The following is a 57,671-nucleotide window of genomic DNA, read 5'->3' as shown; positions in this document are numbered from 1 at the left end:
TACGGAAAAATCAAGCACTTGATTTCGATGATTTAATCATGATGACGATTCAGTTGTTTCAACGGGTACCGGAAGTACTTGAATATTATCAGCGCAAGTTTCAATATATTCACGTCGATGAGTATCAGGATACGAACAGAGCGCAGTATATGCTGGTAAAATTGCTCGCTAATCGTTTCCAAAATCTTTGTGTTGTCGGGGACTCTGATCAGTCAATTTACAGGTGGCGCGGTGCGGACATCGCCAATATTCTTTCGTTCGAAAAAGACTACCCGAACGTAACTGTTATTCTCCTTGAGCAGAACTATCGGTCAACCAAAAGAATCCTGCTTGCAGCCAATAAAGTCATCGAAAACAACTTGAACCGTAAGGCAAAGAATCTTTGGACGGAAAATCCTGAAGGGAATAAACTAGTATACTACCGTGCTGACAGTGAGCAGGGGGAAGCACAATTCGTTGCTGGGAAAATTAAAGAATTAACTCGAGATGGTAAAAAACTTTCAGACATTGCGATTCTTTATCGTACAAATGCACAATCACGTGTTATGGAGGAAGTTTTACTTAAATCGAATATTGAATACTCGATCGTCGGCGGTATTAAGTTCTATGACAGAAAAGAAATCAAGGATATACTAGCCTATTTGCGGTTAATTTCCAATCCGGACGATGATATCAGCTTGCAGCGAGTGATTAATGTTCCAAAACGCGGGATTGGCTCAAGCTCAGTTGATAAAATGGCTAATTTTGCCGCCATGCATGATATCTCCTTATTTAAGGCATTAGACTCGGTGGAATTAATCGGCCTAAGTCCGAAAATTACCAAAGCAACACGTGAATTCCACAATTTAATTCGCAACTATACGAATATGCAAGAGTTCCTTTCCGTAACAGAATTAGTTGAGGAAATTCTGGAAAAGACAGGTTATCGGGAGATGCTCAAAGCGGAAAAATCACTTGAAGCGCAAAGCCGTTTAGAAAACCTTGAAGAATTTTTATCAGTAACGAAGAACTTTGAAGATACCAATGAAGATAAAAGCCTTGTTGCCTTTTTAACAGATTTAGCGCTAGTGGCGGATATTGATTCGCTCGATGAAGAAGGTGAAAAGGCCGATTCGATTACCTTGATGACCTTGCACTCGGCAAAAGGATTAGAATTTCCGGTTGTTTTCTTGATTGGTCTGGAAGAAGGCGTCTTCCCGCACAGCCGCTCCCTCATGGAAGAAGCTGAGATGGAGGAAGAACGCCGCCTAGCCTATGTAGGGATTACAAGAGCGGAACAAAGCTTATTTATCACAAATGCGCAAATGAGAACCTTGTTTGGGAGAACCAATATGAACCCGGCATCAAGGTTTATCGCTGAAATACCGGAAGACTTAATCGAAGGTGTAGAACCGGAGAAACGGATGAAAACACCGTTTGGTTCTGGCGGGAGAGCTTTTGGTTCAACAGGTACCTCTTTTGGTTCGTCAAGAAGCTCTTTCGGAACTCCAGCTTCACCAAGAAAACCAGTCATGCGACCAGTTTCAGCTGCTTCCAGCGGCGAGGAAATCGGCTGGAAGGTTGGTGATAAAGCGCAACACGGTAAATGGGGAATCGGAACAGTCGTAAGTGTAAAAGGCCAAGGAGAAGGAACTGAGCTGGATATTGCCTTTCCGAGCCCTGTTGGCATCAAGCGCCTATTGGCGAAATTTGCCCCAATTAAAAAGGCGTAACGTAAAACTGCCCGTTAATACGGGAAAAATAGCGCTTATTTTAAGCGCGGGAATTACCTAATGAAAGGGCTGGATATATGGACTTTCAACTGGCTGAACAAAAAATTATTGAAATTAGGAGCCTATTAAATCAATATGGCTATGAATATTATGTGTTAGATCAACCAACTGTTCCGGATGCGGAATATGACAGGCTCATGCAGGAGCTTTTGGAGCTTGAGGAAAAGTTTCCGGAGCTAAAAACCCCTGATTCTCCTTCTGTCCGTGTTGGCGGGGCGGTCCTTGATTTGTTTGAAAAGGTCGTGCATCGAACACCGATGTTAAGTTTGGGCAATGCTTTTAACGAACAAGATTTAAGGGAGTTTGCCCGCCGGGTTCGTCAAGCAGTAGGCGATGACTTTTCCTATGTTTGTGAGTTGAAAATTGACGGCCTTGCTGTTTCATTAAGATATGAAGATGGTTTATTTGTTCAAGGGGCGACCCGAGGGGACGGAACCATCGGTGAAGATATTACCGCAAATTTAAAAACCATTAAATCCATCCCGCTTCGCTTACGGGAAAATGTTTCTTTAGAGGTACGCGGTGAGGCCTATATGCCAAAACGTTCGTTTGAAGTATTAAATCAGGCAAGAGAAGAGCGCGGCGAGGAGCTGTTTGCCAACCCAAGAAATGCAGCTGCCGGATCATTAAGACAGCTTGATCCGAAAATTGCTGCATCAAGAAGGCTGGATGTCTTTTTATACGGGATTGGCAATACAGGAGCAAGCGGAGTCATCTCCCATAGTGACGGCCTTGATTACTTGGATCATCTCGGCTTTAAAACAAATAAAGAGCGGAGAAAATGCGCTTCGATTGACGATGTTATCTCGTACGTGAGTGGCTGGGTGGAAAAACGTCCGCATCTTCCATATGAGATTGATGGAATAGTTATCAAAGTCGATTCATTAGAGCAGCAGGCGGAACTCGGCACAACGGCAAAAAGCCCGCGCTGGGCAATTGCGTACAAATTTCCGGCTGAAGAAGTAGTCACGACTCTGTTGGATATCGAATTAAGCGTCGGAAGAACAGGAGTTGTTACGCCAACAGCGCTGCTTGAACCTGTAAAGGTTGCAGGAACAACCGTCCAGCGGGCATCCTTGCACAATGAAGATTTGATCCGTGAAAAGGATATTAAAATTGGTGATAAAGTTGTCGTTAAAAAGGCAGGCGATATCATTCCGGAAGTGGTCAATGTTTTGGCGGATCAGCGGACAGGAGATGAAGTGGATTTCCACATGCCAACACATTGTCCTGAATGTGAAAGCGAGCTTGTCCGTCTTGAAGGTGAAGTAGCATTAAGATGCATTAATCCGAAATGTCCTGCCCAAATTCGCGAAGGTTTGATTCACTTTGTCTCGCGCGATGCCATGAACATTGATGGTCTTGGAGAAAAGGTAATCAGTCAGCTTTTTGCTGAAAAATTAATCAGTGATGTAGCTGATATTTATAAGCTTACCCGTGAACAGCTTTTAGCCCTTGAAAGAATGGGCGAAAAATCCGTTTCCAATCTTTTAAAGGCGATTGAAGCTTCAAAAGGTAATTCCCTTGAAAAGCTGTTATTTGGCCTTGGAATTCGCCATGTCGGGGCAAAAGCGGCAAAAACGCTGGCTCAACAATTTTCTTCTATGGAAAAACTTGCTGAAGCTTCGAAAGAGGATTTAATCGCGGTTAATGAAATCGGTGATAAAATGGCAGATTCCATCGTCGCCTTTTTTGAACAAGAGGAAGCGAAGGAGCTCATTAAAGAACTAGTCACTGCCGGAGTAAATATGGAATATAAAGGAGCAAAGCCCGTTTCCGCTGCAGAATCCGACTCTATTTTTGCGGGAAAAACGGTTGTTCTTACTGGAAAGCTCGAGCAACTTTCGCGAAATGAAGCGAAGGAAAAAATCGAAGCGCTTGGCGGCAATGTTGCCGGTAGCGTTAGCAAAAAAACACATCTTGTCATTGCAGGAGAAGATGCGGGTTCCAAGTTAACGAAGGCACAAGAACTGGGTATTGAAGTGTGGGACGAGGAGAAGCTTTTAGTAGAATTAAATAAATAAGAGGTGTATTAACGTGAGAAAATTCTCATTGCTCGCTCTCTCCCTTGTTTTTTTGTTGAGTGCCTGTGCACCAAACTTCCAAAAGCAAAATGAAGCTGTCCAAACAAAGGAGAAAGCAAAAGGGAAGACGATTATTCCTAATTATAATATATCGGACAAGTATTACCGGACCATTCTGCCATTTAAACCAGCGGAGTCACGCGGTTTGGTCGTCAATAATATCAATTCAAGATATGACTTAAATGAGTTTGAAATGGGTCTAATGAGAATTGCCCAGAAAAGCTTTGATACAGAAAAATATTTTTTTCAAGAAGGTCAGAAAATTGAAGGAAAGACCATTAAACAGTGGCTAAACCGCCAGTATACGGATGAGCAGCTTAAGGAAAAAAATATCAAGCCAGAGGATAATATTGGTTTAAACCCTGTTGATACTAGTGCGCCAGGCAGTGAACCAACAAGCCCAATCTATTTAGCTCATATTTTAGAACATGACTATCTAACTAAAGATGATAAGGGGAATGTAGCACTCTCTGGCGTTACGATTGGTCTTGCCTTGAACTCAGTCTATTACTATAAATTAACACCGGATGGGGATACTTTCGAGAAAAAGATTGATTTTGCTGAAATGGAAAAGGAAGGAAAGAAACTGGCTGAAGAAGTGGTGAAACGAGCCAGAAATATAAAAAGTTTGAAAGACGTACCGATTACAATTGCTTTATTTGAACAAGAAAGCAAATCTTCTGTGACACCAGGTAGATTTTTTGCCTATTCCACGGTTGATCAGGGGAGCTCAAAATTAAATGATTGGGAAAAAGTAAATGAAAAATACTATTTATTCCCGTCAACCGATGCTCAAAATGATCACCGCGATGATACAATTGCGTTCTTAAACTTTAAGCAGGACATAGAACAATATTTTCCAAACTTTAATGGTGTCATTGGTAAAGCTTTTTACGTTGAGGATCAGCTTCAGGAATTAAACATCACCATCCCAATCCAATTCTATGGAAAAACAGAGGGAATTGGTTTTGCCCAATATGTAGCAGGCTTAGTGATGCAACATTTTCCTAAGTATCTTTCTGTTTCGGTAAGTGTTACTTCTGTTGACGGCCCTGAAGCACTGATTGTTCGAAAGGCAAATGCAGACGAACCATTCGTTCATATTTATCAATAAGATCCGGCTGTTGCCGGGTCTTTATTTTAATTTTAGAATTTTCCCATTTAACGTTGAGAATTATCCAGCTCCATAAGAATAAGCTTCGGAAGCGATACCTTGAACGAAAGAAAGCGTTAGATTATTTCAATGATTGCTAAGCAGCTTGTGGCCTTCGCTAAACAAGCGCTTCCGCTTTTCTATTGTTATTAATTGCACTTCGGGAAATGCTAAGTCCCTAAAACAGCGCTTCCGGTTTTCTTAATTGATAGTATGAAATGATTCATGTAGAATTAGGAATGTAAACGTTTTTAATACATAGGAGGGGTTAGAAATGATACAACCTTATAAGCACGAACCATTTACCGATTTTACGATTGAAGAAAACCGTCAGGCTTATCTTAAGGGGTTAGAAGCAGTAGAAGGTTATTTAGGTCAGGATTATGACCTTGTAATCGACGGCGAAAGAATTGCAACTGAGGATAAAATCGTTTCCTATAATCCATCTAATAAAGAAGAAGTAATTGGCCGAGTTTCTAAAGCGAACCAGGAGCTTGCAGAAAAAGCAATGCAAGCAGCGGTCGAGGCATTCAAAACTTGGAAAAAAACGAAGCCAGAAGTACGTGCTGATGTGCTTTTTAAAGCAGCGTCTATTATTCGCCGCCGCAAGCACGAGTTTTCAGCCCTTTTAACAAAAGAAGCGGGTAAACCATGGAGAGAAGCAGATGCAGATACAGCTGAAGCAATTGATTTCCTTGAATATTATGGCCGTCAAATGCTGGCTATAAAAAATGGAGTACCAGTGAATAGCCGACCAAACGAATTTAACCGTTACGACTATATTCCATTAGGAGTAGGTATCATTATTTCACCATGGAACTTCCCATTAGCAATTATGGCGGGTACAACGGTTGCGGCAATTGTTGCCGGTAATACTGTATTATTAAAACCAGCTTCAACAACACCAATTGTTGCTGCAAAATTTGTAGAAGTAATGGAAGAAGCAGGTCTGCCTAAAGGCGTATTAAACTTCGTTCCAGGAAGTGGCGCTGAAGTGGGCGACTACTTAGTTGACCATAAAGATACACGTTTCATCAGCTTTACAGGTTCTCGTGATGTCGGTCTTCGTATTTTCGAACGCTCTTCTAAATTGAATCCAGGGCAAATTTGGATGAAACGTCTAATCGCCGAAATGGGCGGGAAAGATACGATTGTCGTTGACAGTGAAGCGGATCTTGAACTAGCTGCACAATCTATCGTTGCCGGTGCATTTGGCTTCACAGGTCAAAAATGTTCTGCCTGCTCTCGTGCAGTCATTGTTGAAGACGTGTATGATCAAGTGTTAAACCGAGTGGTGGAATTAACCAATCAATTAACAGTCGGTGACCCAGAAGAGCAAGGTACGTTCATGGGGCCGGTTAATGACCATAACGCTTTCAGGAAAATTATGGAATATATTGAAATTGGCAAAGGCGAAGGCAAGCTGATGGCTGGCGGTGAAGGCGATGATTCTAAAGGCTACTTCATCAAACCAACGGTTATTGCTGATCTTTCTCCAACAGCCCGCATTATGCAAGAAGAAATCTTTGGGCCAGTGGTTGGTTTCACAAAAGCAAAAGATTTCACCGAAGCAATCGAAATTGCCAACAATACAGAGTATGGCTTAACAGGTGCTGTTATTACGAAAAATCGTGCACACCAAGAACAAGCGCGTGAAGATTTCCACGTTGGGAACCTATACTTCAACCGTTCTTGTACTGGAGCAATCGTTGGCTATCAGCCATTCGGCGGATTCAATATGTCAGGAACTGACTCTAAAGCAGGCGGCCCTGACTATTTATTGCTTCATATGCAGGCAAAAACAACTTCAGAAATGTACTAATTCGACTATTCAAAACCCCTTCTCAGCTCGAGAAGGGGTTTTTTAAAAGATAATAAAGTATAACTTTCGACTTTTAGAATTGTCCAGCTCCAGCGCCCAGCGGCTAGTAGACTTCGCTCTCCTCCCTACGATAAGTCAACATCGGATTGCTAACGCTCTCCGTGTTTCCTTTATCTCAGTCGTAGCGCTCCAGTCTATACGCCGCTAAACGGGCGCTTGCGCTTTTCTTACCTATTTTTGCGGCACATTTATGACAAATGGAACAGTAAATACTTTACCTTCGTGTTTAAATTGTCCCCAAACTTTATAGATGCCAGGTTCAGGAAAAATAGTCATAAAGATTACCTTTGGGCCATTCCCTGCTGTCGACATCGGATGAATGTGCAAGTATTTTTCAGCATCTGAACTCATGGCAACCGTGTGACCCATAGCGCCTAAATAAGGCTGAAGATTTTTGATTGGTTTATCGGTTGTTGCGTCAGTGATCGTAAAAGTCAAATGTAGAGTCTTGTCTGCCAAAAGGTGGTCAAAAGTAAGTGACACTTTTTTTCCATCAACAACTTTGGTAAGCTCTTGGTCAGGAACCAAGGGTTCTTCCTTTGCTGCCTCTCCTTCTACATGCTGCCAGTGACTTTCAATACTGCTATCGCCGCCTCCTTTTGGAGTAAATTCTGCAATAATCTTATAGTCTCCACCGGCTGGGAAAGCGGTTGTAATTGCGAATTCTCCGTCTCCTTTATAATTTGGGTGGATATGAGAAAAATAAGCTAAATCCTTACTAACGATGAATAAATGCATCTTTTTCTCATGAACGGTTTCGAAGGATTTGATAGGCTGATTGGCTTTATCCTTAATGAAAATGGAGATTGGAATATCCTCGTTTGCTTTTGGATGATCCGCAATTTTCCAATCAGATTTTGTCGGTACGACATCTGTTGGTGTGGCACTCATACTATGACCCATTGTCGACTTCGGGACTTTTACCGAATTGCAGGCAGATAGTAATAAAGTGGTTAATAAGAGTAAAGCAATAACAAATTGTTTCACGGGATAGTCTCCTCTCACACATAGTCCATTCCTTTAATTTACATTACCTTTTTGAACCAATGCAAGAATTTTTTGTAAAAATACTAGTCAACAACGTTAAAAATAATGATAATATAGAAAAGGCTAATTATTTGGAAACATTTATGGAAGAAATACGTCTTAAATAAAGAAGTACCGTTCCAGGGTATATGGCCATAGTCTATTTAACAAACAGTAAATCTATGGAGGAATTGAGCATTTGATACCATTATATTTGTTGCATGTAACAGCAGTTGAACACAGTGAAAGCCTGCTTTGGACTTTTGTAACCTGTAATATCTTTGTCGTCACTTCTGGAATTATTTTTATGTATAAGTTATTTACTCAAAAAGAAGTTCGCGTTGTTGGAATCGCATTTGGGATTGCTTTAGCTATAAATTATATCCTGATAGCCATTTTTGGGGACCCATTTGACTTGCTGGGTTAAGGTCAGGAGAGGGGATGAAATTGTTGAAATATTACCGATTATGGGTGATAGCCTTTTTATTAAAATTTATCGGCTCTGCTTGGGATGCTTCGTATCACTTTAAGTATTTATTTGAAGAATACTCAATTCCTCATATTGTCAATACGTTAGGATTTGCTTTAGGAGGGATCTTGTTATTCCAAGAGTGGCGGCGCTCCCAATACATGGACAGATTTTCAAGAAATCTGATTACGATTGGATATGCATTATTTTTAATTGGGATCCCATTAGACTTTACCTACCATATTGCTTATGGGATAGATTTAACTACATGGAGTCCGACCCATTTTATTTATTACATTGCAACGGCTATCATGATATATGGAGTGTGGCGGGGATATTACTTGTATACCCGGGATATTAAGCCGACCTGGAAGTCGATGCATACGTGGTTTGCAATGTTTCTACTTGAATGCTTAATGTTCCCGAATATGCAGCAGGAAAATGGAGCTATTTCCTATGATCAGTTCATCCATGGAAAATCCATAGCATCACAGGAGATTCTTGATTTGATTTCGGATCCTGCTTCCCAAATTTTCGGGGGAATTCCAGAATTCGTTTATCCCATCTATTCCGTGCTGATGGTCACATTACTCACAGTCCTAATCATTCGAATCTGTCGTGATTTTACGATTCCGGTAATGGCAACGGTTCTTTATATCCTGTTACGATTTGTCGGTAAAGCCATTTTTGCAGCGGTAGGTTATCCAACATCCTATGTACCGATTACACTAATCTTGATTCCGCTTTGCTTTTTCTTGTTTAGGAAGACCAGCTGGTTAGCAGGTCTAATGGGCAGTCTAGCATACTTCCTTGTTTTGTTCGCAATCCATAAAACGGGCATACTTATCACTCCGCCAATTGAAATGTGGGAGATTATGCCTGTTGCCATCATTGGAGTACTAGTTCCCGTGGTCAATTCATTAGTCAGACCACAACCAGAGATCAAAAAGGATAAACAACTTGCTTAATGTAATAAGTGGTTACATCTTTTTATTGTAAGGTAAGAAAATAATTTTTTGCTAGAACCCAAAATCCATGTAAGAGTCATTTTAATAAATGTGTGCAGAAGCTTTTGTGTATTACTAAGAGCCTCTGCACTTTTTTTGTTTATCTTCTTGTTATTTAAAAAACATTGTCGGAATTTGTAATTAAATGTATGTAGAAATATGTTTAATTATGCATCTTAATGCTGTTAAAATATATCTGAAATTGGAAAAAATGTAATAATATTGAGTGTTGATGCATGAGAAATATGCAAGGGATGTGAACAAATGGACGATACGGAATAGAGTAAAGTTTGCTAGATAAATAATTTTCAATTATTAAAACTGATTTTAAAGGGGATCTATATGATTAGGAAAATATTTACTTGTATTCTTGCTACCCTATTAATCACAAGTTCAATTAATATCGCAGGCTTTACCCAATTTTCTACTAAAAAGGTAGAAGCGAAAAAAGAGATTAATATTCCCAAAACGGTTGAAAAGGTAAGGGAGTTAGAGGAGTTAAGGGAGACCAATACGAAAACGTTCATCAATTCAGATGGAACCTACACGAAAGAGATTTATACAGAGGACATCCATTTTGAGGAAAATGGCAAATTAAAAAATATCTCCAATACACCGGAACTTAATAATGAAGAGGACAAAGGTGATTTCAAATATAAAAATAAAGACAATCGCTTTAGTGTCAAATTTGCGAAAGATACCAAAAAGAAAAATTTATATAAATTGAACATGGATGGGGAAACGATCCAGGTTCAATTTCTTAATCCAAAATCCACAGAAGCAAAGAGCTCGAAGGGAATCATTACCTACGAAAATATTCTGGAGAATGTTGATTTCAAGTACAGTATTGGGAATTCCAATGTCAAAGAAGACATCTATTTAACTAAGAAAGATTCCGCAAGAAAGTTTCAATTTCATATAAAAACAAGTCTTGAACCGAAAAAGGAAAATGGTGCGATCAATTTCTATAATAAAGAAAATCAAGTCGCATGGGTAATGACGCCGCCGTTTATGGAGGATGCAAACGGTAAATATTCTGAAGACATTAGAATGGATCTGGAGACATATAAAAATGGCTATTTGGTTACCATTATCCCTGATTCTACCTTTTTAGATGACAAGGATACCGTCTTTCCAGTCCGTATTGATCCGAGCGTAACCATAGGTGGTACAAGCAGCAATACGCTTGACACATATGTAATGTCCAATTATTCAAACAGTAATTACTATACAACTCCTGAATTAAGAACGGGTTATACCTCCTCAACAGGAATCAACAGAAGTTATATGAATTTTTCCCAATCATTGCCAAATTTGAGCGGCAAGCTATTGGTGAAAGCCGAATTAAAATTATATAAATGGAATGACATTGGAACGGTTAGTCCAACTAATATTTATGCGAATCGCATCTCAACCAACTGGGATAGTACAAGGGTCACCTGGAACACCCAGCCGGGAATTGATGGATCTGTTTCCTATGGGAGCACCTCCGCAACGGGTTCTGCCCGGTGGTTAAGCTTGGATTTAACTAGTTTGGTGAATGGCTGGATGAAGGGCAATTATCCAAATTACGGTGTCGTCTTAAGAAGCACTTCCGAAGGTTCAGCAGGTACCTATCAAAAATACTATGCATCCGAAAGTGCATCCGGTAAACCATATCTGGCAATTACCTATTCCGATCCGCCGGGTGGCCTAAATTCGGTTCCCTATTCCTACAAAGATGGGACAGGGTATGTTGATCTATCCTGGTCTCCAATCGAAGGAGCAACAGGCTACAAGGTACAAATATTTAATGGCCGGGGTTATGAAGCGTTTAATGTCGGCAATACTACCTGGTGGAGCACAAGAGGAAAAAAACTCTGGCCGACAAGAGCCCAAATTGACAGCGGACAATACGGATTAAGAACTGGAGGTGACGGTAGGGAGCTTCCAGAAAATCCGAATTATTTATATGTCAAGAGTGGCGGAGGTTATAACAACAATACCAATTATTTTTTTAGGGTCACGGCATACAATGGGTATGGAGAAACGGATATTTGGGCAAATGCAGTGGTACCTGTCATACCAGATCAGACGAAACCAACGGCCCCAACAGCTGTGCAAATAACGAATGACCGGTTCAATTCCTTTACCATCGGCTGGCAGCCTGGCACCGATCTTGATGGTTCCGGAGTAGCGAAATACCGAGTATTTATAGGAGACCAGCCTGGTGTTGCTAATATCGTCAATGGACAGGAAACAACCAATCATTACTTTACTTATTCGGGAGCCTTAACACCGAGAAAAACCTACTATGCCTGGGTACAAGCCATTGATAACAGTTCAAATGTTAGTGACAATTCCGTTCCAGTGGAGAAAATGGCGCGAAAAGAATTTGATGCACAAATTGAAAGTTATTCAATCCCAGTTGAAACCGACATTGATAATGCAGTTGCAGGAGAAAACCTTTGGTTTGATGTTAGAAATACAGGTACTTCGACGTGGACGAATGATTTAAATATTTCCTTGTCGGTGACCAGTACCGCACCGGACGGAAGTGCTCCAACGGGATTTGTTGGCTATTTAAATACCGGTGAAGTTATAAAGCCGAATGAAGTCAAACGCTTCTATGTGAATTGGAAGCCAAAAACAGCGATAATTGGTTCTTATCGATTAAAAGCAGTAGTAGGAAAAGGCACGGATCCAACTTATATTAATCCGGCAGAAAATATCGTCGATCGCACCATTACAGTTAAAGATATAAAGCCGCCTACTGGAAAAGTAACGATAAATGAAAATGCATCGTTTACGACAGATAAAAATGTCGCGGTTAAAGTGTTTGATGTCTATGATAACGCTAGTGGTGATAAATACGTGCAATTTGCTAATGGCCCAGTAAATGCGGCTGCGAGTGACCTGCAGTTTTCTGAATCGATGCCTGTACCGCAATCGGCGCAAATATTTGATTGGGCATTAAAGGACCAGGATGGGGCTCAATACGTTTATGCTAAATTCATAGATAAGAGCGGCAATGTCTCAGGGTTGTACTCTGATTCTATTATTCTAGACCGTACCCTTCCGGAAATTAAGCTAACAAATGTAGCAAATGGTGACTATCTTTCTGGAACAAAAAAAATAGTAGGTTCGATTACCGACCAGGATTTAGCCGCTTACAAGTTCGAATATCGTAATAAGAACGACCAAAAGGCAGTCTGGAATCTTGTAGCGGAAAAGAATTCATCAGTTACCGATGCAATGCTGGCAGAATGGGATACATCCACTCTCCCCAAAGGAGAATATGAGCTTCGGATATCCGCAACCGATAAGGCAGGTCAGACGAACCTTGTTTCGAAAACGATTTGGATCGACAAGCTAGAAAAAAAATGGACAGGATCTGAAAGTTATTATCCTACCTATCCACTCTCCCTCCTAGATGGGACAGGCTTTGTCAATCTATATAATGGCAGCTTAAATATGCAGGAGGTTGACTTCTCTCTCCCATCAAGAGGCTTTTCTTTAGCAATCGGGCGTTCTTACGATTCCAATCGTGAACAAAAAGGTCTTTTAGGTAAGGGTTGGCATTCTAATCTGGAGGAACATCTCGTAAGCCACACCGATTATGTGGAGTATGTGGACCCGGATGGAACGATTCATCGCTTTGACCGACTGCCAGATGGAAAATTCACCATCCCTTCCGGAACAAGTTATGTTCTAACCTTTTCGGACACAAAAGGATATGAATTAACAGAGCGGACAGGCAGTCTGGTGACAAAAGGATTTAATCTCAATGGAAAACTAGTAAAAATAATTGATACGAATGGAAACACGATTCAGTATCAATATGATAACAATGTATTAACCAAGGTGGAGTCCTTAAACAAATCGATTACATTAAAATATCATGCAGACAACACCGTCGAAAGCGCTACGTTTAGTACCGGAGAGAAAGTCAGCTACACATACAGCGATGGGTATTTAACCGATGCCAAACTTATGACAAAAAGCGGCAAAGTAAGCAGCACGACTCATTATGAGTACGAAGCTGGAAAAATGAAGGCGGTTGTTTCAGAAAATGGTTTAAAAGTAGAGTTTGCGTTTAATGGAAATCGTTTGGTCCAAACGAAAACGAAGCGTTCTACTAGAGTCGTAGACGGGTCAAAGACCTACCCGGTAAAAACCTATGAATCAATCATTGATACAATTTCTTATAATCTTACGGCAAACAAAATTTATGCAACCACCAACTCCATCAACTCGAACCAGACAAGCAAAAATCTGGCGAATACAGAGTATGAATTGAATGGGGAAGGGAATCTGTGGAAGCAGAACATCATCCGCACCTATGTGGAAAATGAGGATCCGGATAGTGCCAACCAGGATCAAAACAATATCCTGATTACGACAGACTATGAGCAAAACCGAGTGAAAAGCACAACGGACGGTCTTGACAACAAAACTACCTTTGAATATGACAGCTTTGGAAATGTTTTAAAGAAATACTTGCCTGCTGTTACATCAAACGAGGTGAAATCCACTCATTCAATGGAAAACAAATACAATGAAAGAGGACAAATCACCCATGCCTACAATACTCTTGGACAAGTAAAGGAATGGAAGTATGACAGTAAAGGAAATGTCATTCAAATTATCGATGAAGAACGAAACAATCAGTACTTTGAATATGACGCCTATGGCAATGTAACGAAAACAAAGAGTGACCGGGGGCCATTATACAGCTACCTGCCTGACTACAGCATGGAAAATAAAACTCTTGCAGATTGGAAGGTTCAAGGGACCGCCGCGAAAGTAACGATACAAGCGAAGTCAGGAAAGCAAAGTATCGAATTAGCGCCAAATGCCGTCCTGCAATCAGGTAATATCGCGATTAAAAAGGGACGGTTACCTGTTCAGGCGATGATTGAGGGGATCGCTCCTTCCGGAGCTGTTACAGCAGAAATCAAGCTGCAGTTTTTAAAAGACGACGCGGTTATCAAGGACTATACGGTAACGAATTCAGTATCTGCCGGCTGGAGTAGAAATCGTGTAAATGGCACGGTACCAACGGAGGCAACCCATGTTCGTGTTCAGGTAACCAATAAAGGAAGCGTAAATCTTTATCTCGATGATCTGATCTTGGAAGAATCAAGTCTTGAAACGAATTATGTGTATGATAGTGTGGGTGAGAATGTCAAAGAGACGATCGATCCATACGGAAATAAGACCAGCTACACATACAATGAGTATGGACAGGCGTTAACAGAAACCAATGCGCTTCAACAAATCCAGTCGATTGTCTATGATGAAGAACAACGGGTAAAGGAGAAAAAAGACCGGGTTGGCCGTCTGACCAGCTTTGTTTACGATGACATGAGTAATGTCATCAAAGAGATTAATAGCCTCGGTCAAGAAACAACGTATGAATACAATGAGTGGGGACAAATGGTTTATAAAAAGCTCCCTGCCGTAAAAATGACTACTTACCAGAATGAAACGGTTGATAAGGTAGAAGAAAAGCAGGCTAAATTGTATGTCGAGTACGATGAATTAGGCCGCAAAATCAAAGAAACAGATGAAAATGGCCATACGATTGCCCAGGAATACGATGGCTATGGAAGAGTCGCAAGATCGATTGATCCGATGCAAAATCAGAAATATTTCGCTTACGATAAAAGCGGAAATGTTCTTCATACGATTGATTTCGCAGCAAAGGAAAGCCTGGAGAGTCCAGAGAAAATCCTCATTGCCAAAGGCGAAATGTTTGCCACGTATGATGAATGGAATCGACAACTGACAGAAACAGATAACACAGGAAACCGCAACGTCCTTACGATGACCAACACCTATGATTCTGAAAGTCATTTAATTCATACAAAGGATGCGGAAGGAACAGAGTTTCATTATACCTTTAATGCCTTGGATGAAACGATTTATGCGAAGGATAACTCTAATCCTGTGGTCGAAACATGGTCCTATTACGATGGTTTAGGGACCCCAGCGATTACCATTAGCGGCAGCACGATTGAGTTTGCTGTTACTGATGCCAATGGGAATATGCTTGAAGCTGTTGATCATAAAGGAACAAAAACGAAATACCAGTATAATGAAGTCGGGGACAAGGTGAAACAGACCAACCCTGACGGTACGACGATCGAATGGACATACAATGAGGAAGGACAAATCCTGACGGAAACACAAAAGGTCGAGGATAAGGAAGACACCGAAACGTATCTTGTCACGAATTATGTGTACAATGATGCTGCAGAGGTCACGAAGCAAACGTTGAAATCCAAGGTGTACGATAAGGAAACCAAGGAAACAGATACAGTGGTGTTAAAGGAAATAGACTTAACTTATGATGAGCTTGGTCGTTTAGTTCGGGAATTCTCCAAGGTTTACGAAGGAGAAGACCTGACCGTATTTAAAAAATCGGATGTCCGTTTCCTTTATGACATAAACGGAAACTTGATTCGCAAATGGATTTATGACGAATCTTCTAAAACCGTTCTCAATCATGGTGAAACGACCTATCCATTTGTTCGTTCTGAAAGCATCTATCAATATGATGCCAACAACCGCTTCACGTACGAAGAAAAGGTTGAGAATGGAATCATTACGAGAAAGACGTATAAAGACGATGAAAACGCAGAAATGATCCAATCGGCATTGGGCTCGACTACAGTCCATTATAATGCCAATGATTTAGCTGAGAAGGTCATCACCCCAAGGTCGGAGCAGTACCAGTTTACCTATACCGCTTCCGAGTCGATCAACATGGTGAAGGGCCCGCGTATTTCAGTTAACATGGATTATGGTCTCAATGAAAAAATGACGGCTATCCATGCGAAGAAGAAGGATACACCAAATGACCTTTTCTTCGAGAATTACACGTACAATGCCGATGAGCATATCGAAACGACCACCAATCCATGGGATGGTAAAAAGGAGTATACGTATACACCGGAAGGCTTCCTGAAAACGGTCAAAAAGGGATCCGAGACGATTACCTATTCGTATGATACGAGTGGAAATCTCTTAAAAGCGGTGAACGAATCAGGTAAAATACTACTAGATAATCAATATAGTCAAGGCAATCGCATTTCGTCTTCTATTCAATACGATGCCGGAACGCAAAAGTATAAGAAGGTCACCTATGCTTTCAGACCAGATGGATCCTTGCTTTCTGAGTCCATTAGTAAAGCGGTGGATTCGGCCGAAGCTGCCGCGACAGCACCAGTGGAAATCGAAAAAGAATATAATTATGCAGCGATCAACCTGCTTTTAGGCATCACGACGAAAAAGGAAGGAAAGGTCAGCGAAAAAGTCGAATTCACCTACGACAGTGAAAATAGACGTACTTCGAAAAAGGTGACCACCGACACAAGCGAGCGCTCGGAATTCTATTATTATGATGCCAATGGGGACTTGGTCAGCATTTCGCAAAAATCCGGCATCGACCCGGTTGAGAACCTAATGAATTTCTACCGCGATGCGAACGGACAACTGTTAAGCTTTGAATACAAAGGCAAGATTTATGACTATGTCTACAATCAGCGTGGAGACATTGTTGCGATCACGAATGAGCTTGCGGAAATTATCGCCCGCTACACGTACGATGAGTGGGGAAATCTCTTAAACATCGATGCACCAACGGACTTAGGCAAAGAAGTCGCCAATGCCAATCCATTCCGCTATGTCGGAAAATTCGGCGTACAATATGACAACAACACGAAGCTATACTTCATGGGCTGGCGTGATTACGATGCGAAAATTGGACGGTTCCTTGTCGCCGATGAATACGAAGGAGAAGACACGAATCCGATTTCCTTCAACCGCTATTTGTATGCGGAATCTGATCCAGTGAACAACATCGACCCAGACGGCCATGCACCAAAATGGTTGAAAAAGATTACAAAAGGTGTTAAAAAAGCCGCAAAGGCTACCTACAACTTTGCGATTGGCGATGACATCAAAACCCTGAAGAGCAAAAAAACCAAATGGTACCAAAAGGCCGGAGCAGCTATCAGTATCGCTTCCAACTTTATACCAGGCGGTGGGGTTGTATCCAAGGCAGCCAAAGCTGCCATTAAAGGAACATCGAAAGCCATTAAGGCAGCAAAAGCAAGCAAAGCCGTTGTGAAGTCTACCCAGGTGGTCAAATCCACAGCGAAAAAAGCGGCAACCGCCATTAATAAAAAGCCAAAAACCGTGCCAGCACCGTCCATTAAAAGTGCACCAAGAATACAGAGTTCCGCCCCGGCAAAGGTAAGTGAGAGTACACCTGCACCGAAACCAAAAGTAACATTGGCTCCAAAGCAGGACCGTGGAAAAGTAGTGACACAAGTTGAGAAAAATGCTTGTACCAATGGACAATGTCCAAATCCTAATCTGGGTCAATGCTTTATCGCCGGAACTAAAGTCATTACGGATACAGGAAATAAGTTGATTGAGGAAATCAAGGTCGGAGACAAAGTCCTGTCACAAAACGTTGAAACAGGTGAAAAAGGCTACAAAGAAGTCAAGCAATTGTTCGTCCACGAAGTTGATACCCTGTATCATGTGAAAATCAAGGGAACCACCATCACCAATACCGAGGAACATCCATACTGGGTAGAAGGTAAAGGCTGGGTTGAAGCCAAAGACTTAGAAAAAGGCGATCAGGTTGTGCTTGCAAGCGGTGAAAAAGCAGCCGTTGAAAGTGTGACAAAAGAGAAATTAGACACTCCTGTAAAGGTGTACAACTTCGAAGTCGCCGACTGGCATACGTACTTTGTGGCGGATTTAGGGGTATTGGTGCATAATGCTTGTGCTACTGATGGTACGGGTAATTCAAAGGAAGTTAAAAAATTAAATGAATGGTTGTCTGAAGATAATGAATTACTTGACGAAGTTACTCAATGGTATAATCAAAAAACGGAATGGTGGGGAATTGATCCGGAAAATACCGATGTATTTTATAGAACGCCACAAGAAGTAAAAGTGATTAGAAATAAGCCTGGAGAAAGTGGAGGCCACCATCCACATGGATTAGCTTTAGGGGGACCAGAGGGGCAAAGCTTGACTCCAACTGGTGAAACTGCAAAGATAAAAAATCCAACTCACAGTCAAGTAACTGGCTTACAAAGGCGAGTTATAAATAAGATAAAGAAACAATTAAAGTAAGTGCCGGAGGATTTATGAAGAGACAATATAATGAATTTATAAATTGGGCTAATGAAAATGGATGGAATATAGTTCTTAAATCTCAATATCAATTATATCTAGATGATAGCTTGGTTACACGGTATAAAGGTTTTCCTTTTGAGTATGAAGAATTTATGAAAATGGTTAAACAGTGTATAACACCAAGTGAGAAAACATGGTTCATATGTGAAGATGAGTATAATAATAAATCAGATATTGCATTTAAATGGAATGAATTTGAATTGCTGAGCTTAGATGCTGCAGGTGATGATGATGAATGGAAATCAGAAATAACTATATGGTGGGATAAACATTTACCTATCCTTATGTCAGTTGATAATGGGTATTCCTTCTACGCAATTGATTTAGCTGATAATATAGGCTCTATTGTACAGGGATATGAGCCTGAATTTGAAGAAGTAGAGATAGTAGCCCAAAATCTTGAAGAATTTTTTGAATTAATTATGTCAAACAAAATTAAACTTTTGTAAAGAGAGGCAGCAGGATATAAAATTCACTGTAAAGAATTGTTAAGAGGATTATAGAGATAAACAACACTAGTTAGATTTAATAGTTGTAAAAAAATAAAGCTTGATAAAAACCTTGATTGGCTATATGCCTTTCAAGGTTTTTTTACTTTAAGAACTTTATGGTTAAAAACAATATGACTTTTGAATCAAAAACTCATGATGGTTAGCAAACATACTAGAATGGTTACTGTGAATTTTTAGGATAACGACCCACTTACTACTCAATTTACATTTACATACGAGAATGACAAAGCTCTTACTGTTAAAGTAGGTAAGACGAAGGTTTATTTGGAAGTGAATAAAAACTAAAGGAATTATGTGTAAGGTAACATGAACGATGCTTTTACGAAATTCAGAGCTCATGAAGGTAGTACCATCATGGAGTTTGGTTTTAATACTCGGATAGGGTGACAAGTACGATAAATAGGCGAGATGACATTTTACAAGGCAGGGGTACTTAAGACATGGAATGGCTAACAAACTAACGAGATCGTACAAGCTCATGGCGATAAATAATGGATAACGTGAAAGTGTTTGCTTGTGCTACATTGGCTTAAAGTTTTGGGTTGTATTTTTCCTAGAAACGGTCGTATAATACTCGCTATTCGCTAAAAAGCGTTACACAAATTTTAATTTTCGTAACGGGATGGTGAGAAGTTGAAAGAAATGCATTTGTGAAAGCACAAGGTGCTTTAAAGAACCAACTGCACATTCAATTGAGCCACCATTATCCAAACTATAAAAAGTTTTTCTCAGAAGTAGATGGGAAAACAACATTGGCAAAGTTTTAGCGGATCACGGACAGGTTATCAAAGAAGTGAATCCTGCTTTGTCATATGCAGAACGAAAAAGCCATATGACGATACAAAAAAGTGACAGTTGAGATGCGGAGTGTGTAGTACTTATATTACTGAATAAGCTTGACCGTTTGCCAGATGCGAAACCGCATGATTTGTTTTGGTCAATCCAACAATTGGTTTCAAGAAGAAATGCCTTAGTAAAAGTACAAGGGACTTTAAAGAATCAACTGCATATTCAATTGAGCCACCATTTCCTAAACTACAAAAAGTTTTTCTTGGAATTTTCGCATAAATGAAAATAATGGAAATGGACTGCTAGTTAAATTAGATTTGCAACGATTTGCCTCTAAGGGTACGAGAGAAGCTAATTTAAAGAAACAAGGGTTTCAAGAGCACCATATCATAAGTGACAAAAATAAGTTGACAAAAAATCACGAGTTACTAGATGAGGCTGGATATGATTTACAATCTCGAAACAATAGCGTTAGTGAAAATTTAGCAAGGCAAATGGGTGGACTCAACAGCAATATAACGATGCACTGCGTGGTATAATTAGTGGGGAAAGACAATTGTTAGGAAATGGTAGTAGAGATTTAAATAAAAATAAACGCCCATGGGCTGATTAAGGAATGAGATGTTATGCTTGTTATGGATATGGTCTATCCCAGTAGGTTTTCAAAATAAAAGAATAGGCGAATATATAAAAGGTAGTGGTACAGATAGATTTATTTTTAGAGAGGGAAGAGAGTTAACTGAACAAATAGTTCCTCCAAAAGTTGTCTTTGAATGTTCAGAAAAATACCTAAATGGTGTATTACCAAATAGTGGACTCTTATTGATAGGTTCAAAAAAAATAGTAGATATTTTAGAAGAAATTTGTCCACATGATATACAGGTATTTGAAGCAAATGTTTATGTAGGGGAAAAGAAAATTCCTAATTACTACCTTTTAAATATAGTAAATGCTGTTGAGGTATTAGATAAAGATAAATCAGATTTTACTACAATTAAAGGAACTAATGCAATATTGAACTTTAAAAAGATAGTTTATAAATTTGACGGTCTTCCAAACAATCATCATATAGTTAGGAACCTTGATTATAAGTCTCATGTCCTTGTATCTGAGGTTCTTAAAGATGCTTTTGAAATAAATGATATTAAAGGTGTACAGTTTATTTAGAAGTTATATACCTTGATTGGCTAATGCCATTCAAGGTTTTTTTATGATAAAACATTTTAGGGTTAAACAATCGATTATTTGAATTAAAAGCTCATGATGGAAATTTTCAAATGCTGAAGGGTAAACTCTGTCCACATAGTCTGAACGAAGACGGCTTATGTATTAGATTGTAGCCTGTCATTCTTGCCAATTCATACTGAGAGAGGTCACGTTCATTAAGAATTTCCTTTACTTTGATGGATATTCCGAGTCGATCAACATGGTGAAGGGCCCGCGTATTTCAGTTAACATGGATTATGGCCTTAACGAAAAAATGACGGCTATCCATGCGAAGAAGAAGGATACACCAAATGACCTTTTCATCGAGAATTACACGTACAATGCCGATGAGCATATCGAAACGGCCACCAATCCATGGGATGGTAAAAAGGAGTATACGTATACACCGGAAGGCTTCCTGAAAACGGTCAAAAAGGGAGCCGAGACGATTACCTATTCGTATAATACGAGTGGAAATCTCTTAAAAGCGGTGAACGAATCAGGTAAAATTCGAGTATGAAAAAGAATACAACTATGCGGCGATTAACCTGCTTTTAGGCATCACGACGAAAAAGGATGGAAAGGTCAGCGAAAAAGTCGAATTCACCTATGACAGTGAAAATAGACGTACTTCGAAAAAGGTGACCACCGACACAAGCGAGCGCTCGGAATTCTATTATTATGATGCCAATGGGGACTTGGTCAGCATTTCGCAAAAATCCGGCATCGATCCGGTGGAAAATCTGATGAATTTCTACAGAGACGCAAACGGACAGTTGTTAAGCTTTGAATACAAAGGCAAGATTTATGACTATGTCTACAATCAGCGTGGAGACATCGTCGCGATCACCAATGAGCTTGCGGAAATAATCGCCCGCTACACATACGACGAGTGGGGGAATCTATTAAAAATTGATGCGCCAACTCCACTCGGGGCAGAAGTCGCGAACGCCAATCCATTCCGCTATGTCGGAAAATTTGGCGTACAATATGACAACAACACGAAGCTATACTTCATGGGCTGGCGTGATTACGATGCGAAAATCGGACGGTTTCTTGTCGCCGATGAATACGAAGGAGAAGACACGAACCCGATTTCCTTCAATCGCTATTTGTATGCGGAATCTGATCCAGTGAACAACATCGACCCAGACGGCCATGCACCAAAATGGTTGAAAAAGATTACAAAGGGTGTGAAAAAAGCCGCAAAGGCTACCTACAACTTTGCAATTGGGGATGACATCAAAACCCTGAAGAGCAAAAAAACCAAATGGTACCAAAAGGCCGGAGCAGCTATCAGTATCGCTTCCAACTTTATACCAGGCAGTGGGGTTGTATCCAAGGCAGCCAAAGCTGCCATTAAAGGAACATCGAAAGCCATTAAGGCAGCAAAAGCAAGCAAAGCCGTTACCCAAGCAACAAAAGTGGTAAAAGCAACAGCTAAAAAAGTCTCATCGGTCGTTAACATCAAACCAAAGACCGTGCCGGCACCATCGATAAAAAGTGCACCACCGATCCAATCGTCAGCACCAGCGAAGGTAAGTGTGAGTACGCCAAAGGCAAAATCGAAAGTTGCAAGTTCGGGTCAACCAGTTCGAGGAAATACTTCAACTCGTATTGAGGAAAATGCCTCTAAGGGTACGGAAAAAATACAGACAGGTGGAAAATCTGATATCTTTGATATGGACCAATATTTAAAAAATATTGATAAAGCAGAAGGTATGTATGATGAGTTTAGGAAGTCAACAACTGATGTAACTTCAATAGCTAAAAATACTGGAATGAAGGAGAGTCGAATACAAAGAATAAAGGATCATTTATTTATTAAAGAGCATATTAAAGATCATGGTGTTGGTCGATTTGATGCAGATTATGATATAGCCCAGGCTTGGAAACGACTTCAAATAGGAACACATAATCAAAATGATATTTATTTACTTAACCATGAGCTATTTGAATCAAGATTTGAGGGCATATTTAAGACGAATTATAGAACTGCACATGATAAGACTATAGAATCTGGTCGACTATGGAATCCATAAAGGAGGGGAACTTTATTGGCTTCATTTGTTTTATTACTTAAAGAATTCGAAAATGAAGAGAGAGTAATCTACAGATTTGGACCAAATGAAGATGTCATGGGAAAAATAGAATTAAATAAAGTAACAAGGAAGTTTACGGAATTAGAGCCTATACCTGATGAAAGCACCTCATCAAAATTCTATTTTGATAGGGCAGCACAAAGATTAACTGTATGTTTTATTAGACAGAGTGGATTATTTCCAGACAGAACAACATTTGAATCGTAAAATTTAGATAACCTTGAAAGGCTCATGCCTTTCAAGGTTTCTTTTTGGTAATATTAGATTACAACATAAGGGTACGGGAAAATCTTTATTACCGGGAGAAGGAAATGTTGGAACCTATGAAGAATTACTTGATGCAGGTTCACGGGGGGATAATATAACACCTCATCATATGCCTTCACAAAAATATATGGAAACAAATGCGGGGGTCCATAAAAATGACGGAGTAAGTATGATATTCAAAAATAAATGAAAGGAGTTTCATATTGGATATTAATAGTTTAACTCAAACATTAATAGATAACCGCTCTCTTAAAAACCAACAAGAAATTTCAGCGTTTGAAAATGCTATATCAATTATCTTTAATTTGAAAGATTTGGATCATATAGGAAATTTATGTTTGGGGTTTGATGATACAACTGAACATGATGAGGTGATGTTTGGTTTAATACATGCAATTGAATCCTACGATAAAGTATTTGGTTCAGAGGAATCTTTAAAAAAGCTGTCGGAATCACTGCATTATATGTTACCCAATGCAAAAGAATGGGCTAAAACCCTTCATAAAAGAATACTAAATCATGAACCTTCGTGCAAAATATACGCGAAAGTAATTTCTCAGGGTGACGTTAATATTAAGAAAATTGCTTTGCAACTTGTAACTGAAATTAAGGAGCGAAATCCTAAAATGTTCGAAGCCTCTGTAGATGAATTTGTATCATATGTAAGTAAATAGAAACTATTTTTTGAACCTTGATTGGTTTTTAGTCATTCAAGTTTTTTTTATAAAATAATAGAATTTACGGTTAAATAGACCTACTTTTAATTAAGACCCGTATAAGGGAAGCAGACGAAAGAATTTGTTTGCAGTGACATATAAATAGAAGGACCAATATTGTTACTCGAATTATATTTGCACACGAGAATGACGAAACAACAATAATTTGTTTGAGAATCGAGAGCACATGAAGGTAGTACCATCATGGCGTTTGGGGTAGAGGAAGATAGTATAGTTAAATAAAGAAAGGAAAACTAGCATATGGAGAAAATGATTAGATTGGAAGAAGTTTTATTAAATCCAAATGATTATTCATGGGCAGATTCTTTATTTCTTCCAGAAAACAAAAATTGGAATATTAAAAGTCCAGCTGCTGTATTGAATCTGGATGATTTAGAAGAAGGGGAAGAAGCTCCACAGTTCGCTCTAGATAATAATTTAATTTTTGTACTAAATATACAAGAAGTACAAGATATAGTAGAAAATGCAAATCAACAACGAGAAGAATGTTCAGTTAATGATTTGTTTGATGCTTTCATATTCTATTATCGGAACGATGCTTTCATTTCATATTGACAAATTACAAAAACCTTAATAATGCCTATCAAGGTTTTTATTTATTTACATATTCATTTATTAGAAGATCATAACTGCTGCTTGCTAGTAACACAGCAGGTGTTACCAATGATAATGAGATTACAGGTATTTTAAGTAATTAATTTTAATAGGCACAATTTTATAGGATTTAGCATTCAAAAAAGTTAAATTGAACGTTTGGGTTAAAGGGCTACTTGCACCAATACCGAGAAACATCCATACTGGCTAGTCGCTAAAGGCTGGGTCGAAACGAAAGACCTAGAAAAAGACGACCAGGTTGTGCTTGCAAGCGGTAAGAAAGCTACAGTCCGAAGCGTAACAAAAGAGAAAGTTAGAGACACCTGTTAAGGTCTATAACTTTGAGGTCGCCGACTGACATACTTACTTTGTGGCGGATTTAGGGGTATTGGTGCATAATGATTGTGCTATTAAGGAATTCGATGTAAGACCGTATGGTGAATTTAAAAAGTATCCTGGAGATAATTTATCTGGGCACGAACTTCTTCAAAATGCATGGCTAGATGCAAATGGATATGGACCTAGAGGAAGCGAATATTCTAAACTTAATCCTTCAATAGCATTAAAAGAGAATCCGATGCATAAATTTATTAGTTCTCAACAAAGAAAGTAAAAAATGAATACAAAAAACTTAGAAGGAGTATCTTGGCGAAGAAATGTACTAGATAACATTGAAATAATGAAACAAGCTGAAGTTCCAAGAGAAAAAATTTTAGAACTTGCAAAAGCTGCAAGAGAGTTCGGAAAGAATTTACCAAAATAATTAAAATTAAGTGGTGATCTTACATGACTATACTAAATGATTTTCAGTTTCCAGAAATATTTTTAGAAATGAATGAACAAGGATGGTTAGATTCGAGGAATTTTATTAATTTTAAAAATTTTGAATCACAAAAGTATTTATGGTTATATGATATGGAATGGCTAACATGTGAAAAAATACTACATTATCAATACGAAGAATATGAATCCAGATCAATAGTACCGTTTGCTATAACTGGAGGAGGGGATAAATGGGCTTGGTATCTAGAATTTAAACAAAAATTACCTGTAGTGTATTGCCCACATGACGATGATGAAGGATTATTCTATGCTGAAAATATCGAAGCCGCAATATTTAGACAGATACTTGAATTTGTCTCACAAAACAATTTTTTTCATGAAGTTGGACAATCTTGGGAAATGAGTATCTTTGATGCAAAAAGACATTTAAAAAACTGGAGAACAAGATTTAAAAAGTGGTTTAAAAAGGAATGGAATGATGAACTTGATAAACTAATTACTTTGGATTTAAAATACTATTCTCATAATTCTGGTGGATACTATGTATTAATTACTCCTGAAGAAGCAAAAGAAAAAATAGAGCGGTATCTCAATTTTAATTTACTTAACAAATCGTTTATTTGGACAAATCAAGATTAAAGTAGTAAGATAGCTTCTTTTTGATCTTAAGCCCAGCAGAACATTAATTTTGTTTGCTGGGTTTTTTGTGAAGTTAGCATCGTATCCTTAAAACAATCTAAGTTCTTTATACACCGAAAGGTGGCACAATGAATATTGATGGCAGATGACTAAATATTCGAACTGTTGATGAGTTAAATTATTAAACTTCGATGAGCTTATACCACTCGGTCCAGAAGTCGCCAATGCCAATCCATTCCGCTATGTCGGAAAATTCGGCGTACAATATGACAACAACACGAAGCTATACTTCATGGGCTGGCGTGATTACGATGCGAAAATCGGACGGTTCCTTGTCGCCGATGAATACGAAGGAGAAGACACAAACCCGATTTCTTTCAACCGCTATTTGTATGCGGAATCTGATCCAGTGAACAACATCGACCCAGACGGCCATGCACCAAAATGGTTGAAAAAGATTACAAAAGGTGTGAAAAAAGCCGCAAAGGCTACCTACAACTTTGCGATTGGCGATGACATCAAGACTCTGAAAAGCAAAAACACGAAATGGTACCAAAAGCCAATTGCTGCCCTCAGCATTGGGTCGAACTTCATCCCAGGCGGTGGTGTCCTCGCCAAAGCGGCAAAGGCTGTGGTAAAAGGAACGGCCAAAGCGATAAAAGCAACTAAAGCCGTCACCCAAGCAACAAAAGTGGTAAAAGAAACAGCTAAAAAAGTCTCATCGGTCGTTAACATCAAACCAAAGACCGTGCCGGCACCATCGATAAAAAGTGCACCACCGATCCAATCGTCAGCACCAGCGAAGGTAAGTGTGAGTACGCCAAAGGCAAAATCGAAAGTTGCAAGTTCGGGTCAACCAGTTCGAGGAAATACTTCAACTCGTATTGAGGAAAATGCCTCTAAGGGTACGGTTAATGGTAGACTTAATACTTATGGTGATGCTCTTCGTAAGAATCTAGGTTCAGCCTCTAATTCGCATGCTGACGAGTATAATGATATTTTAAGGCATGCGGAGGAAGTGGGAGTTCAAGTTGATTTTCGTAGAGGTACACTTGCTTATGAACCATCGTTCGGAAATCCTGGAAGATTGATTCTTGATCCCGAGGCTTCAATTGGGGCAGTCCGACATGAATACAGACATATGCTGGACGATTTTGATTTAGGTCATCCAGGAATGAGAGTGATTGCAGATAGTGATTTATTTTGGCGTCTTGAATACAGAGGATATATGGAAGAGTTAAAATTAGCAAGGGAAAATCGTGATTATGATGCGGGCAGATTTATCTTACAAGAAATGAGAGCTAGAAGAAAAGAAATACTGGGGAGGTAAAATATGAATAACGTGCAACAGATAATTAACAGCATAAAGAATAATGATATTTCCAAAGATGAATTAATTTTTTTCTTAGATAATACAAATATTCTAATTAAAGCAAATGCTATTTTTCAAATTGTTCGTATGCAAATGCATGATGAAATTTTTATCGAAAAATTAGTTAATCTAGCAAGGCTAATGGAGGAAGAACCGAAAGTAATAGGATTATATAATAATGCCCATTTCGCTTTAGCAGCATTAAGTTGGTTAGGAACTGAAAACTCTATTAAGACATTCACAGAACTTTTTGAAAAATTAGAGCCTGAGAAGCAAAGTGTTTTGCGAAAACTTATTGAGGAGAAACCTTATTTATATTTGTAAACAAACTAACCTTGATTGGCTTTATGCCTTTCAAGGTTTTTTTACTTTAAGATATTTATGGTTAAAAGCAATATGACTTTTGAATCAAAAACTTATGATGGTTAACATACATACTAGAATGGGTACTGTGAATTTTTGGTATAACGACCACACTTACTACTCAATTTACATTTACATACGAGAATGACAAAGTTTGTACTGTTAAAGTAGGAAGGATGAAGGTTTATTTGGATGGAAAAAAATAAAGGAATTATGTGTAAGGGGATATAAACGATTTTTATGAAATTCAGAACTCATGAAGGTAGTACCTTCATGGAGTTTGGTTTTAATGCTCGGATAGGGTGATAAGTACATAAATAGGCGAGATGACATTTTACATGACAGGGGTAGTTATGACATGGAATGGCTAAAAAACTAATGAGAATGAAAAAGCTCGTGGCGATAAACAATAGCTAACGTAAAAAGGTGTTCTTACTCTACGTTGGCTATTAAATTTTAAGTTGTATTTTTACAAGAGACGGTCGTATAATACTCGCTATTCGTTAAAAACGTTACGAAAATTACAATTTATGTAACGGGAGGTTGAAAAGGTGAAAGTTGTCGGATATATACGAGGATCGACTCCAGGGCAAGCTAGAGATGCAAAAAGGCAAATATCCCGCCTGAATCTAGTTCATTATTTTTCACATGCCATAGAAAGGGGTTAAAAAACATTGAGCAGTGATAGAGAAGTACAACTAATATTGCCAATACTCGGATCCAATCTAAATCACATTGTCTATATTTCATACATTACCTCTGTAATGTAATTCAAGAAATGCTTTAATTCCTTGATTCATTTTTATTAAATACTCTTCAGAGGGAAAATGCCCCATATCGAAAGCTTCATAGTTTGTAAGGTTAGGAATGATCTCAAAGGCTGCTTGCTGAATTCTCTCCTCTGGAAAAAAGATATCCTTACGACCAGCGATAACCATTGTTGGCGCTGTGTAGTTTGTTAATTCCTTTTTTTCAGTGAGCTTCGGCATTTCTTGTTCAAGTTTTACATAATGAAAGATGTTCCCGATGATCTCTTTATCTATTTCTTTCATACTATGATCTGACATGATATTGGCTATTTTATTCATCTGTTCGCTTGAGCCATTGAGTTTAAACAACATTAACGGAACTAGAATTTTTCTAATCATCTCTAATTTAGACCCGAGCTGAATTCCGGCAGGAGATACTAAAACGGAACAAGCTATCTTTTCCGGCATAAAAGCAGCTAACCTTAGAATTATTCCTGCACCATAGGAAGGACCTACGAATGCTGATTTATCAATATCGAAGTGCGCCATTAATTCTGATATCCAGTATGCAAAACTCTCGTCACGAGCGGAAATGCGATTTTCGTCACTAAATCCGGGATGACCAATCGTGTCAGGGGCAAAAACCCTGTAATTTTGTAGTAATGGTAAGAACCACGATAATGTCATTGGATTGATACAATTTCCGCCTTGAAAAATAAAGATGGGCCGTCCATCCTTTGGTCCTGACACTAAAACATGAGTCCTCCCGAATGACGTTTCTACAAAAACTCTTTCCAAATTAACTTCAAGTTTCGCTAAATATAGTTCATAGAAATCAAGAATAGTCTGTTTTCCTTTTTCATTTTTATAGATTGTGTGTATACTCATTTAACACCTCTACCATGTTAGATTATTCCAATTACACCTATTATCAATGGGGTGCAGGCTTTATGACAATAATGTGAAACGGTTCACAATAAAATGTTGAAATGTGACGTACTTCACAAATTTATCAAGCGCTTAGGATTACAATTTAACTATAAAGAAAACCTTATTAAACGTAAAAAGGAAGATAATAACCATATAGGAGCGACCCAAATATGAAAAAATTAGTGATGATTGGGAACGGAATGGCTGGAGTTAGAACGATTGAAGAAATCCTCAAACTGTCTCCAGAACAATTTGAAATTACGATATTTGGACAAGAACCATACCCTAACTACAATCGGATTAAGTTATCGAATATTCTTCAGGGCGATACAAATTTTGATGAAATTATTATCAACCCATTGGATTGGTATAAAGAAAATAACATTCAATTATTTACAGGCGAAACCGTTGTAAAAATTGATGTTGAGGAAAAACATGTCATCAGCGACCAAGGCCGTACAGTCGAGTATGATGAGTTAATTATTGCGACCGGTTCAAACTCGTTCATCCTGCCAATTCCAGGTGCAGCTAAAATCGGTGTAACAGGATTCCGTGATATCAAAGATTGTGAAATGATGATCAATTCGGCGGATCAGTATAAAAAGGCAGTGGTAATCGGCGGCGGGCTCCTTGGCCTCGAGGCAGCAAGAGGACTTTTAAACCTAGGCATGAAAGTTGATGTTGTCCACCTAATGCCACATCTAATGGAACGTCAGCTCGACCCGATTGCGTCGTCCCTACTTAGAGTAGAACTTGAAGCCCAGGGCATGAACTTCTTAATGGAAAAAGAAACAGTCGAAATCCTTGGAGACGAACGCGTCACAGGCCTGCGCTTTAAAGATGGCTCCGAAATCGAAGCTGATCTTTTGGTGATGGCTATTGGGATTAAACCGAATATAGCAGTTGCGAAAAGCAGCGGCATTTACGTCAATCGCGGCATTGTTGTTAATGATTTTATGGAAACGAGTGTGCCGCATGTTTACGCAGTAGGGGAATGTGCCGAACACAGAGAAATTGTTTATGGGTTGGTTGCTCCATTATATGAACAAGGAAAAGTGCTTGCAGAACGGATTTGCGGAATTGAAGCGCAACCGTATGAAGGATCTGTTACCGGAACGCAGTTAAAGGTGGCAGGTGTCGACCTTTTCTCTGCAGGAGAAATTTTTGAAGATGGTTCAACCAAATCGATTATGATTTTCAACGAATATGATGGCATCTATAAACGGGTGTTAACAAGGAATAACTTGATTGTCGGGATCGTGCTTTATGGCGATACAAAGGATAGTACAAAGCTATTCAGAATGTTGATGAAAAAAGAAGATATTAGCGGAGTTCCTATTTTTCAAACAGAATGTGGAACTGGGGCTAGCGATGATATTGCCTCAATACCAAATGATGAACTAATATGCGGCTGTAATGGAGTTACAAAAGGCGCAATTGTTGAAGCAATTAAAACACAAGGATTAACAACACTTGATCAGGTCAGCCATTGCACAAATGCCGGACGTTCTTGCGGACGCTGTAAGCCAATGGTCAGCAGCATTCTTGCACATACACTTGGTGACCAATTCGATGCCGCCGCGGCGCAAAAAACAAGCATTTGCGGCTGTACCACTATAAGTCGTGAGGAATTGGTGGCAGAAATCAAGGCGAAGGGCTTAACAAGTGTAAAAGAGGTTATGAACGTACTGGAGTGGAACAATGAGGAAGGCTGTACGAAATGCCGTCCGGCCATCAACTATTACCTGGGTATGATTCACATGGATGAATATAAGGATGACCGTGATTCTCGCCTTGTAAATGAAAAAATGCATGCTAACATTCAAAAGGATGGCACGTATTCCGTCGTTCCAAGAATGTATGGCGGAGTAACAACAGCGGCTGATTTGAAAAAAATTGCTGAAGTGGCGGAAAAGTACAATGTGCCATTAGTTAAATTAACTGGCGGACAGCGGATTGGCTTGTTCGGCGTGAAAAAAGAAGACTTGCCAGGCATGTGGGAAGACCTTGAAATGCCATCCGGTTACGCTTACGGAAAAACACTTCGTACCGTTAAGACATGTGTTGGCGCACAATTCTGCCGCTACGGAACACAGGATTCAATGTCACTCGGTATTGAGCTTGAGAAGAAATTTGAACGTCTTGATACACCGCATAAAGTAAAAATGGGCGTATCGGCCTGCCCAAGAAACTGTTCTGAAGCAGGGATTAAAGATATTGGTTTCGTTGGCATTGATGGCGGATGGGAGATATATGTCGCTGGAAACGGCGGTGTTGACCTTCGCCCCGGCGACCTATTATGCACAGTGAAAACGCAGGAAGAGGTCATGGAAATGACCGGTGCTTACTTGCAATACTACCGGGAAACAGCAAATTACTTGGAGCGGACCTCTAAATGGGTGGAACGTGTAGGTTTAGATCATGTGAAAGAAGTCTTGGCAGATGAGGATACCCGCAAAGCCTTGAACGGGCGAATGGATCAAACATTGAAAAAGTACATCGAGCCTTGGAATGAAGCGATTCAAAGTGAAGAAATTCAAGATAAATATTACACCAAACACACCATCACGGTTGGGAGTGAGTCCAAATGATTGAAACGATCACCCGCATTCCAGTAGCAAACTATTCGAATTTAAAGGAAAGAGCCGGCTACTCTATTAAAATTGCTGACAAGGAAATAGCACTTTTTAAACAATCAAATGGTAAGGTTTATGCACTAGAAAACCGAAGTCCGCATCCGAAAGGCGGCGTCCTCTCTGAAGGGCTAGTCAGCGGCTTATACGTTTACTGCCCTCTCTATGATTGGAAAATCTCATTAGCAGACGGGAAGGTTCAGGCCCCAGATCAGGGTCAAGTACAGACTTTTCAAGTGGAAATAAAAGACGATATCGTTTTTATTGTATTATAAGGGCTAATTTTCTTGGAAAATGAAATTTAAACCGAACCTAAGGTTAAGAATGTTTTATAGCGGATCAGATCGTTTTTATTAGCGAAAAATTATACTTTATCAACGGATCTAATAGATTTATCAGCGAATCTGAAAAAAGCAACCATCTGAATAAGCGTGACTACAGGGAAGGAAGGCTGCAGGATGAAAACAGGAAAAGTATTTTTAGTAGGAGCAGGGCCAGGGGACATTGGGTTAATCACCGTTAAAGGAATGGATGCTATTAAGCAAGCCGAAGTCATCTTATATGATAGACTAGCCAATCCAAAGCTATTGGAGTTTGCAGCGGGCGATTGCGAGTTGATTTATTGTGGCAAATTGCCTGACCGTCATATTTTGCGTCAGGAGAGCATCAACGAACTTTTGGTGGAAAAGGCGTTAGCAGGTAAATTAGTTGTCCGCCTAAAAGGCGGCGACCCCGGCGTCTTCGGCCGTGTTGGTGAAGAAGCGGCAGCCCTTGCTCAATACCAAATTCCTTTTGAAATCGTTCCTGGCATTTCATCGGGGATTGCAGCCCCCCTTTATGCCGGAATTCCTGTGACTCATCGTGAGCATGCGGAATCCTTTGCTGTCGTCACCGCCCATGACAAATCCCAGGACGGCAAACCGCTGCTCGACTGGGAAGGCCTCGCCCGCGGTGTGGATACGATTGCTTTTTACATGGGAGTTGGAAATTTACCGTTTATCTGTGAAAATCTCATTAAACATGGCAAGCGACCTTCCACCCCGGTGATTTTGATCCAATGGGGTACATTTGGCCGTCAAAAAACATTGCAAGGGACGCTAGCTGATATTTCTGAGAAGGTCTTGGCGGCTAAGTTCAGCAATCCTGCAATTATTCTCGTAGGGGAAGTTATTTCGCTTCGGGAAAAAATCAGCTGGTTTGAGAAAAAGCCATTGTATGGCCGGCAAATCCTGCTTGCTCGTACAGGTGTGAGCGAGAGTCGCTTGGCGCAGGAATTGATTAATCATGGCGCTGATGTCATCGAGTTTCCGAAATGGAAAAAGATCACCCTGCCTGTTGATCTAACAAAAGTACAATCCTATGACAGCATTTTATTTACTTCACCTGAAAGTGTAGAGGAATTTTTTTCAGCCGTGTTTGAAAAGGGAGTCGATATTCGAAAAATCCGTGCCGACTTTTTCGGAGCCTCCATTAAATCGGTGAAGGCATTAAATGAACGCGGGTTTATCGCGAAGCTTGCTGAGGAGATGCCGGAGTCAGGAGACTTACTTATTGTCGGTGATGATAGCATTTTGAAAAAGAACGATGAAAATGCTGACCTTTTAGTTACTAGCAAGAAAGAGCTTGATCATCAGTTCTTACCTATTTTTAAAAGAATGCTAGAAGAAGCTAACGTGAATACCATGGTATTCCCTAGCAGTGCCTCTGTTGAGCCGTTTGTGGAAGGATTAAAGGAATGTGGTATTCATGCCCAGGAGCTATTGAAGGAATTGCAGATTATCAGTATGGGAAAACAAACAATGGCTGCGGTGGAAGGTGCTGGGCTTCCGGTACATGGAATGCCTGGAAAAGCAACGAAGGAAGCCTTGGTTGAATATTTGGCGGGGCAGCCTGTAGAGGAAGTGTAAGGGATGGATGCCGTTATTTATCTTGCTCACGGAAGCCGGCGGGAAGCTGCGAACGGAAAATTTATTGATTTTATTCAAAAAGTAATGCAGCAGTCTTCAGCTGCTATACAGGCCTATGGATTTCTTGAACATGCTGAACCATCGGCTGCACAGGCAGTCGAAACCTGTATCGAACAAGGGGCAAGTGACATCACGATTGTCCCTGTTTTCTTATTGCCTGGGATTCATGCAAATATTGATATTCCAGCTGAACTGGAACGCTTTCCAGACGTTGTATTCCACTATGGGCGGCCGCTTGGTGTTGATGACATTATGGTCGAAATTCTTGTGGACAGACTGGCTGAGGCTGGTTTTGGCGGACAGGAGGATGAAACTGTGCTGCTGGTGGGGCATGGAAGCAGAGTCCCTGAGGCGAGGGTTGAATTTGAAAAACTAGCATCAGGTTTAACAGAGAAAGTTGCTTGCAGAGTTCACACTGCCTTCGTCACTACACCTGTATTCTATCGTGAAGCGGCAGCAAAACTAGTAAATCAAAAGATTTATATTCTACCCTACTTCTTGTTTTCTGGGGGTTATACCGTCAAAATGAAGAGAGAACTAGGTGCTGTGAGCGGAGATATTATTTTTTGCAAACCGGTTGGTTTCGATGAACGAATAATTCCGCTTATTGAAAAACGGGCAGCTGAGGTGGTGGCGTATGAATTCAAATTATCCAATTATGTTACGGCTTGAAGGGAAATTAGTAGTGGTCGTTGGCGGCGGCAAGGTTGCTGAGCGGAAGATAAGCGGCCTGCTGGCATCCGGGGCTCGTGTAGTGGTGGTCAGTCCAGAAACGACGGATGAATTACAAAGACTCTCTAGTGCTGGAAAAATTGAATGGGTGCAAAGGCCATTTTTGCAGGGGGATTTGAAAGGCGCGTTTATGATATTTGCGGCAACAAATAATAAGGTTTTAAACAAACTGGTAAAAGATTCAGCCGAGCCCCACCAGCTCGTTACGGTGGCGGATGATCCAGATGGCTCGAACTTTCATCTGCCGTCGTCTTTTCATCGTGGCCGTTTGTCTATTGCGGTTGCTACTGGCGGTGCAAGTCCTTCGCTTGCCAGGAAAATTCGTAAGCAGCTGGAGCAGGAGTTTGATGAAACGTATGAAGATTACCTCGAATTTCTTTTTATGAAGCGGAAGTGGATTATTACAGAAATAGCAGATGCCGCTTTAAAAAGCAAACTGTTAACAGCAATCGTTAGCGATGAGTTTCTACACAGCCACGATCGTGAGGGAGATTTTCAGAGGTTATATGAAGGAATGATTTAAAAGCGATACCTGTTTGAAGGTTTCGCTTTTTTGAAGTGTATTTTTAAAAGGTTCTACGTAGGCATTCAGAGTAAAAAAGAGGACAAACGTCGATGTAGAGGAGTTCTACGTAGGTGTTTCGCTAAAAAAAGAAGGCAAACATCGATGTAGAGTGGTTCTACGTAGGTGTTCCGAGTAAAAAAGAGGGAAAACATCGATGTAGAGTGGTTCTACGTAGATGTTTCGCTTAAAAAAGAGAACAAACATCGATGTAGAAGAGTTCTACGTAGATGTTCCGCTAAAAAAGAAAGCAAACATCGATGTAGAAGGGTTCTACGTAGGCATTCCGAGTAAAAAAGAGGGCAAACATCGATGTAGAAGTGTTCTACGGAGTTTTTCCCCAAAAAAAGAAGTCGAAGTAGAGGGGGGCTACGTCTCTTTGAATACCCTAATCATTGTTATGAATACAATATCCCCACGAGTAAACTCCTTTTCCTTCACAAACCCAAGTTTTTCGTAAAGATGGATAGCACGGCTATTAAACACTGCCACTGTTAAACGTAACGGGGCATCGCCGTAAACCCCTTTAATATAATTTAGGATAAATGTTAAAAATGTAAGCCCCCGTCCTTGACCTGTAAACACCGGGTTCATCCCAATACCTACATCAATGAAACCTTTGGGATAGGCCCCGAAATCGATGCCAATCGGTACCTGAGCGGATTCTCCAATGCATAAAAATCCAAATATCTCATCTTGTTCATCTAAGACAGCTGAATAGGAGTGATTCATCAATTCCCGTACAGCATCCACGCTATATTCATTATTATAAAAATCATAAGGTGCCTCGTATTTCCAGCTTAATATTTCCTCAGCAAAAATTTCATCCATTTCTTTTACATATAACAGCATAATACCCCTCCAAAGACTTTAATAGGTAAAAATACTTAACCGAACCCAATAAGCTATATCAAGAATTTTATAAGTTTAATTATATAGGGACAGGGGAATTTTACCTATTTTTATAAAATTTTCAGAAAAGTAGTTCCTTTTTTAAAAAGTGTGTTATATAATACAAAACGAAGATATATACTGTATTATAACAAAGAGGTGATCGAGTTCATGTCGACTCAAACGACAGGTATTGAAGTGGTTGGGGCATTGAAAGCCCAGTATGAGGAGATTTTAACTCCAGAGGCATTAAATTTTATTGAAGAGTTGGAGAAAAATTTTGGCGAGCGAAGAGTTGAACTGTTACAGTTTAGGCAAAAACGACAAGTGGAAATTGATAACGGTAAAATGCCGGATTTCCTTCCTGAAACGAAGCATATTCGCAACGGGGACTGGACGGTTGCGCCGCTGCCAAATGACCTCCAAGATCGCCGGGTAGAAATTACCGGACCGACTGATCGTAAAATGGTCATCAATGCCCTCAACTCAGGGGCAAAATTGTTTATGGCTGATTTTGAGGATGCCACGTCACCGACATGGGAAAATGCTGTCGAAGGACAAATCAACTTACGGGATGCAGTAAATCGGACGATTTCGTTTGAAAACCCTAATGGAAAGAAATATGTACTAAATGAAGAAATAGCAGTGCTGATTCCAAGACCGCGCGGACTGCACCTGGAAGAAAAGCATGTGTTATTAGATGGCAAGCCTATCTCAGGAAGCTTTTTCGACTTCGGGATGTATTTTTTCCATAATGTAAAAAATCTACTGGCAAGTGGCACGGGTCCATATTTCTACCTGCCAAAACTTGAAAGCCATTTAGAAGCACGGCTTTGGAATGATGTATTTGTTTTTGCACAGGAAAAGCTTGGGGTTGCTCAAGGAACCATCAAAGCAACGGTATTAATTGAAACAATCATGGCTGCGTTTGAAATGGATGAGATTCTTTATGAGTTAAAGGAGCACTCAGCAGGTTTGAACTGCGGCAGGTGGGATTATATTTTCAGCTTTATTAAAAAGCTGCGTAATCAAGAGGATGTCATTTTACCAGATCGTTCTCAAGTCACGATGACTTCGCCGTTTATGCGCTCCTATTCGCTGCTGACGATTCAGACATGTCATCGCCGTAAAGCACCTGCAATGGGCGGAATGGCTGCGCAAATTCCGGTGAAAAATAACCTTCAGGCAAATGAAGAGGCATTCGCAAAAGTCCGTGCTGATAAAGAGCGGGAAGCACGCGACGGCCATGACGGAACATGGGTAGCACATCCAGGGCTTGTCCCGGTGGCAATGGAAGTATTCAATCGCGAAATGCCGACGCCAAATCAAATTCACACCGCAAAACAGCAGAAAATAACCATTACAGCAAAAGACCTACTTGAGGTGCCAGGCGGAACCATTACAGAAGCAGGCGTCCGCACGAATATCAATGTTGGCATTCAATATGTCGCTTCCTGGCTTTCTGGAAGAGGTGCAGCACCTATCTATAATTTAATGGAGGATGCGGCTACCGCTGAAATTTCAAGGGCCCAGCTTTGGCAATGGATCCGCCACCCGAAAGGCGTTCTAGATGACGGAAGTAAAGTAACCGTGGAAATGTATGAGCAATTAAAAGTCGAGGAATTGGAAAGGATCAAACAGGAAATCGGAGCACAAGGCTTTGAGAATGGCCGGTTTGACGAAGCAGTTCACCTGTATGACAAGTTAATTTTAAATGATGAGTTTGTTGATTTCTTAACATTGCCTGGATATGAGCAATTATAAAAATAATTTAATAGATTGATAGGAGGAATTTTACATGACAGATTCAAGAGTTGAACAATTGCAGGAAACTTGGGAAATGGATAGCCGTTGGAGGGGGATTACGAGACCGTACACAGCTGAGGATGTTATCAAGCTGCGAGGTTCGATTGATATTGAACATACTTTGGCTCGTAAAGGATCTGAAAAGCTATGGAAGCTGTTAAATGAAGAAGACTTTATTAATGCCCTTGGTGCCTTAACAGGAAATCAAGCTGTTCAGCAAGTAAAAGCTGGTTTGAAAGCCATTTACTTAAGCGGCTGGCAGGTTGCGGCAGATGCCAACCTTTCTGGACATATGTATCCGGACCAAAGCTTGTACCCAGCAAACAGTGTCCCAAGTGTTGTTAAGCGAATTAACCAGGCACTTCAGCGCGCTGACCAAATCACCCATACAGAAGGTGACAACTCGATTGATTGGTTTGCTCCGATTGTCGCTGATGCTGAAGCAGGCTTTGGCGGGCAGTTAAACTGCTTCGAATTGATGAAAGGCATGATTGAAGCTGGAGCTTCAGGCGTTCATTTTGAGGACCAGCTTTCCTCCGAGAAAAAATGCGGTCACTTAGGCGGTAAAGTATTGCTGCCAACGCAAACGGCGGTTCGTAACTTGATTGCGGCACGTCTGGCAGCAGACGTAATGGGTGTTCCAACGGTATTAGTTGCCCGGACTGATGCAAATGCAGCTGATTTAATCACAAGTGATATTGATATGAATGACGCTCCGTTTATTACGGGCGAGCGGACAACAGAAGGATTTTTCCGAGTTAACGCAGGGATTGAACAAGCAATTGCCCGCGGATTAGCATACGCGCCATATGCGGACCTCATTTGGTGTGAGACTTCTGAACCAAATATTGAAGAGGCAAGACAATTTGCGGAAGCGATCCATGAGCAGTTCCCGGGCAAACTATTGGCTTACAACTGTTCGCCATCCTTTAACTGGAAAAAGAAACTCGATCAAGAAACGATTGCAAAGTTTCAACAAGAGCTTGGAAAAATGGGCTACAAGTTCCAATTCGTTACCCTTGCCGGCTTCCACGCTTTGAACCACAGCATGTTCGAGCTTGCTCGCGGCTACAAGGAGCGCGGTATGGCAGCATACTCCGAATTGCAGCAAGCCGAGTTCGACAGCGAGCAATACGGTTACACAGCAACGCGCCACCAGCGTGAGGTTGGAACAGGCTACTTTGACCAAGTATCAATGGTGATTACAGGCGGAACTTCTTCAACGACAGCATTGAAAGGTTCTACAGAAGAGGAACAATTTACCGGTTCTGCTAAAAAATAATACCGTATGGCTTGCGGCGGCTCCTTCTCTCCTAATTGGAGGGGAGGATTTTTTTGATAGTATATGTACCTGCGGATAAACTTGGTTAACTTATGGATATGGTGGTTTAACTGAGGAATCTGTGGTTTAACTTGCGAGTAAATCGAGCCAACTTGCGGAAAAAGCGAGTTAACTTGCGAATAACCCGTTCCAACTTGTGGAAAAAGCGATCCAATTTGCGAGTAAACTTGCTGATAACCCAATCCAATATGCTGATAACCCAATCCAACTTACGAATAAATTTACCTGCCTAAAACACATATTAGTAAGGAATTTTTGGAAAGGAACGTTTTTTAGGGTATTATCATACATAATAATAGCCTTTTATATGGAGTTGATTTGTTTGAAAAAGACAACCGTTGACGAGGTCTTACAGCAAGGTATATATGGCCCTTTGGAAACAAAGCCGGATGAGCGGCGCAAATACTTAGGAACGATTCGGGAACGGATCATTGTTGCCCTGTACAAAAAACAAGTGGCAGAGGCGGAAGTTTATCCGCAGATTGAACAGTCGATAAAGGAATACCCTGGTGCACAGCTTTTTCTAAATGGAAACATGAGCTATGAGGAATTATCAAAGTATGTTAAATTGGCAACTAAAAATAAGATTGAACATAAGCTTGTCACGAATAAGGAGCACGACACCGAAATCGGATTGGTCTTAGCAATGGACGATGCGATTGATAAGGAAGAAATTTTAATAACAAAAAAAGAACCAATTCTTGAAAAACCTCAGGAAAAAAAGGGACTGTTATCAAAAATTTTCAAGCGGTAAAACTTGAAAAAAAACAGTGTGTGATTTAACTGGAAATCGCACGCTGTTTTTTTCTTATGGGGCAAATTTCTAATTTTATACAAAAATAGTTTTATTTGTCATACTATTAAGAGAGTAGTTGATAAATCAAAAAGATTATCTCTATAGAAAAAAGAAGCTTAGAAAATGGAGGCTTTGAAGGTGCGCTTCTCCTTATATTACGGTGGATGGAAACTTATATTTTGAAAAAACAAAGCTGCTACTCTGGGCTCAAGAGAATGCTACGATGCGTAAAGAATACAATAGCGGAGTTAATCCATAACATCCATTTCACTTGGCCCAATATGGGTAGCGATGTCTAATAGAACAAAGGGAATAGGCTATGAGTTGTTACATCATTGTTTGAAGGACATGAAGGAAATTGGCTATGAATACGCCATTATTGGTGGAGCAGGTCCGATTGAATTTTATGAGAAGGCGTGTAATGCAGTTGTAATTCCTGCGAATTAATTTTGATTTTAGAAAAGGTGATACTATGATGGTAAAAGGAATAAACCATTTGTTATTTTCGGTTTCGGATTTGGAAAGATCCATAGAATTCTATCAAAATGTGTTTGACGCAAAACTTCTTGTTAAGGGGAGAAGTACAGCTTATTTTGATTTAAATGGATTGTGGCTCGCTCTTAATCTGGAAAAAGACATCCCTCGTAATGAAATAAATCAGTCTTACACCCATATTGCTTTTTCAATCGAAGAAGCAGATTTCTCAAAGATGTACAAGAAACTTAAGCGGCTGAATGTCACTATTCTGCCTGGCCGGTTAAGAGACGAACGGGATAAAAAATCAATCTATTTCACCGATCCGGATGGTCATAAATTTGAGTTTCATACAGGGACATTGCAGGACAGATTGGATTTTTATAAACAGGAAAAATGTCATATGGATTTTTACATTTAATAAGGGAATGTATTTAGACTAGATAAACTCATAGGTGTTCATGAGGACAGAATTAGCTAAACAAGAGCTAAAAAGTCCTCATAAAGCTTTATGCTCATTTGTTTTCATTCTACAGCCACTTCCACCTTCGCCTCAAGTTCAATTTCCACATTCCCTTTAATGGCGCGGCTAATCATACAGGATGTTTCTGCTTTTTTGGCAAGCCGCCCGGCTAATTCAACTTCTTTTTCCGTAGCATCTGCTTTTAAGACAACATTTGGACGGTGAATAATCTTTTTATAGGTGATTATTCCCTTGGTTACATCGACAATTCCCTCAGATTCCATTGTTAATTCTTCCTTTTCCAGCCCGCTGCGTTCCATAATCGCGGCAAGTGTAATGATGTAGCAGGTTGCTGCTGCCCCAAGCAGCATCTCATCGGGATTGGTGCCGACACCCGGTCCATCCATTTCTGGTGGGATGGAGATTTTTGTTTTTAAGTTACCGGCCTCAATTTCTCCGATACCATTCCGTAATCCCGGCCAGCTTGCTTTTAAGTGAAAAACATGTTCTGCCATGCTAATTTCCCCCAATTCGAGATTTATCGCCATATAATTTGGAAAATATGTTATTGTTATTTTGAAATGTAAAAAATGGAGCAGTGATAAATGAAAATTATTTTTAAAATGATCCTGATACTAATTCTTTGTTTATATTTAGCCATTCTTTCAAAATTAATTTTGTTTAAATACATTCCGTTATCTCAGATTATGAATCATTTTAACTTTACATATGATGAATACCACTGGCGGTCGAATAATTTCGTCCCTTTTAAAACGATCTACTTTTATTTGTTCTTAGCAGATATCAATGTAAATATTCGGATTGAAAACTTAGCAGGGAATATCATTGGCTTTGTGCCTTTTGGATTTATATTACCATTGCTGGCGAAAAAGTTTCAAAACCTTAGCACCGTTGCTCTTTCCACCTTTTGCTTAAGCTTAACGTTCGAACTTTTGCAGTTAGTATTTGAATTTGGCAGCTTTGATGTGGATGATTTGATTTTAAATACCATTGGTGGGATTTTAGGTTATCTGCCTTTTAAACTTGCATATCTTTTCATCCAAAGGAAAATGAGGAACGTAAATAAACTGCAATTTTAGGGGAATCATCCGTGAAACTTTTTCGCTTCGGCCGTGATGTAAGAAGCGAGCAGCATGAATCAGGTTCAGAAACAGGTATGACAGTTATCATTATCGAAAGTCCAAGGCTTCATCCAGAGCAATTATTAAAAACGCTATAAATGAAAACACCCGATGGACCTTTAAAAGGATCCACCGGGTGTTTTTTCGCTGCCAGTCACTGGGACACTATCCGCTAATAATTGAAGATTTTTTGTTACCTTCGTGCTGTAGGTGAAATCACCGTAGCAGTAAGGATAACGGAAATTATTTTTATCTCCGCCGCATGTATAAAGGTTCGGCTTTTCTTTTACCCGGATGAGTGAGTATTCCTTCGCCAGTTCCTCACTATGCTTTCCACCGTGCTGTGCCACAAAATCGATATAACCGCTTCCCATGTTGTAAGCCTGGATAATCGTTGGGAAATCCACCTTCTTTTGATTTCCATAGGTTAGTACCCGCTGAAAATGTTTTACTCCAACCTCGATACTTTGTTGTGGATCCGTGATTGTATTTCTTGGTAAACCGGCCGATTCTGAAGATTGCATCGGATCTCCGCCTTTACCGTGGCTTTCTTGCTGCATTAGAGCTACTAGAACTGGAGTGTGTTCCTCAAGATGATATTTTGCTAATTCATCGTGTATTTGTGGACTATATTTTTTTGCATCAGCAAATGAATCGTTTTCTACTATTTGAAGTGGGGAATTTTGTTTTTGAAAATAATTTTGAAACATCGCCAAACCGCAAAAAATGAGAAACAGCACGAAAAAGGTTTTGAATTTCTTCCGTCTTCGTTTTTTCATCTATCCTTCTCTCCCAAACAGTTCTTCTTTGACCATTATAAGGGAAGGTATCATGACCTGTCAGGTATCAAAGGTATGAAAATTATGTATATTATTTGAAGTCGCCCATAATCTAAAACGCTTGTTAATTGTTAATACTGAAAAAGGAATCATTGCGGTAAAGCAAAAAAGTTTGGTATCATCAATAGTAAAATAACGATGGGATTGGGGGGGATGAATAATGTCACGAATTTCAAATGAACAGGTGAAACATGTTGCCAACTTGGCACGCTTGGCGATCACAGAAGAAGAATCAGCAAAGTTCACAAAACAACTTGATGCGATCATTACCTTTGCGGAACAGTTAAATGAACTGGATACGGAAAATGTGGAGCCTACATACCATGTGCTTGATATGAAAAATGTCTTACGTGAAGATATTCCACAACAAGGATTGCCGCGTGAAGAGGTACTAAAAAATGCACCAAAGCATCAGGACGGACAGATTAAGGTACCATCGATTATGGGGAAGGAGGATTAAAAAAGTGAGTTTATTTGATTATAAAGTTTCAGATCTTCATGAGCTTTTACATAAGAAAGAACTAAAAGTTACTGATCTTGTTGATGAATCGTATAAACGGATTGGCCAAGTCGAGAACAAGGTCCAATCTTTTTTAACATTGGATAAGGAACGTGCGATGCAATCAGCAAAATTACTTGATAAAAAACTTGCAACCGATTCTCAAAAAGGATTGTTATTTGGAATGCCCATTGGTGTGAAGGATAACATCGTTACAAAAGGCTTACGAACAACCTGTGCGAGTAAGATTCTTGAAAACTTTGATCCGATTTATGACGCTACCGTTGTGCAAAAACTGCAGCAGGCAGAAACGGTGACGATCGGTAAATTAAACATGGACGAGTTTGCCATGGGTTCATCGAATGAAAACTCGGCTTTTCAAAAGACTCGGAATCCGTGGGATCTTAACAGAGTACCAGGGGGATCATCTGGCGGTTCAGCTGCATCGGTTGCAGCAGGAGAAGTACTATTTTCATTAGGCTCTGATACTGGTGGATCTATCCGCCAGCCTGCTTCCTTCTGTGGTGTTGTCGGCATGAAGCCGACCTATGGCCGTGTTTCCCGCTTTGGTCTTGTTGCGTTTGCATCATCACTTGACCAAATCGGTCCTATTACAAGAACGGTTGAAGATAATGCCTATCTGTTACAAGCAATCTCAGGACTTGATCCAATGGACTCAACATCTGCCAATGTGGATGTTCCGAACTTTGCGTCTGCCTTAACAGGAGATGTGAAAGGTCTTAAAATTGCCGTACCAAAAGAATATCTTGGCGAAGGTGTTAACGAAACAGTTCGTCAATCGGTGTTAGATGCATTAAAAGTTCTTGAAGGTCTCGGAGCAGTTTGGGAAGAAGTTTCGCTGCCTCATTCCAAATACGCTTTGGCCGCCTATTATTTGCTGTCTTCATCAGAAGCATCGGCTAACCTTGCCCGTTTTGATGGAGTACGATATGGGTACCGGACACCAGATGCTGAAAGTCTAATCGATTTATACAAAAAGACACGGGCAGAAGGCTTCGGGGATGAAGTGAAGCGCCGGATTATGCTCGGCACCTTTGCGTTAAGCTCCGGCTACTATGATGCCTATTATAAAAAAGCACAACAGGTTCGGACCTTGATTAAGAAGGACTTTGAAGATGTATTTGCTAAATATGATGTGATCGTCGGACCGACAACGCCTACACCTGCATTTAAAATTGGCGAAAATATCGAGGACCCATTAACAATGTACGCAAATGATATTTTAACGATTCCTTTGAATCTAGCTGGCTTGCCTGGAATCTCTGTTCCATGCGGCTTTGACGCTGGTCTGCCGTTGGGATTACAAGTGATTGGTAAGTACTTTGATGAAGCAACCGTTTACCGTGTTGCACATGCGTTCGAGCAGGCAACAGACTTTCATAAACAAAAGCCGGAATTGTAGGGGGTGAAAACAATGGAATTTGAAACAGTAATCGGACTCGAGGTCCATGTTGAGTTAAAAACAGAATCAAAAATCTTTTCGGCAAGCCCAAACCATTTTGGTGCTGAGCCGAATACGAATACAAGTGTCATCGACCTAGGGTATCCTGGGGTGTTGCCTGTACTTAATAAAAAGGCAGTTGAGTTCGGGATGAAAGCGGCAATGGCTTTAAACTGTGAAGTTGCGACGCATACGAAGTTTGACCGCAAGAACTATTTTTACCCAGACAATCCAAAGGCTTACCAAATCTCACAATTTGACAAGCCGATTGGTGAGCATGGCTGGATTGAAATAGAAGTTAATGGTTATACGAAACGGATTGGCATTACGAGAATTCATCTGGAAGAGGATGCCGGAAAGCTGAACCATGGTAAGGGGTATTCTTTAGTCGACTACAACCGCCAAGGTACTCCTTTAGTGGAAATCGTTTCGGAACCAGATATCCGTACCCCTGATGAAGCCTATGCTTATCTTGAAAAATTAAAGTCCATCATTCAATACACAGGCGTTTCCGATTGTAAGATGGAAGAGGGCTCACTTCGCTGTGACGCTAATATTTCGATTCGCCCGGTGGGACAAGAGGAATTCGGAACGAAGACGGAATTGAAGAACTTAAACTCTTTCAACTTTGTCCGGAAAGGCCTTGAATATGAAGAAAAACGACAAAAGGAAGTTGTTTCGGCAGGCGGAAAAATCGATCAGGAAACCCGTCGTTTTGATGAAGCGACTGGCGCCACGCTGCTCATGAGGGTGAAGGAAGGGTCAGATGATTATCGTTACTTCCCGGAACCGGACTTACTCGACTTATATATTGATGAGGATTGGAAAGCCCGGATTCGGGCTGAAATCCCTGAGCTTCCTGACGAGCGGCAAAGACGCTATGTAGAAGAGCTTGGTTTACCTGTTTATGATTCCAAGGTTTTAACCGTAACGAAGGAAATGGCAGATTTCTTCGAGGCTACGGTTAATGGCGGAGCGGATGCGAAGCTTGCTTCGAACTGGATCATGGGGGATGTCTCCGCTTATTTGAATGCGGAGTCCAAAGAGCTTGAACAGGTTGCTTTAACACCGGAAGGCTTAGCGGGAATGATTAAACTGATTGAAAACGGTACGATTTCATCGAAAATCGCAAAAACAGTTTTTCAAGAATTAATTGAAAACGGCGGCGATGCTGAGAAAATCGTGAAAGACAAAGGTCTCGTGCAAATCTCTGATGAAGGAACACTTCTTAAGATTATTGCAGAAGTTCTCGATGCTAACCCGAAATCCATTGAAGATTTCAAGGATGGGAAAAATAAAGCAGTTGGCTTCCTTGTTGGGCAGCTAATGAAAGCAACCAAGGGACAAGCCAATCCACAAATGGTTAATAAATTATTGCAGCAGGAATTGCAAAAACGTTAAAAAAGAAGCTGGCAGAATCTACTTAAAGGGTTCCGTTTAGAGGTGCTTTTTCAAAATTTAAGGACTTAATGACAATTGTTTTGACAATCAAAATGACATAAAGTAAAGACAAACGACCTCGTCAAATTGACGAGTCGTTTGTCTTTTTTTATTTCTTTATGTAAGATTCCCTGAAAAACAAAAATAAGGGTAAAGCCAAGGATAAGCCTACTGTAAATAGAGTTATGAGGCATATCCATTTCTCTTTAATGTTATACTTTCTTGATTCATTAAACATAAATACCGAGAAAACAATGCACGAAATTAAAAAATCGACTGCAAAAAAAGTAGAAATTGAATTTGTGAACAATAAATCTCCTAATAACCTTAAGTCAAAACCATTTTCTCTTAAGAACTGAATAAAAAAATAATAAGGAAATACAGTACCAATAATTCCGAATGATATATATATTTTTCTCAATTGAAGCTACCCCCTCACAAAGTTTGTTTAATGACTTTTTTTATATTATCCTGCCCCTATAACGGAACAAGAAAGTTTAATATCCATCCTTATTTTACCATATGAAAAGCTTAATAAGAACAATTTCTAAATGTATGGCAGTAAAAACGACAATAAAATATGCACTCGATTTGACGCTATTTTACGGATGGACAATAACTATTGTCCTATTTAAAATACGTGTAATTTTTGATGTCAATTAACTTAAAAAATATTGACAAACGCCCGTAATAAAAGAAAACGCTTCGTGTCAATTCACGAGACGTTTTGTATGTCATTTAATCAAAAGGCACCCGAAAACGGAACCCTTTAGAATCTACTCTGCCAGCTTTTTTGTGCCTGCTAGGAAAGTATAACTTTCCTAGCAGGCATATTGTATAACTCCGCCAATCGGAGAGTTTTCTTTATGAGAAAAAAGTCGAGCATTGTTCGACATCTTTTTTAACAATTTCCCGGGAAAAAGCCAAGTTCAATAAGGATTTTCTCCGTTGTTAATTAAACGTTTGTTTAATAAGGAAATATGGGAATACTTGTCGAAGTATGTAATATAAGCAGCAAAGAGCAGCTTTTCGCTATCATTCGCGGATTAATCTATAAATTATCTTCTGTTTTTCGACAGCATTCTTTCCAATATCGATGTGGAAATCCTTTATTAATAAGCACTCTTCCCATTTTTAAACAAACGTTTGAATAGTATTTTCGAAACTAACCAAACGTTTGATTAAAAATGCAACAATCCTTGTTATATCGGACTTTTCTTCATAAATCTACTAAGAAATTTGTTGGAAAATAGATGGTAGAAAATGCATGGAAGTAATTGAAGTTCACTAGATTCACAAGTTCTTTTAAAATAAAAAATTCTATAAGGGCGGTCCTCTTTATTATTTTTCGATTCGCCGATAAAATCCAGTTTTCGCCGATAAAGAGGGAAAATTCGTTGATAAACATATGGAAATCGGCGATAAATTCCTCAAAACCGCTGATAAAAAAGGAAAGAGCGATTTTTTAGGGGTTTTCCTGAATAAATTTTTGTGTTAATAATAGATGAAATTCATTTCGCAAATAAAAATGGGTGATTCGCAAATAAAAAGTAGTTTTTCGCAAATAAAGGTGCTAGACCTTCGATTTGATAGCTGAAAATATGCAAATAAGCATGTTTTAGAATAAACTTCCTTCTTTTTAGAAGGTGATTTTTGAAAAAAGCGCAAAAAATGAAAGGGTATCTAAAAAAATCTTTAGATACCCTCTCGTAAAAAAATTAAAACGCAATCATCGCCCCACGCTCATCAAAAACGGAACTTGGATTCCAGGCAACTTCCCATAGGTTGTTTTCAGGGTCGGCAAAATAAGCGGTGCGTCCGCCCCAAAAGGCATCACTTGGTTCTCGCAATATTTTCCCGCTGGCTTTACGTATTTCCTCAATAGTTGAGTCAACTTGTTCCGGTTTCGCAACGTTAATCGCAAAGGTCACAGCGCGAAAGGTTTCAGGTGATGTCGGAAGTTCAATGCCGGCATCCTTGGCTAACTCTGCAATCGGAAACAATGAAAGCAAGACACCAGCCGTTTTAAAGACAGCGTATTGATCAGAGCTAAAGTCGGTTTCTTCCCAGCCTAGCGATTGGTAAAAAGCACGAAGAGCAGGTAAATCAATTGCACCTAATGTAAGCAAGCTTACTCTTTGTGGAACCATCATTTTATACCTCCATTTAAGTTCTTTTTCCATTAACTGTTCTTCAACTATTTCTTATTCTCCTTCTTTAACCGGGACACTTTTTATATTAGGAAGGTTTTTAATTAATCAAACGTTTGATTGGTTTTGAAATAACGGAATTAGTAGTTTTTTGGTAATGATTAGAGTTTATATTGGCTTAAAAATGGTAAGATTTAGAGAAAGAGATATTAATAAAGCGAGGTACAAATATGACTATTTACATTGCACTATTACGGGGAATCAATGTTGGCGGGCATCATAAGATCAAAATGGCAGATTTGAAAAGTTTATTGGAAACGATGGGCTTACAGAAGGTGAAAACCTATATTCAAAGTGGGAATGTATTATTTGAATCGGATGAGGAGGAGAAACAACTTATCCAACGAATGGAAGGGGAAATAGGTAAAACATTTGGTTTTCCGGTACCGGTTGTTTTAAGAACGGCGGAGGAGTTCGAACAGATTATCCGGGACTGTCCTTTCTCGACAGATACTTTAAAGGAAGGGGAGAGTGTCCAAATAGCCTTTCTAGCAGACACCCCTTCAGAGGAAGGTATCAATCAATTGAGTTCGTATAAAAGTCAAATGGATGAATTTATGATCAAGGGAAAAGAGATGTATTTATTTTTCCGTCAGAGTATCCTAGATTCTAAGCTTGCGACTCAGCTTCCTAAACTAGGCGTTCCGGTGACAGTGCGAAACTGGAAAACGGTTATGAAGTTAGCAGCAATGGCAAGAGATATGCCGCAATAAAGAAACGCTCGGATTCAAAAAACCGAGCGTTTTCTAACACCTATTCCTGTTTTAATAAGCGGACACTCTCATTAAATTCCTTCTCAATCTCCTCATTTTTCTTATAAGTGATTAAGCTGACAATAACAGCAACAAGCAGGTTGAGAACAAATCCTGGAACGATTTCATAAAGTGATTCACCGAAAAAGACTTTACCAAGGTCGCCATTTTTCCAGACGATTACGGTAACAGCACCGACAATCATGCCGAACAAGGCGCCCCAGTTCGTAATCTTTTTCCAAAATAAACTTAATAAAATGATCGGGCCAAAGGATGCTCCGAAGCCCGCCCATGCATATGCTACGAGGTCTAATATTGTGTTATTTTGCTTGAATGCTAGAGCAGCAGCAACGATAGCTACGATCAGGACGGCCATTCTTCCTAAAAAGACAAGCTGTTTATCCTTAGCATTTTTGTTCACTACCATTTTGTATAAATCTTCAACAAGTGCACTAGAAGTCACGATTAACTGTGAAGAGATGGTGCTCATAATCGCCGCTAGAATCGCAGCTAAGACAAAGCCGGCGAAGATTGGGTGAAACAAGATTTGCCCTAGTTGAATGAATACAGCTTCAGGATCATCTAGCGTAAATTGTGGATTTTGTTTGAAAAAGGCAAGACCGATCAAGGCGGTAAAAATAGTCCCTAACAGTGAGAAAATCATCCAGCCCATACCAATTCGGCGTGCACTTTTTGTTTCTTTGATTGTTTTGATGGCCATAAAGCGAACGATGATATGCGGCTGTCCAAAATAGCCGAGCCCCCATGCCATCGCTGAAACAATTCCAATAAAAGATGTTCCTTTCAATAGGTCAAGTTTAGTAGAATCGATTGCTCGAATCGTATCAAATGTTTCGGCTGGACCGCCAGTGTAGAAAATTCCAATCGCAGGAACAAGTAACAGGGCAATCAACATCATTAAGCCTTGAATAAAGTCGGTATAGCTAACCGCTAAAAACCCGCCAAATAAGGTGTAGGCAACGACAACGCCGCCAACGATGAAAAGTCCTGTGTGGTAGCTTGTGCCAAATGAGCTTTTAAAGAATACCGCTCCTGAAACCATCCCCGAGGAAACATAGAAAGTAAAGAATAGAAGAATAACAATACCTGAAACGATACGGAGCAGTTTCGTTTTGTCTTTAAAGCGGTTCTCAAGATAGCTTGGAATCGTAATGGAGTCATTTGCAACCTGTGTATACGAACGCAGGCGAGGTGCGACCAAGAGCCAGTTTAGATATGCACCGATTGTCAGGCCGATAGCAATCCACGCGTCTGCTAAACCGCTTACATAAATGCCCCCAGGCAAGCCCATCAAAAGCCAGCCGCTCATGTCGGCGGCGCCAGCACTCAAGGCGGTTACAGCAGGCCCTAACGACCTTCCCCCAAGCATGTAATCCGTCAGATTGCTAGTTTTTCGGTAGGAATACCAGCCGATGAATAACATCATGGCAATGTAGATTCCAATCGAAACCAGTTGTAGTGAAACATTGGACATATTTTTACCCCCTTTGTTATATAAAGAAAATAATTTCTATAATATTTTCTTTATATAAAATATTCTATCAATTTAATTCTTATATTTCTAGTGTAAAAATATTGCTTTTTTGAAATAGGAAAAAATACTTGTAGAATAATAACTGAAAATGAACAAAAGCAGTTCTTTTGTAACGTGTGGTTGAAACGATTATCATAAAGGAAAATGAAAGGGGTGCGCTGTAGGATGGATTTAAATGTTTGGTTTAAAAAAGGATTGACCGCGGCGGAGTACATCAACTCGATGACGCAAAATAAAGAGGAAATGCTTTCGATTTATGAACAGTTTTCCTTGACTGCTGAAGATAAAAGCAAGCTTGAGGAATTAGGAACACAAAACCTGCGAGCGATTGTGTTAACTGAAGATTGGTGCGGGGATGCGCTGCTAAACAACCCGATTTTGATGAGGATAGCCGAAGCGGCGGGGATGGAACTGCGTTTTGTCCTCCGTGATCAAAATCTCGAGTTAATGGATCAATACTTAACGAATGGTACGTCACGAGCAATTCCTATTTTTATTTTTCTAAATGAAGAAGGTAGTGAAGCGGCCGTATGGGGGCCAAGGGCGCCTGAAATACAGACACTTGTGATGGAGAGGCGTGCTGCCCTGCCGGAGAAAGATGCAGAGGATTTCCAAGAGAAGCAAATGGAAATGTATAAGCAGCTTATGGCTGCGTATCAGACAGATACGGCAATTTGGCAAACTGTTGCGAATAGTATAATCGCTGCTCTTCTAAAATAAAAAAGATTCCCGGTGGAAGTTTCCGCCGGGAATCTTTTTAGCTGATAGAAAAGTATAACTTTCCTATCAGACATAAGTGTGACTACGCATCTCTCTTCGCCGATCGGCGAGTTTTCTTTAAAATCCGCTGTTTTTTGGCGGGATGCGGTCGTTAATCAAATTTTTATCATTGATTTTCGGTTCGATGCCAAGGATGAAGTTACGGATGTTTGAGCGGTGCAGATAGATTAAAAAGAATGAAAATAATAAAAAGATAAGTTCTAATTCGAGCTTAGGCGAAATGAATGCATAGATGAGCATACTGAGTCCAACTGAAATGGAACCAAAGAACACATATTTTGATAAAAAGATGACTAAAAAGAAGGTTACATAAGCAATTACTAGTAAAGGAAAGTTTGCAATCAATAGCGCTCCTGCGGTTGTTGCAATCGCTTTTCCGCCTCTGAAGCCTGCAAAAATGGGAAAGCAATGGCCAACAACAGCCATAAGTCCAAAATACAACGGTTCCGCCTCAAGGTTAAAATAGATTGGCAGGTACGCTGCCAGGGCTCCTTTTGCAAAATCGACGAGCAGCACGAACATGGCGGACTTTTTTCCGAGAACTCTCAGGGTGTTGGTTGCACCGGGATTTTTGCTGCCATGGTCGCGGATATCGATACCAAAGACCAGCTTGCCCACAATTAGGGCAGTGGGGATGCTTCCAATTAAGTAGGAAGCAAGAAGCAACAACCAATACAAATGAATCACTTCCTCTCAATTATTTTCTAATAGCATTTTATCATAAAAAAATGGTATTATTTTGTTGAATTCTCACTATTCGGAAGAAAAGGGAGCGCCAGACATGAAACAAGTTGATTTTGGCCAAGTTGCTAATAGCTATGCTCGTTCAAGAGAAGATATTCCCGTAACCTTGATGGATAGCCTAAAGCTGCGCAATATTTTTTTTGAAGGGAAAAAGGTCGCTGATATCGGCGCCGGAACAGGTGCATTAACGCGGAAAATGGCGATGAGAAAAGCCGATGTGGTTGGAATTGAGCCATCTCAAGAATTGTTGGCACAGGCTAAGGGGTTAAATCAAACGAAGAATTTTGCGATTCCCTATCGACAAGGTACGGCAGAAGCTACCGGCTTAGATGATTCACTAGTTGATATTGTAACGGTGATGAGGGCATGGCATTGGTTCGACCGTCCGAAGGCAATTCCAGAAATGAAGCGGATTTTAAAAGCAAAAGGGACATTTATTGTGATTGATTCTGGTTTTCTACCAGGTGTAGCGGTAGTGGAAAAGACATTTGAGGTTCTTGCAAAATATGTGGATGACGGCTTAAAGCCTGCTGGGGCGAAGGCAGATTCCAAGCAGCGGATTAATGGCTTTCCTGTTGAATGGTTTGAGGAATGGCGCCAAGGCGGTTTTGAATTAAGGGATTTTTATAAATTGAATTACTCGGTTAGTTTTTCGAAGTGTGAGTGGATCGAACGAGTAGAATCGATCTCGTGGCTTGCCGGATTAGATAAGGCAGTTCGAAAGCGGGCTTTGGAAGAATTGTTTACTTACTTACCGGAACAGGAACCTTTTGATATCCCGCATGATTGCAATGTTTGTATTTTGAGATTAATAGAATAACCAATTCTGACGTGCGGGATGAATCCTGCACGTTTTTTATTAGTTGTTTTAATAGTTTGGGGTAAAATATGTGAAATCGGCGATACAAGGAGCTGCCTCCACTTATGTTCACAAGATAGTAAGAATCGGATAGGTGAAATGTGATTTGAGTCACAGAGCAACAAGCTTAGCAAACTGTAATAATAAAGAAGAGGAACAGTTTCTTCACAGGGTAGGTAACTACTCTATGTTTTATTTTATGTAGGAAGTTGAAACTAAACGAGGGGGAGTGTTATGAATTCAGGTAATCGGGTCCCTAACAGATCATTTTATTTATTTCTCATGAAAAATGGTCTGATCAGCATGATAGTTTCACTGATTATCGTGCAATCTTTAGTATCTATGCTTCATGTTGACATTCATTATTTAGATAAATTGCCGTTGTTTTTTTTCGTCTTCATCATTATTACTGTTTTTTTTATGATTATTTTTATTCAAGAGAGAAAATTACTGTCTAAACAAGAACAAATTATTGCAGTCATCAAAAATAGTACACAAAGCATTTTCATTCTTGATAAAAATAAAAACATTATCAGCCTAAACGATGCGGGAAAGGATCTTCTTCGTCTTCAGAATAAAGATGTTGTTAATTTTTGTGATGTTTGTTCCACCTTTCCAGGTACCGAGAAAATTTGTGATGTGTCCAAGTGCTTTTTGAATAATGACCAAGAAAATCCAGTAGAATTGTATATTAAATCTCATAAAGAACTTATTCCTGTACAAGCGACTATTTCATATTATACAACCCCTGAGAATGAAAAAGGGACGGTCATTGGTCTGCAAAAGATTAGTGAAAAACGAAAAGAGGAACAAAAAAAAATTGAAAAAATGATTACCCACTCTATTTTTCAAGCTCAAGAGAGAGAAAGAAAGCTCATATCAAGGGAACTCCACGATGGAATTGGGCAATCATTATTCGGAATACTCTTACAAGCAGAATACATCAAGTCTATTTCTAAAAATAAAAACGAACTGGATACACAGCTTGAAAAACATCAACGAATGATTACCCAAACAATAGAAGATGTTCGAAATTTATCCTCTGAATTACGTCCTTCAACCCTCGATGACCATGGGCTTATTGTTACTTTAAAGAACTTTATCCGAGATTTTGGCAACCGATTTGGCATGCAAATTAATTTTACCTTTAAAGGGTGTAATGAGCGTCTGCCGTCGTCCATTGAAACAGCTTTGTATCGAATTGCCCAAGAAGCTTTGATTAATGCGGCAAAGTATTCAAGTGCGGAGCGGATTGATATTGTCATTGAAGTTGATAAGCATTCAGATAAGGTATTCCTATCGATTTCTGATTTTGGGAAAGGGTTTGAACTCAATCCCTCGAATCGAAAAGGGGTCGGAATCTATAGTATGGAAGAGCGAGCCTCTATTTTAGGAGGGGATTTTTCGATTGTCTCTGAAATTGGCAAGGGAACACAGATTCAAGTAATTATTCCGATTGGATAAAGGTGGTAAACAATGAATGAAATTCGGATCTTTTTAGTGGATGATCATGCCGTTGTTCGTGATGGTCTGAACTTATTATTGAATGCTCAATCAGATATGATTGTCATTGGGGAAGCTGCCGAAGGAAATGAAGCACTGCTAAAAATCCCTAAGGTTAACCCAGACGTGGTCATCATGGACTTAAGCATGCCAAACGGGAGAGACGGGCTGCCAACTACGAGTGAACTCGTGCAAAACTTCCCGGATATCAAGGTTCTCATTTTATCGATGCATGACGATCCGGATTCTCTATTTAGGGCATTAAGAGCGGGAGCTTCCGGTTTTTTATTGAAATCATCACTTGGGCAAGAGCTGGTGACGGCTATTCGACAAGTGCATTCCGGGCAGGCCTATCTTTATCCAAATGCCCAGAAAAGAGTAATCGAGCATGTATTTCATGATACAGGAGAAGAATATAATGATTCCTTTGATCTTCTATCTGAACGTGAAAAAGAGATTTGCAGCCTTGTGGCAAAAGGTTACACGAACAAAGAAACCGGAGAACTTCTCAATATTAGTCCGAGAACCGTCGAAACACATAAATCGAAAATTATGGAAAAACTTAAACTAACGACAAGAAGAGACTTAGTGCAGTTTGCATTAAAAAGAGGTCTTTTAGATAATTAGGTGAGGGCGATGACAAATCAAAAAGTAGGATTAAAAGAATTACTAGAGTTAAAACTTCAATCACTTGTTTCTGAACTAAAGGTAGATTTTTCTGCGATTGCCTTTTATGATCCTCTTAATCTTGAATTCCGTTGGCGCTTAGCCATTGGTTCCTTAAACAACCGCTATACAAGTATTGTTGTTAGAAGTGGTAAAGGGATTTGCGGGCGAACGTTAAAAACAAAGCGAGAATTTATTATCACAAATTTTCCAGAAGAACTTCAGGATGAGTCTTTAGAGTTTCCAATCCTAATCATAGAAGAACTCAAATCCGCAGCATCTGTACCGTTACTATTTCACTCGCAGTTGATTGGTGTTCTGCTTATTGGTCAAAGGACACGTAGAAGGTTTGATACGATTGAAATTGAATCGATGAAATATGCAGCGGACGAGATTTCGAGTTTGTATATGCTGGAGCGAGAAGCGGAACAAACACCTCCAGATGAAAAAAAGGAAACAAAAAAGTCCTCCCTTTCTCGTTACTTTGTGGAGGAGAAGTCGAAATGGGGAGATAAGCTTGAAATCATTTTATTAGATCAACGTATAACCTTGCTGTCAGAAGAGGCACAGCAAAGCCTTATCTCTATCTTCAACCTTCTTTTTGAACGTGCAATTGGAGCGGAAAATAATTCTAAAGTTAAAGTAATGATTGAACTAAAATCTGAACAGCAATTTGCCATTCAAATTAAAACAGATCATATCTTGGAACTTCCTGAAGAAGTGTTTTCGCTCCTTGCTGATGAAGTAAGAAAAATCAATGGAAGCATTGAAATGGTTTTTGATAATAAAAGAACGATTTTAACTATGAACTTTTTTCTCAGCTTGCTATTACGTGATCAGCTTTGGAATACAATCCAAGAATCAAGTAACCTATAATGACTCATATTTCTTTCTTCTGACCTATTCACAATGATGGATAGGTTTTTTTGGCTAAGGGAAGTATAAATTTTTCAAATTTATACTTTCCTAACGCATAAGTGCAACTACGCCTCTGTCTTCGCCCTTAGGGGCTCGCCAATCGGCGAGTTTTCTTTATGTATTTGGCATAAGTGAATAAATTGTGAACATTTGAGTAACACACGATATGAAAATATGTAATTTCCCTTACTAAACTGAGGTGTAACCCTGATATTCACCAATATTGAAAGCCTTTACAATGAAATCATAAAAACGAAAGGATGAAGAGAAATGGAGAGGATTAAGCATTGGGACCCGGAGAATAGCCAGTACTGGAAATCGGAGGGAAAGCGACATGCTCAGCGAAACCTTTGGATTTCGATTCCTGCACTATTTTTAGCGTTTATCGTTTGGCAAATTTGGTCGGTTGTAGCAGTAAAACTGAATGATGTTGGTTTTCATTTTACATCAAGCGAACTTTTCACCTTGGCAGCACTTCCGGGACTTGTCGGGGCAACATTGAGAATATTTTTTACTTTTTTGCCGGGGATATTTGGCGGAAAAAACTGGACGGTAATTAGTACAGCAGCCCTTTTGCTGCCAGCAATCGGAATTGGCTTCGCTGTTCAAAACCCAGATACATCTTTTACCACGATGGCAATTTTAGCGGCTCTTTGCGGAATCGGAGGAGGAAATTTTTCATCATCGATGGCTAATATTAGCTTCTTTTTTCCAAAAAAATTAAAAGGCGCCGCAAATGGTATGAATGCGGGAATTGGAAATCTTGGGGTAAGTGCGGTTCAATTCTTAACACCGATTGTAATCACGACGGGGGCATTTGCTGGAATAGTCGGTTCCTCACAATTAATGAAGGATGGGACAGAAGTTTGGATCCAAAATGCCGCCTTTATTTGGATAGTGCCGATTGTTATTGTCACGATCTGCGCCCTTTTTGGGATGGATAATCTCCCAAATGCAAAACAATCATTTAAGGAACAAGCCATCATTTTCAAAAATAAG

At 39.8% G+C, this 57,671-nt stretch carries 50 protein-coding genes and 2 pseudogenes (2 of these 52 cut by a window edge); 43 read left to right on the top strand and 9 right to left on the bottom strand.

Going from position 1 to position 57,671, the window contains the following annotated elements:
* The 4 genes from pcrA to pruA form a co-directional block, all read left to right on the top strand.
* Positions 1-1,712: the 3' portion of a DNA helicase PcrA gene (gene pcrA / locus V7150_RS09970; RefSeq protein ID WP_335517021.1), read on the top strand. It extends 550 nt beyond the left edge of the window; only the last 1,712 of its 2,262 coding nucleotides appear in the window; its start codon lies beyond the left edge, outside the window; the stop codon is at positions 1,710-1,712.
* A gap of 77 nt (positions 1,713-1,789) precedes the next feature.
* Positions 1,790-3,796, top strand: a complete 2,007-nt coding sequence (ligA, locus tag V7150_RS09965) for an NAD-dependent DNA ligase LigA (RefSeq protein WP_335517017.1) — start codon at positions 1,790-1,792, stop codon at positions 3,794-3,796.
* A gap of 13 nt (positions 3,797-3,809) precedes the next feature.
* Positions 3,810-4,970 (top strand): CamS family sex pheromone protein, encoded by a 1,161-nt coding sequence (locus V7150_RS09960; protein WP_335517015.1) that lies wholly within the window; start codon positions 3,810-3,812, stop codon positions 4,968-4,970.
* Between the two features lie 313 nt (positions 4,971-5,283).
* Positions 5,284-6,831: an L-glutamate gamma-semialdehyde dehydrogenase gene (gene pruA / locus V7150_RS09955; RefSeq protein WP_335517012.1), complete on the top strand. Its 1,548-nt coding sequence runs from the start codon at positions 5,284-5,286 to the stop codon at positions 6,829-6,831.
* 231 nt (positions 6,832-7,062) lie between these two features.
* Here pruA and V7150_RS09950 read toward each other — a convergent pair whose 3' ends face one another.
* Positions 7,063-7,878, bottom strand: a complete 816-nt coding sequence (locus tag V7150_RS09950) for a hypothetical protein (protein ID WP_335517010.1) — start codon at positions 7,876-7,878, stop codon at positions 7,063-7,065.
* A gap of 238 nt (positions 7,879-8,116) precedes the next feature.
* On the opposite strand from V7150_RS09950, the gene V7150_RS09945 reads away from it, so the two are divergent.
* The 17 genes and pseudogenes from V7150_RS09945 to V7150_RS09870 all read left to right on the top strand — a co-directional run bounded on the left by V7150_RS09945 (position 8,117) and on the right by V7150_RS09870 (position 27,919).
* A complete protein-coding gene (locus V7150_RS09945) occupies positions 8,117-8,344 on the top strand; it encodes a hypothetical protein (RefSeq protein ID WP_335517007.1) in 228 nt (75 codons plus the stop codon).
* Between the two features lie 23 nt (positions 8,345-8,367).
* Positions 8,368-9,354: a hypothetical protein gene (locus V7150_RS09940; RefSeq protein WP_335517004.1), complete on the top strand. Its 987-nt coding sequence runs from the start codon at positions 8,368-8,370 to the stop codon at positions 9,352-9,354.
* 381 nt (positions 9,355-9,735) lie between these two features.
* Complete coding sequence (locus V7150_RS09935; protein WP_335517003.1) at positions 9,736-18,531, top strand: DNRLRE domain-containing protein; 8,796 nt, start codon at positions 9,736-9,738, stop codon at positions 18,529-18,531.
* A 14-nt stretch (positions 18,532-18,545) separates the two neighbouring features.
* Positions 18,546-19,043, top strand: coding sequence for an SMI1/KNR4 family protein (locus V7150_RS09930; protein ID WP_335517001.1), 498 nt, complete (start codon positions 18,546-18,548; stop codon positions 19,041-19,043).
* 814 nt (positions 19,044-19,857) lie between these two features.
* Positions 19,858-20,175 (top strand): annotated as a pseudogene (locus tag V7150_RS09925) (IS110 family transposase); the annotation flags it as partial.
* Between the two features lie 37 nt (positions 20,176-20,212).
* Complete coding sequence (locus tag V7150_RS26585; protein WP_420490272.1) at positions 20,213-20,434, top strand: AHH domain-containing protein; 222 nt, start codon at positions 20,213-20,215, stop codon at positions 20,432-20,434.
* A gap of 91 nt (positions 20,435-20,525) precedes the next feature.
* Positions 20,526-21,062 carry an imm11 family protein gene (locus V7150_RS09920; protein WP_335516998.1) on the top strand — a complete coding sequence of 179 codons (537 nt, stop codon included), beginning with the start codon at positions 20,526-20,528 and terminating at the stop codon, positions 21,060-21,062.
* Positions 21,063-21,321: 259 nt separating this feature from the next.
* Complete coding sequence (locus V7150_RS09915; protein WP_335516995.1) at positions 21,322-21,621, top strand: hypothetical protein; 300 nt, start codon at positions 21,322-21,324, stop codon at positions 21,619-21,621.
* Between the two features lie 121 nt (positions 21,622-21,742).
* On the top strand, positions 21,743-23,143 hold the full coding sequence (locus V7150_RS09910) for an RHS repeat domain-containing protein (RefSeq protein ID WP_335516992.1): 1,401 nt from the start codon (positions 21,743-21,745) through the stop codon (positions 23,141-23,143).
* 15 nt (positions 23,144-23,158) lie between these two features.
* On the top strand, positions 23,159-23,410 hold the full coding sequence (locus V7150_RS09905; RefSeq protein WP_335516989.1) for a hypothetical protein: 252 nt from the start codon (positions 23,159-23,161) through the stop codon (positions 23,408-23,410).
* Between the two features lie 263 nt (positions 23,411-23,673).
* Positions 23,674-24,144, top strand: coding sequence for an Imm30 family immunity protein (locus V7150_RS09900; RefSeq protein ID WP_335516986.1), 471 nt, complete (start codon positions 23,674-23,676; stop codon positions 24,142-24,144).
* 303 nt (positions 24,145-24,447) lie between these two features.
* Entirely contained in the window at positions 24,448-24,762 is a 315-nt protein-coding gene (locus V7150_RS09895; protein ID WP_335516983.1) for a DUF7716 domain-containing protein, read from the top strand.
* Positions 24,763-25,189: 427 nt separating this feature from the next.
* Positions 25,190-25,414 (top strand): hypothetical protein, encoded by a 225-nt coding sequence (locus V7150_RS09890; RefSeq protein WP_335516980.1) that lies wholly within the window; start codon positions 25,190-25,192, stop codon positions 25,412-25,414.
* A 3-nt stretch (positions 25,415-25,417) separates the two neighbouring features.
* Complete coding sequence (locus V7150_RS09885) at positions 25,418-25,564, top strand: hypothetical protein (protein ID WP_335516977.1); 147 nt, start codon at positions 25,418-25,420, stop codon at positions 25,562-25,564.
* A 23-nt stretch (positions 25,565-25,587) separates the two neighbouring features.
* On the top strand, positions 25,588-26,223 hold the full coding sequence (locus V7150_RS09880; RefSeq protein ID WP_335516974.1) for a hypothetical protein: 636 nt from the start codon (positions 25,588-25,590) through the stop codon (positions 26,221-26,223).
* A gap of 199 nt (positions 26,224-26,422) precedes the next feature.
* On the top strand, positions 26,423-27,553 hold the full coding sequence (locus V7150_RS09875) for an RHS repeat-associated core domain-containing protein (protein ID WP_335517077.1): 1,131 nt from the start codon (positions 26,423-26,425) through the stop codon (positions 27,551-27,553).
* Between the two features lie 3 nt (positions 27,554-27,556).
* A complete protein-coding gene (locus tag V7150_RS09870) occupies positions 27,557-27,919 on the top strand; it encodes a hypothetical protein (RefSeq protein ID WP_335516971.1) in 363 nt (120 codons plus the stop codon).
* Positions 27,920-28,704: 785 nt separating this feature from the next.
* Here V7150_RS09870 and V7150_RS09865 read toward each other — a convergent pair.
* The gene (locus V7150_RS09865) at positions 28,705-29,595 is read right to left on the bottom strand and encodes an alpha/beta fold hydrolase (protein ID WP_335516967.1); all 891 of its coding nucleotides are present in this window, start codon (positions 29,593-29,595) and stop codon (positions 28,705-28,707) included.
* Positions 29,596-29,807: 212 nt separating this feature from the next.
* Here V7150_RS09865 and nirB point away from each other — a divergent pair, with 212 nt between their 5' ends.
* The 5 genes from nirB (at position 29,808) to V7150_RS09840 (ending at position 35,492) form a co-directional block, all read left to right on the top strand.
* Positions 29,808-32,228: a nitrite reductase large subunit NirB gene (gene nirB, locus V7150_RS09860; protein WP_335516964.1), complete on the top strand. Its 2,421-nt coding sequence runs from the start codon at positions 29,808-29,810 to the stop codon at positions 32,226-32,228.
* Positions 32,225-32,545, top strand: a complete 321-nt coding sequence (gene nirD / locus V7150_RS09855; RefSeq protein ID WP_335516961.1) for a nitrite reductase small subunit NirD — start codon at positions 32,225-32,227, stop codon at positions 32,543-32,545. Before nirB ends, nirD begins: the two co-directional genes overlap by 4 nt.
* Positions 32,546-32,728: 183 nt before the next feature.
* Complete coding sequence (gene cobA / locus V7150_RS09850; RefSeq protein ID WP_335516958.1) at positions 32,729-34,177, top strand: uroporphyrinogen-III C-methyltransferase; 1,449 nt, start codon at positions 32,729-32,731, stop codon at positions 34,175-34,177.
* A gap of 3 nt (positions 34,178-34,180) precedes the next feature.
* Positions 34,181-34,909: a sirohydrochlorin chelatase gene (locus V7150_RS09845; RefSeq protein WP_335516954.1), complete on the top strand. Its 729-nt coding sequence runs from the start codon at positions 34,181-34,183 to the stop codon at positions 34,907-34,909.
* The gene (locus V7150_RS09840) at positions 34,875-35,492 is read left to right on the top strand and encodes an NAD(P)-binding protein (protein WP_335516952.1); all 618 of its coding nucleotides are present in this window, start codon (positions 34,875-34,877) and stop codon (positions 35,490-35,492) included. Before V7150_RS09845 ends, V7150_RS09840 begins: the two co-directional genes overlap by 35 nt.
* Positions 35,493-35,900: 408 nt before the next feature.
* Here the strand turns inward: V7150_RS09840 and V7150_RS09835 are convergent, their stop codons facing one another.
* The gene (locus tag V7150_RS09835) at positions 35,901-36,383 is read right to left on the bottom strand and encodes a GNAT family N-acetyltransferase (protein ID WP_335516949.1); all 483 of its coding nucleotides are present in this window, start codon (positions 36,381-36,383) and stop codon (positions 35,901-35,903) included.
* A 210-nt stretch (positions 36,384-36,593) separates the two neighbouring features.
* On the opposite strand from V7150_RS09835, the gene aceB reads away from it, so the two are divergent.
* The 5 genes and pseudogenes from aceB (at position 36,594) to fosM (ending at position 41,261) form a co-directional block, all read left to right on the top strand.
* Entirely contained in the window at positions 36,594-38,186 is a 1,593-nt protein-coding gene (aceB, locus tag V7150_RS09830) for a malate synthase A (RefSeq protein WP_335516943.1), read from the top strand.
* Between the two features lie 34 nt (positions 38,187-38,220).
* Entirely contained in the window at positions 38,221-39,510 is a 1,290-nt protein-coding gene (aceA, locus tag V7150_RS09825; RefSeq protein WP_335516940.1) for an isocitrate lyase, read from the top strand.
* A gap of 382 nt (positions 39,511-39,892) precedes the next feature.
* Complete coding sequence (locus V7150_RS09820; RefSeq protein WP_335516938.1) at positions 39,893-40,324, top strand: YueI family protein; 432 nt, start codon at positions 39,893-39,895, stop codon at positions 40,322-40,324.
* 315 nt (positions 40,325-40,639) lie between these two features.
* Positions 40,640-40,813: pseudogene (locus V7150_RS09815) on the top strand (GNAT family N-acetyltransferase); the annotation flags it as partial.
* Positions 40,814-40,841: 28 nt separating this feature from the next.
* Positions 40,842-41,261 (top strand): FosM family fosfomycin resistance protein, encoded by a 420-nt coding sequence (gene fosM / locus V7150_RS09810; protein ID WP_420490271.1) that lies wholly within the window; start codon positions 40,842-40,844, stop codon positions 41,259-41,261.
* A 104-nt stretch (positions 41,262-41,365) separates the two neighbouring features.
* Here fosM and V7150_RS09805 read toward each other — a convergent pair whose 3' ends face one another.
* Entirely contained in the window at positions 41,366-41,818 is a 453-nt protein-coding gene (locus tag V7150_RS09805) for an OsmC family protein (protein WP_335516932.1), read from the bottom strand.
* A 90-nt stretch (positions 41,819-41,908) separates the two neighbouring features.
* Between V7150_RS09805 and V7150_RS09800 the strand changes: the two genes are divergently transcribed.
* Both V7150_RS09800 and V7150_RS09795 read left to right on the top strand, forming a co-directional pair.
* On the top strand, positions 41,909-42,403 hold the full coding sequence (locus V7150_RS09800; protein ID WP_335516929.1) for a VanZ family protein: 495 nt from the start codon (positions 41,909-41,911) through the stop codon (positions 42,401-42,403).
* An 11-nt stretch (positions 42,404-42,414) separates the two neighbouring features.
* Entirely contained in the window at positions 42,415-42,543 is a 129-nt protein-coding gene (locus tag V7150_RS09795; protein WP_335516927.1) for a hypothetical protein, read from the top strand.
* A 21-nt stretch (positions 42,544-42,564) separates the two neighbouring features.
* Here V7150_RS09795 and V7150_RS09790 read toward each other — a convergent pair whose 3' ends face one another.
* On the bottom strand, positions 42,565-43,224 hold the full coding sequence (locus V7150_RS09790) for a lysozyme family protein (RefSeq protein WP_335516925.1): 660 nt from the start codon (positions 43,222-43,224) through the stop codon (positions 42,565-42,567).
* Positions 43,225-43,444: 220 nt separating this feature from the next.
* On the opposite strand from V7150_RS09790, the gene gatC reads away from it, so the two are divergent.
* The 3 genes from gatC to gatB are packed head-to-tail and all read left to right on the top strand — an operon-like array spanning position 43,445 to position 46,646.
* Positions 43,445-43,744, top strand: a complete 300-nt coding sequence (gene gatC / locus V7150_RS09785) for an Asp-tRNA(Asn)/Glu-tRNA(Gln) amidotransferase subunit GatC (RefSeq protein WP_335516922.1) — start codon at positions 43,445-43,447, stop codon at positions 43,742-43,744.
* A gap of 4 nt (positions 43,745-43,748) precedes the next feature.
* The gene (gene gatA, locus V7150_RS09780) at positions 43,749-45,206 is read left to right on the top strand and encodes an Asp-tRNA(Asn)/Glu-tRNA(Gln) amidotransferase subunit GatA (protein WP_335516919.1); all 1,458 of its coding nucleotides are present in this window, start codon (positions 43,749-43,751) and stop codon (positions 45,204-45,206) included.
* Positions 45,207-45,218: 12 nt separating this feature from the next.
* Positions 45,219-46,646, top strand: coding sequence for an Asp-tRNA(Asn)/Glu-tRNA(Gln) amidotransferase subunit GatB (gatB, locus tag V7150_RS09775; protein WP_335516916.1), 1,428 nt, complete (start codon positions 45,219-45,221; stop codon positions 46,644-46,646).
* A 148-nt stretch (positions 46,647-46,794) separates the two neighbouring features.
* Here gatB and V7150_RS09770 read toward each other — a convergent pair whose 3' ends face one another.
* The gene (locus V7150_RS09770) at positions 46,795-47,106 is read right to left on the bottom strand and encodes a DUF2834 domain-containing protein (RefSeq protein ID WP_335516913.1); all 312 of its coding nucleotides are present in this window, start codon (positions 47,104-47,106) and stop codon (positions 46,795-46,797) included.
* Between the two features lie 1,297 nt (positions 47,107-48,403).
* Positions 48,404-48,838: a VOC family protein gene (locus V7150_RS09765; RefSeq protein WP_335516910.1), complete on the bottom strand. Its 435-nt coding sequence runs from the start codon at positions 48,836-48,838 to the stop codon at positions 48,404-48,406.
* 227 nt (positions 48,839-49,065) lie between these two features.
* Here V7150_RS09765 and V7150_RS09760 point away from each other — a divergent pair, with 227 nt between their 5' ends.
* A complete protein-coding gene (locus V7150_RS09760; protein ID WP_335516906.1) occupies positions 49,066-49,608 on the top strand; it encodes a DUF1697 domain-containing protein in 543 nt (180 codons plus the stop codon).
* Between the two features lie 40 nt (positions 49,609-49,648).
* Here V7150_RS09760 and putP read toward each other — a convergent pair whose 3' ends face one another.
* Positions 49,649-51,142, bottom strand: a complete 1,494-nt coding sequence (gene putP, locus V7150_RS09755; protein ID WP_335516903.1) for a sodium/proline symporter PutP — start codon at positions 51,140-51,142, stop codon at positions 49,649-49,651.
* 225 nt (positions 51,143-51,367) lie between these two features.
* Between putP and V7150_RS09750 the strand changes: the two genes are divergently transcribed.
* Complete coding sequence (locus V7150_RS09750) at positions 51,368-51,922, top strand: thioredoxin family protein (protein ID WP_335516900.1); 555 nt, start codon at positions 51,368-51,370, stop codon at positions 51,920-51,922.
* Between the two features lie 117 nt (positions 51,923-52,039).
* On the opposite strand, the gene plsY is transcribed toward V7150_RS09750, so the two are convergent.
* Positions 52,040-52,660 (bottom strand): glycerol-3-phosphate 1-O-acyltransferase PlsY, encoded by a 621-nt coding sequence (gene plsY, locus V7150_RS09745; RefSeq protein WP_335516897.1) that lies wholly within the window; start codon positions 52,658-52,660, stop codon positions 52,040-52,042.
* 103 nt (positions 52,661-52,763) lie between these two features.
* On the opposite strand from plsY, the gene V7150_RS09740 reads away from it, so the two are divergent.
* From V7150_RS09740 to V7150_RS09720, 5 genes are all read left to right on the top strand, one after another.
* Positions 52,764-53,546, top strand: a complete 783-nt coding sequence (locus tag V7150_RS09740; RefSeq protein WP_335516894.1) for a class I SAM-dependent methyltransferase — start codon at positions 52,764-52,766, stop codon at positions 53,544-53,546.
* A gap of 273 nt (positions 53,547-53,819) precedes the next feature.
* Positions 53,820-55,049, top strand: coding sequence for a sensor histidine kinase (locus V7150_RS09735; protein WP_335516891.1), 1,230 nt, complete (start codon positions 53,820-53,822; stop codon positions 55,047-55,049).
* Between the two features lie 12 nt (positions 55,050-55,061).
* Complete coding sequence (locus tag V7150_RS09730; RefSeq protein ID WP_335516889.1) at positions 55,062-55,715, top strand: response regulator transcription factor; 654 nt, start codon at positions 55,062-55,064, stop codon at positions 55,713-55,715.
* A gap of 9 nt (positions 55,716-55,724) precedes the next feature.
* A complete protein-coding gene (locus V7150_RS09725) occupies positions 55,725-56,630 on the top strand; it encodes a GAF domain-containing protein (RefSeq protein ID WP_335516886.1) in 906 nt (301 codons plus the stop codon).
* Between the two features lie 312 nt (positions 56,631-56,942).
* Positions 56,943-57,671, top strand: partial view of a NarK family nitrate/nitrite MFS transporter gene (locus V7150_RS09720; RefSeq protein ID WP_335516883.1) — the 5' portion only. It continues 564 nt past the right edge of the window; only the first 729 of its 1,293 coding nucleotides appear in the window; the start codon lies at positions 56,943-56,945; its stop codon lies beyond the right edge, outside the window.

It is taken from the genome of Neobacillus drentensis (assembly GCF_036965245.1).
Classification (GTDB): Bacteria; Bacillota; Bacilli; order Bacillales; family Cytobacillaceae; genus Neobacillus; species Neobacillus drentensis_G.
The sequence above is the reverse complement of the archived record's forward strand: the minus strand, read 5'-3'. Positions and strand labels throughout refer to the sequence as shown.

Coding starts and splice junctions, on each gene's coding strand:
- ligA (WP_335517017.1), top strand. CDS start 1,790: ATGGACTTTCAACTGGCTGAACAAAAAATTATTGAAATTAGGAGCCTA.
- pruA (WP_335517012.1), top strand. CDS start 5,284: ATGATACAACCTTATAAGCACGAACCATTTACCGATTTTACGATTGAA.
- V7150_RS09935 (WP_335517003.1), top strand. CDS start 9,736: ATGATTAGGAAAATATTTACTTGTATTCTTGCTACCCTATTAATCACA.
- V7150_RS09930 (WP_335517001.1), top strand. CDS start 18,546: ATGAAGAGACAATATAATGAATTTATAAATTGGGCTAATGAAAATGGA.
- V7150_RS09915 (WP_335516995.1), top strand. CDS start 21,322: ATGGTGAAGGGCCCGCGTATTTCAGTTAACATGGATTATGGCCTTAAC.
- V7150_RS09895 (WP_335516983.1), top strand. CDS start 24,448: ATGGAGAAAATGATTAGATTGGAAGAAGTTTTATTAAATCCAAATGAT.
- V7150_RS09885 (WP_335516977.1), top strand. CDS start 25,418: ATGAATACAAAAAACTTAGAAGGAGTATCTTGGCGAAGAAATGTACTA.
- V7150_RS09880 (WP_335516974.1), top strand. CDS start 25,588: ATGACTATACTAAATGATTTTCAGTTTCCAGAAATATTTTTAGAAATG.
- V7150_RS09870 (WP_335516971.1), top strand. CDS start 27,557: ATGAATAACGTGCAACAGATAATTAACAGCATAAAGAATAATGATATT.
- V7150_RS09865 (WP_335516967.1), bottom strand. CDS start 29,595: ATGAGTATACACACAATCTATAAAAATGAAAAAGGAAAACAGACTATT.
- nirB (WP_335516964.1), top strand. CDS start 29,808: ATGAAAAAATTAGTGATGATTGGGAACGGAATGGCTGGAGTTAGAACG.
- nirD (WP_335516961.1), top strand. CDS start 32,225: ATGATTGAAACGATCACCCGCATTCCAGTAGCAAACTATTCGAATTTA.
- cobA (WP_335516958.1), top strand. CDS start 32,729: ATGAAAACAGGAAAAGTATTTTTAGTAGGAGCAGGGCCAGGGGACATT.
- V7150_RS09845 (WP_335516954.1), top strand. CDS start 34,181: ATGGATGCCGTTATTTATCTTGCTCACGGAAGCCGGCGGGAAGCTGCG.
- V7150_RS09840 (WP_335516952.1), top strand. CDS start 34,875: ATGAATTCAAATTATCCAATTATGTTACGGCTTGAAGGGAAATTAGTA.
- V7150_RS09835 (WP_335516949.1), bottom strand. CDS start 36,383: ATGCTGTTATATGTAAAAGAAATGGATGAAATTTTTGCTGAGGAAATA.
- aceB (WP_335516943.1), top strand. CDS start 36,594: ATGTCGACTCAAACGACAGGTATTGAAGTGGTTGGGGCATTGAAAGCC.
- aceA (WP_335516940.1), top strand. CDS start 38,221: ATGACAGATTCAAGAGTTGAACAATTGCAGGAAACTTGGGAAATGGAT.
- fosM (WP_420490271.1), top strand. CDS start 40,842: ATGGTAAAAGGAATAAACCATTTGTTATTTTCGGTTTCGGATTTGGAA.
- V7150_RS09805 (WP_335516932.1), bottom strand. CDS start 41,818: ATGGCAGAACATGTTTTTCACTTAAAAGCAAGCTGGCCGGGATTACGG.
- V7150_RS09800 (WP_335516929.1), top strand. CDS start 41,909: ATGAAAATTATTTTTAAAATGATCCTGATACTAATTCTTTGTTTATAT.
- V7150_RS09790 (WP_335516925.1), bottom strand. CDS start 43,224: ATGAAAAAACGAAGACGGAAGAAATTCAAAACCTTTTTCGTGCTGTTT.
- gatC (WP_335516922.1), top strand. CDS start 43,445: ATGTCACGAATTTCAAATGAACAGGTGAAACATGTTGCCAACTTGGCA.
- gatB (WP_335516916.1), top strand. CDS start 45,219: ATGGAATTTGAAACAGTAATCGGACTCGAGGTCCATGTTGAGTTAAAA.
- V7150_RS09765 (WP_335516910.1), bottom strand. CDS start 48,838: ATGATGGTTCCACAAAGAGTAAGCTTGCTTACATTAGGTGCAATTGAT.
- V7150_RS09760 (WP_335516906.1), top strand. CDS start 49,066: ATGACTATTTACATTGCACTATTACGGGGAATCAATGTTGGCGGGCAT.
- putP (WP_335516903.1), bottom strand. CDS start 51,142: ATGTCCAATGTTTCACTACAACTGGTTTCGATTGGAATCTACATTGCC.
- V7150_RS09750 (WP_335516900.1), top strand. CDS start 51,368: ATGGATTTAAATGTTTGGTTTAAAAAAGGATTGACCGCGGCGGAGTAC.
- V7150_RS09740 (WP_335516894.1), top strand. CDS start 52,764: ATGAAACAAGTTGATTTTGGCCAAGTTGCTAATAGCTATGCTCGTTCA.
- V7150_RS09735 (WP_335516891.1), top strand. CDS start 53,820: ATGAATTCAGGTAATCGGGTCCCTAACAGATCATTTTATTTATTTCTC.
- V7150_RS09730 (WP_335516889.1), top strand. CDS start 55,062: ATGAATGAAATTCGGATCTTTTTAGTGGATGATCATGCCGTTGTTCGT.
- V7150_RS09725 (WP_335516886.1), top strand. CDS start 55,725: ATGACAAATCAAAAAGTAGGATTAAAAGAATTACTAGAGTTAAAACTT.